Origin of the sequence: Sphingobium terrigena, from assembly GCF_003591655.1 — a bacterium.
GTDB lineage: Bacteria > Pseudomonadota > Alphaproteobacteria > Sphingomonadales > Sphingomonadaceae > Sphingobium > Sphingobium terrigena.
The window spans coordinates 171,930-228,460 of the sequence record NZ_QVRA01000002.1 but is presented as its reverse complement, the minus strand read 5'-3'; the positions used below and the strand labels follow the sequence as shown (position 1 = coordinate 228,460).

Genomic DNA, 56,531 nt, shown 5'->3' with positions numbered 1-56,531 from the left:
GGAACTGCGGTCAGTGTCGCGATACAGACCGCCACGATCATGAACTTGCTCTTCATCGCTCATCTCCTTGTTGATTGTCGATGCAATGCAGGGAGAACGGGAGGAGGCAGGCATTTCATCCCGCGCAGGCGAAAAAAAGCGTAACAGACTAAAAATCAGTCATTATTTCTACATGTGGCGCAGATGATTCCTTTGCCAAAGCCGCGTGCCTTGCCCTTTGGCGCTTCTGCTTCGGCCCGCAGCGCGGTCAGGCTGCCCCGCGCCAGCAACCGCCCGGCGACGAGCGGCGCGGCAAAGCTGGTGCCGCGCACCGCGCCCTTGCCCCCATCGCTGCGCGCCGCGTTCATATCCGCCCCCGGCGCGGCGAAATCGACATGGGCGGCGCGCCCGGCTTCGGGCAATAGTCGCCCGCGCCCGTCGATCCCTGTGACTGCGATCACCCCGGCATAGGAGGCGGGGTAGGCGGGGGGTGCGGCGGGGCCGTCATTGCCGACGGCGGCGACCACGGTGACGCCCTTGTCACGCGCCAGCCGGATCGCGCCTGCCAGCAGCGCGTTGTCCGGCCCGACCAGACTGACCGTGACGACCGGCACCCCGCGCGCCGCCATCCATCCCAGCGCCCGCACGATCGCAAAGGCGCCGCCGCCCGCCGGATCGTCGCCATAGACGTCCGCCACCAGCAGAGCCGCGCCCGGCGCTGCGCCACGGACGCTGCCAGCCCCGCTGATCAGCGAGGCGACCGCCGTGCCATGGGCGCTTGCTCTTGGCGCGCCGGGCGCAAAGCCGCGCTGTTCGACCGGCCCGGTCAGCGCCGGATGCCGCGCCACGCCGCCGTCGATCAGCCCGGCCGCGCCGCGTCCGACCGTGCCGCTGCTTGCCAGCCCCCCCGCTGTCGCGCCACTGGTTGACCCGCCGGGGAAGTAGAGATTGTCGGCGCTCGCCTGCGCCTGCGGGGCGATGCGGCGCACATCTTTCAGCGACCGCGCCAGACTGCGACCCTGCGGCACTTGCAGCCGTGCGATGCTGAGGTCCAGCCCCTCCACCGCCTCGCTCTCCACGCCAAATCCCGCGGCCCTCAGCGCATCCAGACTGGCGGCATCCGCTCCCGTCAGCAATATTACCCCGCGCCGGGCTGGCTCGCGCCGGTCGTCCAGTTCGACCGCATCCCCATGCCGCCGGAGCAGATCGCCGATCCGCGCGGCCCGCGCCGCGATCAACCTATCGGCCAGCCGTGCCGGAGACAGGCGTTCCAGCCCACTGCCTTCAATAACATTTTCGACCCGGTCCAGCACATCTGGCACGACCTGTCCCACCGGCCCGCGGCCCAGTAACTGCGCCTGCGCGCCCGGCGCGATCAGGATCAGCCCGGCGATCATCCATGGGCGGGTCAGTCTCATTGCGTCGTCACCGGTCCTTTCGGGTGCATAATGATCCATCGCACAATTATTTCCGTTTTTTCTTGGTCTGTGGGATGAAACGACCGGGCAGGCCCGTTTCATCCCCGGAACATGTGATTGGAGGCCCGATGTCGTTCGAGCATGATTTGCTGGCGATCCTGCCCAGGCTGCGGCGCTTTGCCGCCAGCCTGTCGCGCGATCGTGCCGATGGCGACGATCTGTGCCAGGCCGCGCTGGAGCGGGCGCTCAAGGCGCGCGACCAGTGGCAGCCCGGCACCCGCCTCGACAGCTGGATATATCGGATCATGCGCAACCTGTGGATCGACGAGGCCCGCGCGCGCCAGCGGGCCGCCAAAACCTTCGCCCCGGCAGAAGCGGGGGAGCATGTCGGCCATGCAGGCGACCGGGATATAGAGGTGCATGTCCATCTGTCCGATGTCGACCGGGCGATGCAGGCGCTGCCCGACGAACAGCGCGAGGCGATCGCGCTCGTGCTGGTGGAGGGGCTGTCCTACAAGGAAGCCGCTGCCGTGCTGGGGGTGCCGATGGGGACGCTGACATCGCGGCTGGTGCGCGGGCGCGGGGCGCTCATTGAACTGATGGGGGAAGCGGCATGACCGACATTGACGAAGCCATGCTGATCGCGCTGGTCGATGGCGAACTGGACGAAGTGACCCGTCGCCGCGTCGTTCGCGCCGTGGCGGACGATCCGGCGCTGGCGGAGCGACTGGCGATGCACCGCCGCTTGCGGGAGCGGCTGGCGGGCCATTATGCGCCGATCGCGCAGGAGCCGGTGCCGGGGGCGATGCGCGCGCTGGTGGAGGAGAGCGGCAGGGTGGTGCCGCTGGTGCGCCCGGCGCAGCGCTGGCGCGGTTGGGTGACGGGCGGGGCGATCGCCGCGAGCCTTGTTCTGGGGCTTAGCCTTGGCCGTTTGACCGGCGGGGAGGGCGGTCCGATTGGCCTGCATGATGGGGTCATGGTCGCGCAGGGCGCGTTGGCGCAGGCACTCGACACCCAGTTGGCGTCGGCGCAGGGCGATAGCGCGATCCGCATCGGCCTGACCTTCCAGCGCAAGGGCGGCGGTTGGTGCCGCAGTTTCGACGGCGCGGTCGCAGGCGTTGCCTGCCGCGAGGGCGATGGCTGGCAGGTGCAGCAGGCGTTGCCGGGGGCGGGCGAGGAGCGTGCCTATCGGCAGGCGTCCTCCAGCGACGCGCGGGTCATGGCGACGGTCGATGCGCTGATTGATGGGGAGCCTTTGGATGCGGCGAGTGAGGCGGCGGCGCGGGCGAAGGGCTGGCGTTGAGCCATAACCCGTTCGCCCTCAGCTTGCCGAAATCCACCTCGACTGAAGATTTGGTCCGTCGCGCCTAGACATGCGCCACCGCATGACCGGCACAACAGGCGGCACGGCTGGCCTCCACATAGTCCGCATCATGCCACCAGATATGCTGGTGTGCGTCGGCCAGCATGGGTAGCACCGGGGTCAGTTCCGCCTGCGGTTTTGCCCCCGCGAACGGGGCCATCAGCGCATCGGGCGTATGGACCACGCCGTTCGCCATGACCTGCCGCACATTGGCGACCGTGCTGACATCCTTGAGCGGGTCGCCCTCCACCAGGATCAGGTCGGCCAGCATCCCTCGCGCGATCCGGCCGATGGGTTCGTTCAGAAACTCGCCCGACCAGCGCGTCGTCATCATCAGCGCGTCGAGCGGGGATACGCCATATTTCACCATGCCGCGCAGGTTGAGGTGCAGGCTGATCGCGGTCAGGTCAATGGGGGCGTCGGTGCCGGACAGCGGGTGCCATCCAGCTGCCAGCATCTGCTTGATCTGCGCGACCTGCCGCTCCAGCGACGCCAGCATGATCGGGCCGCCTTCGCCCGACATGGCCTTCACTCGCCCGGTCAGCTTGGCATATTCCCACGAGGGATAGAGGGTCGTGATCCGGGGATCGCGGGTGAAGCTGTCATCCAGCCCCAGCAGCGCGGTGGCGGCGAACAGGGTCGGGGTGCGTCCGGCCTTTGCGGCGGAGAAGAGATCATTGACGTCATGATAGCCGCCGCCCAGCGCGGTAATCGTGCGCGAATAGCCGTAGCGGTTGGTCGCGCCGGTATGTTCCATGCAATCCATGCCGCTGTGGAGCGCGGGATAATGATAATGGGACGACAGGTGCATCCCCATGCGGTGGGAGGCGTCAACGACTTCCTTTTGCGTATCGTGGCGCAGGCGGACATAGGTTTTGACCATGTCATAATCGAGCAGCCGCGCCCGTTCCAGTTCCAGCGCCATCTGCCCCGGCTCGGTCACAGGACGCATGAAATTGTAGAAGATACGCCCGCCGTCGATCGCTTCGCCGGTGGCGTAATGGCGGGCGGCGATGCGCTTGCCGCTCTGGATCGCCTCGCGATCCTCGACCATATGATAGGCCGGGCAACCGGGGGATCTGGTCGCGGTGATGCCCATCGCCAGCCACAGCCGCCCCATCCGGTCGCCATAGCCATAGCCCGCCATCTGCCGATGGGTGTGCATGTCGATCAGGCCGGGCATCAGCGTCAGGTCCGGCGCGTCGATGAAGCGGGCATTGGCGTCGGACGGCGCGCCCCCGCTGTGCGGCGTGACCGCGGTGATGACGTTGCCGTCAATCACCACGTCCACGCCGCTCCTGTAGGTCGGGGACAGGGCGTCCCAGACCTTGCCAGCCCTTATGACGGTGCGACCCGACGGCTTGGCATTGGCCCATGTCAGGCGGCATGGCACGGTCTGCGGCTTGCCACCGGCAACCGGCACGAGGCGCAATTTGCCGCCGCTCAGATAGAGGAGCGACCGGGAATCGCCGCTCCAGCTTGGGGCATCGGCCAATTCCGTGCTGACTTGGCGTGGCGCGGCGGTGAAGCTGCCATCCGGCGCGACCGGGGCGACCCACAGCGTGCTGGCGAACACAAAGGCCATTGCCTTGCCATCGGGCGACCAGACCGGGCCGTCATGGCCGCGCGTGCCCAGCGACTTGCCATCGAACACCGGGCGATAGGTGCCTTTGCCGGTCGCCAGATCGACCGACAGGATCTGGCTCGATCCCTCGCGATAGCGGCCCGTCACCGGTTTGAAGGCGGCATAGGCGATGGTCTTGCCATCCGGGCCGAAGCTTGGCCGTCCCGGTTCCCATATCGCATCGAAGCGCTTGCGCACGGTGCCGGTCGCGACCTCTACCGTATGGAGCGCGCCTTCCTGATCCAGAAAGGCGATCAGCGTCCCGTCCTGCGACCAGCTGCCCCAGGCGACCGCCTTGTCGGGGATGTTGGTCAACTGCCGTTCCTTGCCGGTGCTGACGTCATGCAGCCACAGGTCGAGCGTCCCGCCCCGGTCGCAACTATAGGCGATGGTGCGGCCATCGGGCGACCAGGCCGGATCGCATTTGTGAAAGGCGTCGCCCACGAGGATACGGGGCGCGCCGCCGATGGGCATCAGATAAAGATCATTGAGCGCGGCAAAAACGATCTGCTTGCCATCGGGCGAGAGCATGGGCGCCGCGATGCCGACCACCGGTTTGGGCGTGATGGAGGTGAAGTCGCGGGCCTTCCTGGTATAATCGGGTGTCGTGACCGGCACCTGCGTCGTGAACGGCACAACGCTCGCCTTGCCATCCTGCCATTGGCGCAGCTTCCCGCCGGCCCCATAGAGGATCGCTCCGTCGGCGGTAAAAGCGGGGCGGAAGGGGTAGAGATCCTCCCCCGCGATCACATCCTTGCCATCCACAACCAGCGTCACCGACCCCGGCTGGACGCGGGTATAGGCGATGCGCCCGTCCGGGGCGAAGGACGGGGCCATGATCGCTGAAGGGTTGAAACGGTCGGGGGAGGGCAGCACCGAGGCAATTTCGGTCACCGCGCCGGTTGTAACATCTACCACGACCAGTTTCGTGCCGCCCGCGACATAGGCGACGCGCTGACCGTCCGGTGACCAGCAAGGCTCGCTGTCGTTGGTTGTGCCTTTGGACAGTGGCGTCACCTGTCCCGATGCCACGTCCAGCAGATAGATGGCGTAGCGCCCGTCCGCCCGGTCGCTGGAAAAGGCGATGCTTTTGCCATCGGGCGACCAGCGCGGTTCGCGATCGTCCAGCAGCCCTTCCGTATGCTGGCGCATGTCGCCGCCATCGGCCGCGACTGACCAGATGTGGAAATTGCCGCTGCGATAGGATTGGAACGCGATGCGCGTGCCGTCGGGCGACCAGTCGGGCTGGGCGAGATCGTCAAAATCGCCGGTCAGGCGTTTGAGTGGTCCGCCTGCGACCGGCATCGTCCATAATATGCCGAGCAGATCGAAGGCCATCCGGCTGCCATCGGGCGACAGGGTCAGCGCGACATTGGTGGCGTCCTCGACGGTCACCATCGTTTCCTTGCCCGTCGCCCGGGCGCGGGCATCGCCCACCGCCCCGGCGCTCCCCGCGGCCAGCAAGCCGATCCCGCCCGCCGCGATCGCCTCGCGACGGCTGACGCCCGATCTGATCGTCATGCTTAGAACTCCAGGTTCAGGCGGCCATAGTAGAAGCCCCCGCTAATGCCGTAGGGCGCGTATGTGTTATAAAGAAAGCCGACGAACTGGTTTACCGGCTTCAACTTGTTGGGATAGGTGTTGAGCAGGTTGTTTGCGCCGACCGACAACTTGACGCCCTTGGTCAATTTATAGCCGATTTCGAGATCAACGATGACCTTGGGCTTCAGTTTTTCGTCCACAAAGTCGCGGAAGCAGACAGGGCTCACGACATTGACGGCGCAAGCCGTAAAGTCGGCGGTGTGGAACGCCGTGGCGTTTGCGCGCTGGACGATCTTGCCGAAACGCGTAGCGCGCAGGTTCATGTTGAAATCGTCCTTTTCCCACAGGACGTTGGCGATGAACTTGTTGCGTGGCGTGCCCTCGGTCAGGTCTCCCTGCTTGGTGCGACCGATCAGGGCGAGACCCGATGCTGCAATCGGTCCGGGGACAGGGTCGATATGGGTGAAGATGGTCTTGTTGAAATTGGCCGAAAGACTGATCGTCGCAAGACCCATGTCGCCCAGCCCCGCACGATAGGTGCCGACGATGTCGAGGCCGCGTGTCCGGGTGTCTGCGGCGTTGGAGAATAACAGCCCGCCGGCGATCCCGTAAATACCGGCTGCCTCTAGAGCGTTGATGACCACCGGACCACTCAGCGTCTCGCTCAGAAGGATGCGGTCCTTGATCTTGATCTGATAGGCGTCGACTGTGATGTTCAGGTTCGGCGCGGGCGTCAGCACAATGCCCGCAGAGAAGTTGACGGACTTTTCAGGCTTGAGCGGCACGGCGCCCAGAGCCTTGGCCGCTGCACCCTCGACCGGCAACGCCTGAACCGGCAACAGGACGCTGACGCCGTTCTGCACCACCCCGATGGTGGACGACGACGCATAATGCTGCTGCTGCAAGGTCGGCGCGCGGAAACCGGTGCTCGCCGTGCCGCGGATGGCAAAGCCGCGCATCGGTTCGATGCGGAGCGACGCCTTGCCGGTGTCCGTGGTGCCGAAATCGGTATAATCCTCATGCCGCCCGGCAAGGCCGAATTCCAGCCCCTCGACGATCTTGCCTTCCAGATTGAGATAGGCGCTCCAGTTGCTGCGGCTCCAACTCCCTGCGCCTTCGGGGACGAAACCCGTCACGCCCTGCGCGCCGACACCGGTACGTTGCCGCCCCGCGAGCCAGGCACCCGGAGGCGATACATATTTGCCATCAATATAGGATTCAGGATCACCGGCCCCGATCATGAACTTGTTTTTCTTATATTCTGCACCCACCGCGACAGACAGCGGTCCGGCTAGGCCGATCTCGAATTCCTTACTAAGATCGAGATTGTTGGTCCATTCGTCGAACCGGATCTTGCCCAGGTAGAAGGTGGTCGGGCTAGCTGTACCCATGGAGGGATTGAGCGAAGTCGTCTGCTTATACTTGACCTCGTCCTGCGAATAGGTGGAACTCAGGTCGAAACGCACACCTTCGCCGATTTCGCCGCGCAGGCCGAGCGCATATTGGAAATCCTCGTCATAGACATGGATGCGCGGGATATAGCCTTCGGGATAGATTTCGATGATATTGTTGAGCGCGGCGGGCGTGCGATAGGTCAGCCAACCTGCAGCGTGGCGTTTCGAATATGTGCCGAAGCTATAGGCTTCCAGGCTGCCGCCCACCGGCATCATGGCGTCGTAGCTGACATTGCCGCCGATGACTTCCGGCTGACCGGCCTTGCCGCGATACCGGTCCAGATTGGGATCATCGTTCCGTGGATCGCCGGTGGGGTAATAAGCGCCAGCGATCGCCGAGCCTTTGACCAGTGTTCCGGCCTGCAGCACGCCGTCGGCGGCCAGATGGATATAGCCGCCGTCCGGGCCGATCGCAAAACCCTTGTCGACCTGCCATCGACCCTGTTCGCCGCCATTGTCTGCCGTGCTGCCCAGCGTCAGTGCCGCGCCCCCGGCCGTGTCGTTCTTCAGTATGATGTTGACCACCCCAGCAATCGCGTCGGAGCCATATTGCGCCGACGCGCCATCGCGCAGTACTTCGATCCGCTGGATCGCATTGCCGGGGATGAGGTCCAGGTCCGGCGGCGATTGGCCGTTCTGAACTGATCCGTTGATGAACAGCGTAGCCGAATTATGCCGCCGCTTGCCGTTCACCAGGACCAACAGCTGGTCGCCGCCAAGGCCGCGCAGCGACAGGGTGCGCACTGCCCAACTGGCACCCGCGCCGTTGTTCGACACGTTGATTGAGGGAACCAGCGTGCTCAACAGGTCGCGGACGGACTGCTTGCCGCTCGATTCCAGGTCCTTGGCCCCCAATACGTCGATCGGTGCAAGGCTTTCGGCAACAGTACGGTTGGTCGCACGCGTGCCGGTGACGATGATAGGCGTTGAATCCTCGATCGGTTCAGGGACCGGGGCCAGCGCGGCCGGGGCGACGCTGCCCGCGACGCTCGCCTGCGCGAACTGGAGCGAGAGCGGGCTGCGTCGCGCGACGCTGCGGTTGGTGGGGGCGGCCAGCGCGATCACACCGACACCGGCCTGTTCCATCTTCAGGTCCGTACCCGCCAGCAGCCGTGCCAGCGCGTCCTGGGTCGACAGCCAGCCCTGAATCCGGCGGCTGCGGATCGCCGCCACCTCGTCATAAGGAAACAGGATGCGCACGCCCGACTGGGTCGATAGCTGACGCAGCGCGCTGCTGAGCGGCTGGACGTGAATGTCGAACTTGTGGCGCTGGCTCAGCGCCAAATCCTGTTTTGCAGCTGCGAAGGCTTGGGAAGAAGGCACAAGGCAAGAAGCCAGGCAAAGCCCGGTTAACGCATGAATAGCACGCATGATCTGTTCCCCTGGATGGCAGCATTTGGGCCGCTCTGTCCCTTTGAAACGAAGCAAAGGTAGCAATCCGCTATGCTTTTCCCAGGGTCACAACCATGGAATGTTTCTCAACAGCTTATGACGGATGCAGAGGTTATTTGCTGATGCTGCAAAGCAAAAAATAAGGGCAGGCCAACTCAGCCGTTGGTCTGGAGAAACCAGCGATCGGTGCCTTGCAGGCCAATTGCGGTCAGCCGCCCCGAATAATAAGCGCCGGTGTCGATGCCGATCCGGTTGGACTGCAAATCGACATCATCCGTGATGCTATGGCCATGCACGATCATCCTAGGATGCGCGCCGCCATGATCCAGAAATTCGCGCCTGATCCAGCGCAGGTCCGCGCCGTTTTGGGTCTCGATCGATACCCCCGGCCGGACACCGGCATGGACGAACAGATAATCTTCCATTTCGACCCGGTCGGGCAGGGCGTCGAGAAAATCGACATGGTCGCGCGGCACATGGTTCAGCATCCATGTCGCAATCTCGCCATCGGCCATCACCGGGAACAGCACCGGGTCCAGCCCATAGCTGGCCAGCGTCACTGCGCCGTCCATCTTGCGAAAGACCGGCACCGCCCGCGCGTCGCCCCGTGCGGCCCGCACGAAAATTTCCTCATGATTGCCTTTGAGGCAACGCACATCGCCCTTGGACGCGACCATGGCTATCACCCGATCGACGACCTGCCGAGACGAGGGGCCGCGATCGACCAGATCGCCCAGCAGGATGATGTGCGGGGTCATCGGCCCCCGTTCGGCATCATCTTCCGCGATCAGCGCCAGCAAGGCATCGAGCAGGTCGGCCCGGCCATGCACGTCGCCAATCGCATAGACGCGCCGGTCGCCCACGCTCGGCGGACCGGGTGCCTCAATCGGCGTTCCGCGCCTCAACCATGTCCGCAACCACTGCATGGGCCGCAGTCTGGCACGTCGTTACAGGCGCGGCAACGTCACGCCCTGCTGCCCCATATATTTGCCCGCCCGGTCGGCATAGCTGACCTCGCACGGCTCATTCCCTTTCAGGAACAGGAACTGGCACGCCCCTTCATTGGCGTAGATTTTGGCGGGCAGCGGGGTCGTGTTGGAAAATTCCAGCGTCACATGCCCCTCCCAGCCCGGCTCCAGCGGGGTCACATTGACGATGATGCCGCAGCGGGCATAGGTCGATTTGCCGAGGCATATGACCAGCACGTCGCGCGGCACCCGGAAATATTCGACCGTCCGGGCCAGCGCGAAGCTGTTGGGGGGGATGATGCAGCAGTCGGTCTTGCGATCGACAAAGCTGTTGGTGTCGAAATCCTTGGGATCGACGATGGTGCTGTCGATATTGGTGAAAATCTTGAACTCGTCGGCCACCCGCGCGTCATAGCCGTAGGAGGACAGGCCGTAGCTGATACAGCCGTCGCGCCGCTGGCTCTCCACGAACGGCTCGATCATGGCGTTGGTCAGCGCCTGTTCGCGAATCCACTTATCCGACAATATGGACATTTGAGCGCTACTTCCTAACTAACATATCTGCTTGGCGGGAGGGTTTATGGCGACGGGTGTTAGCGTTGATGCGTTGGTCAACACAATTGAAAATTCGGAGGCACGAGGGGCTGCGATCCGGCTTCTCTTGGACCTTTATCGCTTGGGCCATGATCTCGTCGTAAGCGTATCCAATCCGAAGAAGGACGTTCATTTTTTGAATGACCAAGGGGTTCGACCCTACAGCTTTATTGCAAACAAAACGGACTTACTTTTCTATTTCCGCAAGCACGCCCGAAAGCCCGATGCCAGTTTCACGTTGCCGCTTGAGCGTTCGACGGAGGATGAGGCGACTTATCGGATCGCGAACGAACAGAACGCCCTAGAAATAGTTAAATTCATTTCCCAGAATAGGGAGTGATGCCCAGGTCCGCTGGACCAAAGGCATGGGGCAGCAACGCCGCGACCGTATGTTCGACAATCTGCCCGCCATCGGGCGTGGCGCAGTATATGGCGAGCGGGCGTCCGGCCATCTGTTCGGCTTCGTTCATGACCTGGCGGCACCGGCCGCAGGGGGTGACGATCGCCGCCCCAGCGCCGTCCATCGCCCCACCGACCACGGCGATGGCGGCGACATCGGCAAAGCGTCCCTGCGCATTGACGCTCGCCAGCGCGACCGTTTCGGCGCAGAGCGACAGGCCGTAACTCGCATTCTCGAAATTGCAGCCGGTGACGATGCTGCCATCGATCAGCCGCACCGCGGCGCCCACGGCAAAGCGGCTATAGGGCGCATGGGCATTGGCCATCGCCGCGCGCGCCGACGTCACCAGTTCCGAAATTTCCGCCTCGCGCGTCATGGCGCCACCACATCCCATCTGACCGGACCGTCGATCCCGTCGATATGCCGCATGTCGCTGGCTGTCCACATCACCCAGCGCCTTGTGGCATAATCGGGGGGGAAGAAATTGCCGTCCAGCCACAGCGTCCGGTTGATGCCGGAGCCAATGTCATAGCGTTTGTCGAAATCCTCGGTCACGTTGAGCAGCACCGTCTTGCCCGCATGGCTTTCGACCAGATTGACCAGCGTGTTCAGTTCCGACAGCAACAGGTCGCGCCCCGGTCGCGCGGTGCAGGCCGGGGCGAAGGCCAGCCGGATGACCGGGGGCAGGGCAGCGTTATCGCGCGGCACGGTGGTCATGAAGCGGGTCGCCTGATCGCTGGCGAGGCGGCACAGGCTGAATTCCAGCATCGCGCCGTAACGCATCCCGGCGGTGCGCACCCCGCGCCAGTTGGCGGCGAAAGCGGGGTCGCGCCAGTCGGCACCCTTGGCCGCGCGGATATAGGCGAAGTCGGCCCCCTGCGCGGCTAGCGTGCCCCAGTCGATCGGCCCATTGTCGGAGCTGACGCTCAGTCCCTGCACCGGATAGGCGCTCCGGTCCGGCGCCCAGTTGCGGGCATAGAGGAACAGCGCCAGCGCCAGCGCCGCGATCAGCGCCAGCGCCAGTCCGACGCGGACCAGCAATCCCCCCAAAGTCAGCCGCCCGATTGTCCCTACCCCTTGATGTGCAACACGCAGATCAGCGTGAACAGGCGGCGGGCGGTGTCGAAATCGACCGCGATCTTACCCTCCAGCCGCTCGCGCAGCATTTCCGCCGCGTCATTGTGGATGCCGCGCCGGGCCATATCGACCGTCTCGATCTGGGCGGGCGAGGCATTGCTGATCGCCTGATAGTAACTGTCGCAGATGGCGAAATATTCGCGGATCGGCCGGCGGAAGCGGCCCAGCCCCAGGATGATGGCTTCAAGCGCGCTGTCATCCTCGCGGTTAATCTCTATCACCAGCCGCCCGTCCTCGACCCGCAGCACGACCTTGTAGGGGCCGGCATAGCCGTCGGCATGGACGCGCTGCGGCGCGAACATATTATCCTCCAGCAGGTCGAAGATCGCGATGCGCCGTTCCTGTTCGACGTCGGCATTGCGCCACAGGATCGTCCGCTCGTCGAGCTTGATGTCTATGATGCGCGGGTCGGCCATATTGCGATCAGCCTCAGTGCGGCGGCAGGCCGCGAAATGCAAGCGGGAGTTATCCACAGCTACCCATCGTCGTTTCGACCTTGGGCCTTGCGCAGGAACGGCGGGCGGAGGAATAGAGAGCCATGGTCGAACTGGTGAAAATGAATGCTGCCGCCGAAACCGGCGCGCCTGAACTCCCTCGCAATGTGGAGGCGGAAGCGGCGCTGCTCGGCGCGCTGATGATCGACAACCGGCTGGCGGAGGATGTCCAGCTCAAGATCAAGGCGGAGCATTTTTTCGAGCCGATGCATGGTCGTATCTATGATGCGATCATGAAGCTGCTGGACCGCGACATGGTCGCCAACCCGGTGACGCTAAAGCCGATGCTGGATCAGGACCCGGCGCTCAAGGAACTGGGCGGGGCGGGCTATCTGGCGCAACTGACCGGCAATGGCGCCGCGCTGATCGGCGCGCGCGATTTCGCGTCGCAGATTTACGATCTCGCCTTGCTGAGACAACTTGTCAGCGTTGGTCGTGAACTGGTTGAAAATGCGATGGATACGAGCGAGGATGTCAATCCCCGCGAACAGATAGAGGCAGCCGAAGTCGCGCTCTACAAAGTGTCCGAAGGGGAGGGCGAAAGCGGGTCGGTCAAAAGCTTCCTCACCGCCTCCACCGCCGCCGTGCAGGTCGCTGAGCGCGCGCTCAACAGCGGCGGGCATGTGTCGGGGATTACCACCGGGATCAACAGCCTCAATGCCAAGATCGGTGGTCTGCACAATTCCGACTTGATGATCCTGGCGGGACGTCCCGGCATGGGCAAGACCTCGCTTGCCACCAACATCGCCTATAATGCCGCGTCGCGCTGGCTGCGCGACAATGCCGACGGTATTCCGCCGGAAAAGAATATGGGGGCCAAGACCGCCTTCTTCTCCCTCGAAATGTCCGCCGACCAGCTGGCAACCCGCGTGCTGGCTGAGCAATCGGGCATCAGCGGCGAAGCGCTGCGCATGGGCAAGATCAGCCGCGCCGATTTCCAGAACCTGTCCCGGGCCGCGCGCGAGTTGCAGGAACTGCCGCTTTTCATCGACGATACGCCGGGCCTGACCATCGCGGCGCTGCGTACCCGCGCGCGCCGCTTGAAGCGCCGCCATGATGTCGGCTTCATCGTCGTCGACTATCTCCAGCTGTTGCAGGGGACCGGACGCGGCAACGAGAATCGCGTCAACGAAATTTCGGAAATTTCCCGTGGTCTCAAGACCTTGGCGAAGGAACTTCATGTGCCGGTGCTGGCCCTGTCGCAGCTCAGCCGCGCGGTTGAACAGCGTGAGGACAAAAGGCCGCAGCTTTCCGATTTGCGCGAATCCGGCTCGATCGAACAGGACGCAGACATGGTCTGGTTCGTGTTCCGCGAGGATTATTATGAAGCGGCCAAGGAACCCAAGGTCGAGGATGAGGCCGCCTATGCCGTCTGGCGCGAAAATATGGACCGCATCTACGGTCTGGCCGAAGTCATCGTCGCCAAGCAGCGCCACGGTTCCACCGGTCGCATCCGCATGAAATTCGACGCCCGGATCACGCGCTTCTCCGACGTGGCGGACGATAGCTATCAGGATCTGGATTACGAGTAAGCCAATCCAAATGCACCGTTATTCCCGCGAAGGCGGGAATCTATCTCCCAACGACTGATATTGGCGCAAGGTCGGGAGATGGATCCCCGCCTTCGCGGGGATGACGAGTTTAAGAGTTAGGCGCTCACCATCTTCGCCCGCGCCGCGACCCTTGCCTCCAGCATCGACAGCGGCATTGCGCCTTCCTCAAGGATGGCGTGGAACTGCTTGATATCGAAGCGATCGCCCATTGCAACCTGCGCGGCGGCGCGCGCCTTGCTCCATACGCCATGGCCGACCTTGTAGCTGGTCGCCTGGCCCGGCTGGGTGCAATAGCGCTCCACTTCACGCTGGCAACGCGCCTGGGTGAAGCCTGTCTTTTCAACCATATAGGCCGTGGCTTTCTCACGGCTCCACTGCTTTGAATGAATGCCGGTGTCGACCACCAGCCGCGCCGCGCGGAACAGGAAGGATTGCAGATAGCCCGCCCGGTCTAGCGGGGTCGCATAGCCTTTCAGCTCGTCCGACAATTGCTCGGCATAGAGCGCCCAGCCTTCGCTATAGGCGCTCATGAAGGCGGTCTTCCGTAGCATCGGAATATCGCCCGCCGTCTGCGCCGTCGAAATCTGGAGGTGATGTCCCGGTACGCCTTCATGATAGTTCAATGCGGGCAGCGTATATTTGGGCCAGTCGCCTATCGCCTTCAGATTGATGAAGAAGATCGCCGGGCGCGACCCGTCGAGCGCGGCGCGATTATAATAGCCGTTCGACGCGCCATCCTGAATCTCGACCGGCACCGCGCGGATTTCGAGCGGCGTATCGGGGATGGTCGCAAAGGCCTGCGGCAATTTCGCCTGCATCAGCTTGGCTTCGGCATTGAGCGCGGCGATCAGGTCGGCGCGGCCCTGCGCCGTGTCGGGATAGACTTGCGACGGATCGGCGTTGAGCGCCGCCAGACGTTCGCCGATCGTCCCCTTGCTATAGCCTGCCCCTTGCAGGATCGTGTCGAGTTGCGCGCTGATATCGGCAACCTGCTCCACCCCCATCGCGTGGATGTCCGCCGCCGACAGGTCGGTCGTGGTCGCGCTCTTGAGCGCGGCGGCGTAAATCTCCTCGCCGCGCGGGGTGCGCCACACGCCATCGCCTGCCGCCGTCTTGCCGCGCAGCCCCTCGATCATCGCGATCTGCGCGTCGAGCGCTGGGTAGATGCTTTTCTCGACAATCGCTGCCGCCGGTCCCTGCCAGTCGCCCGCTATCCCCTTGGCCGTCGCGCGCTTGACCAGCGACTGGACCAGGCTGCTGCTCGCGGCGGGCTGATCGCGCAACTTCTTCATCTGCCCCAGCGTCAGGTCGAGCGACCAGCCCGGTGCCAGATAGCCCCGCGCCGCCTCGTCCCGCTGCATTGCGCTATCGGTGCGCAGGTTGCGCGCGAACGCCTCCAGCCGCGCCAGATAGGCGTCGCCATCGGCGGCTGCATTGATGGTGTGGGCGGTGTTCAGGAAATCGGGCGTCGAAAAATAGCTGCCGCCCTGCTGGAAGATGCGATAGGGGCGCACTGCACTGTTGAGGCCGAAAGTCGCCGGGGCGACCGTCTGCTGCCCAAGCGAATAGAGGATGACGTCAAGGTTCAGTCGCTGCGGGTCGGACAGGCTGGCGGACGTGAATCCCTCCAGTTCCTTGATCGCCGCCTGCGTTGCGGCCAGCCGTTTCATCATCGCCGACTTGCTATTGTCGTCCAGCTGGCTCTTGGCCCCGGCCCGCGCGCCCTTGTCCAGACCCAGGCTGGTGACGAAGCTGGGCGACAGGTCCAGTTGCCTCTCGAAAATGGCGGTGAAGGCCGCCGACAGCCGCGCATCGTCGCTGCCCTGCGCGAAGGCGCGGGGGGCAGCGACGGCGATGGCAACGGCGCCGGAGGACAGCAGAAAATCACGACGGTCCATGGCTGGGACTCCCTTATCTTTGAATAAGGGAGACTCTTAAGCCGCTGATGCGATCCGTCCAGAGGCTTGTAATATTGTTGCGTGCGGTTCGGCCTGTTTGGGCAGGACCATGGCGGCGGGTGTCAGCAGATGGGCCTCCAGCAGGTCCAATATATGGCTATCCTCCTGCGCGTCGAACTTGCGCGCGAACAGGTCGGGGCTGAGCGTCAGCCGCAGTGCGTCGCGGGTCACGAATGTCCGGGGGCGCAGCTTGATGTCGCCATCGGGAATCCAGTCGATCGTGCGCAGATCGTCATTGACCTGTTTGTCAGGGGCAAAGGCGTTCATCATCACCGTCTGGAAAAAGCCTTCATCGGCAATCAGCGTACGGCGGTAGAAATTCTTGAATTTCAGCGCGGCGGGATCGCGGCAGACAAAGGCGCAGAAATCGCGCGTGACCGCCTTCCACTGGGTGCCGATATAGGGGGTGATCCCGGCCATGCGACGGCGTGGGATGCCGGTACGCACGATGCGGTTGAACGCTTCGATGAAATAATGGCTCAGCCGGTTCATCGTGTCGGGGCGGACGGCCTGCTGCGGCACGGCGCGGATGAACTCGGTGCCGTCATGCGCGGCCAGATAGTCCGCGATATAGGCTTGTGACTTCAGCGGAAAATCCTGCCCGCTCAAATTGATGAAATAGCGCCAGTTCGCGCCCATCTCCAGCAATTTGGCCATGCCGCGCAGTTCGGCATCCACCAGACTATATCCGCCCCACAACATCTTGCGCGACGGCAGCATCGCGACATTGGCATAGGGTTTGAGGAAGGCGGCAACATCCGCCTGCATCGTGGCACCCGATCGATGATCGACATGGATCAGATAATGATTGCCCGGCACATAGATGGCGCGGAACATCCGCTTGAACTGTTCGGGAAAGCGGTGGACGAGGATGAGATAGGCGATCATGCGGGGCACACTCCATCAGGCGCGCAGCAGTCGGGTGACCGATGCGGTGCAGGTGTTTCCAGCCTTTTGGAAAATTATCGAAGCGAGAGGTTCGACCGGCATAGGGGGTTCAGGTCGAAGCGAGGCCGCCCCGGCCATATGCCGAGAACGGCATATAGGGATGATGCGCCGCGATTCTTAGGGGTGCCTATGAATGAGCAGGGACAATGCGGCATTGGGCATATGAATGTAATATTATTACCAATTCCTGGTCGATTAAATCGTCCCATATGCCGCCGGAGCGAATTGACAGGCGCTGTCGATCGACCCATATCGACGCCGCCGGGCCGAGTCTCGCGCAACCCTTTCAAGGACAAACCCCATGGACCCCGACAGTAGAAGTCGATCTAGCCGTCCGATAGCGTCAGTGGGTCGCTAAGGGGTTTTCCCTGTCCTCCCTCCTGAAGCTGTCGGCTCACCGATATTCAGGAGACAATCTATGTTCACCGCTTTTGCGCGTGAGGCTGACCGCCTCATCGCCCTCGATCTCACGCATATGGATCGCGATGTCGCGCATCCGCCCATCCTCTGGGCTGATATGGTCCGGCCGGAGGCGGCCGATGCAGCACAGGTTTCCACGCTTCTGGGCATCGACATTCCGACATTGCAGGAAATGGAAGAAATCGAACCGTCTGCCCGCCTTTATGAGGAGGATGGCGCGCGCTTCATGACCGTTCCCGTCGTGTCGGGGCCGGATGGCGAAGCCCCGGTCCTTGCGCCCATCACCTTCATCCTGGGCGCTGCGAGCCTGATCACGGTTCGGCATGTCGAATCCCGGCCTTTTGATCTGGTCATCGCCCGCCGTCTGCGCAGCAATGGCGCGACGACGGCAGAAACGCTGATGCTCGACCTGATGGACGCGATTGTCGATCGCCTTGCCGACATGTTGGAGCGCAATGCCGGTCAGTGCGACGCTGTCTCGCGCGAGGTGTTCGCGCACAAGGCTGCGGGTGGTGCCGGCGGCGGCGCGGAATCGCGCGATCTGGAAGCGATGCTGGGGCGCATTGGCCGGGAGGGTGACCTGCTGACCAAATTGCGCGAATCGCTGGTCGGGCTGGCACGGCTGCTATCCTATTGGAGCACACGCAGCCCCCGGGCCGACCGCGACCTGCGCGACCGGATCAAGACGCTGCAACGCGACGTGCAGGCGCTGACCGATCATGCGTCCTTCCTGTCGAGCAAGGTCAATTTCCTGCTCGATGCGACGCTGGGGCTGATCAATCTGGAGCAGAACCAGATCATCAAGATTTTCACGGTCGCGGCCGTCGCCTTCCTGCCGCCGACGCTGATCGCGTCGATCTATGGCATGAATTTCGACTATATGCCCGAACTGCGCTGGCATTTGGGCTATCCGTTCGCGATTGTGCTGATGATCATCTCGTCGGTGCTGCCCTTCGTCTATTTCCGCAAGCGCGGCTGGCTCTGAGCCAGGCACGAGGGGGCATGTCATGCGGACAATCCTCAAGCGACGCGCAGTCGCGCGCACCACATTTGTCGCCTGCCTGATCCTGCTGCCCGCGCGGCTGATGGCTGGCGGCGGCGCTCATGCGGTCGATGATGCCGGTGTCGAAACGCCCGGCGATTGCCATCTGGAAAGCTGGACCAGCGATCTGGGACGCGGGCAAAGCCTGCTCAACTTCGGTCCCGCCTGCACGCCGGCTACTGTGCCGACGCTGGAACTGGGCGCTACGATCCAGCGGCTGGGTCAGTCTGGCAAGGGGCAGTGGCTGGTCGGACCTGCACTGAAATGGGCGCTGCGCAGCGGCGGCGGCGCGCCGGGGGAGCGTGTGGGGATCGCGCTGGCCGGTTCCGCCCTGGTGGATGCGCGATCCGGGCAATTGGACAGTGCTGCCGTGCTGGTGCCGCTCACGCTGACGCCGATCGATCGGGTGACCTTCAACGCCAATGTCGGCATGGGGCTGGTGCGCGATGAGCGTGCGCATCTGCTCTACGGCGCGCAGATCCTATATAGTGCGACCGACCGGATCACTGTGATGGCGGAAACCTATGGCCGGCACGACCGGGCCATTGGTGTCCAGGGCGGCGCTCGCTGGACCTTCGATCGTGGCCGGATGGACATCGACCTGCTGGCCGCGCGCCCGCCGGGGCGCGGCCAGCCGGCTGCCTTCACTCTGGGCTTCACCGTCCGACGATAAATCTGTCAGAATACCGGCATGTTCGCAGGATCTTCGGGGTCCACCACCGGGATCGGCGTGACGGGCGAGTGGATGCCGCATTCCACCTTGTCCCAGCCACGCCAGCGGCCCGCGCGTGGGTCCTCGCCCGGCTGCACCTTGGACGTGCAGGGTTCGCAGCCGATCGACAGATAGCCCTGGGCCTCCAGAGGGTGGCGGGGCAGGGCGTGATCGGCGAAATAGGCCTCCAGATCATCCTTGGTCCAGTCGCCCAGCGGATTGATCTTGAGCCGCCCATCCTCGACCTCGAAGCGTGGCAGATTCTGCCGCGTCACCGACTGGAACGCCTTGCGCCCCGAAATCCAGGCGTCGAGGCCATCCTTGGCGCGCTTCAACGGTTCGACCTTGCGGATTTCGCAGCAGCCGTCGGGATCATAGGACCAGCGCAGGCCGGTTTCGTCCTTCTTGGCGATCACTTCAGCGATCGGCGTCACGGTGCGGCTGTCGGTAAAGCCGAAAGCGTTGATCAGCGTGTCGCGATAGGCCAGAGTTTCGGCGAACATCTTGAGCGTATCGACGAAGATCACCGGCACGGTCGGGTCCGCCTGCGCCACCAGATGCAGCAGCACCGCGCTTTCGGTGCCGAAGGAGGATACGACCGCGACATTCCCCGCCAACCCTTCGGCGAACACGGATTTGAGCATGTCCAGCGTGCCCACACCGTCAAAGCGCGCGTTGAGCGCGTCCGCGTGCGCCTGCGTAAAGGCGGGGCGGGCGTCGATGATGTCGAGCGTGCGGGCGGCTTCAGCCATTGTGTGTCTCCGGGTGCCGCTTGGCCCAAATAGGCGCGCGGCCATCGATCGCCTTTTGATAGACGTCGTCATAACGGTTGAGGGCGCGCTCGACGGCGGCATCGTCCAGCGCTTTGGCAGGATGGAAGCTGTCAAAGCCGCAGCGGCGCATGGCGACGATCTGGTCTACCAGCACATCGCCCACCGCGCGCAATTCGCCGGTATAGCCGGCCTCCCGCACGATGCGCGCCGCCGAATAACCGCGCCCGTCGCCATAGACGGGGAAATTCACCTCGATCAGCGATATGCGATCGAGATGGGGCAGCAATTCGCGCGCATCCTCGCCCGGTTCGATGCGGACGGCGGTGGCGTTGGACTGGCCGGTGAAGGATTCGACCGTCACAGCGGGTTCCTGCGTGGATTCGCCATCGCGGAAGGAGAGAAATTCAACCATCTTACAATTTCCGTTCGGGCTGAGCGAAGTCGAAGCCTTTGCCAGAGCGAAGCGAAGGCGCTTCACTACGTTCAGCGGAACCCTTCGACAGGCTCAGGGCGAACGGCTGTTGTGTATAATCAACCATAGATCGCCTCCTTGAAGGGCTTCATGCCGATACGGCGATAGGTGTCGAGGAAGCGTTCGCCGCTCTCCCGCTCCGCCAGATAGATGTCGGTGACCTTCTCGATTGCATCGACCACGCCATCTTCGGAAAAGCCCGGCCCGGTGATCTGGCCCAGCGAGGCATCTTCCGCGCCCGATCCGCCCAGCAGCAACTGGAAATTCTCGACACCCCTGCGGTCCACGCCCAAAATGCCGATATGCCCGGCATGATGATGGCCGCAGGCGTTGATGCAGCCCGAAATTTTGAGCTTCAATTCGCCAATCTCTGCCTGCCGCTCCGCCGCGGCAAAGCGCGCCGCGATCTTCTGCGCCAGCGGGATCGAGCGCGCATTGGCGAGCGCGCAATAGTCGAGGCCAGGGCAGGCGATGATGTCGGTGATCAGGTCCAGATTGGCTTCCGCCAGACCCGCCGCGACCAGCTTCTGCCAGACGGCGAACAGGTCCGCCTTCTTCACATGGGGCAGCACCAGATTTTGCGCATGGGTGACGCGCAGTTCATCGAAGGAATAGGCTTCGGCCAGGTCCGCGACCAGGCCAATCTGTTCCGCAGACGCATCGCCGGGGATGCCGTCGATCGGTTTCAGGCTGATATTGACGATCGCATAGCCGGGTGCCTTGTGCGCCGCGACCTGCCGGTCCACCCACAGCGCAAAAGCCCGGTTGCTGCGGTCGATCTCGTCGCTCAGGCCGCTCTCATAAGCGGGCGCGGCGAAGAAGGCGCGGATGCGGGCCAGTTCCTCGACCGGGGGATTGAGGCCCAGCTCGCGCATATGCGCAAACTCGTCCTCGACCTGCCGCTTATACTCCTCGACGCCGATTTCATGGACCAGGATCTTGATCCGCGCCTTATATTTATTGTCGCGGCGGCCATAGCGATTATAGACGCGCAGGCAGGCTTCCAGATAAGAAATAATCTCATCTTCGGCCACAAAGTCCCTGATAAGCGGCGCAACCATCGGCGTGCGCCCCATCCCGCCACCGGCATAGACTTCCGCCCCGACCACGCCGTCGCGCTCGACCAGTTTCAGGCCGATGTCATGCAGCCGCATCGCTGCGCGATCATCGTCAGACGCGATCACGCAAATCTTGAACTTGCGCGGCAGATAGGTGAATTCCGGGTGGAAGCTCGACCACTGGCGCAGCAATTCGGCCCAGGGGCGGGGGTCCGCCACTTCGTCGGCACTGACACCGGCATATTGGTCGGAGCTGATGTTGCGGATGCAATTGCCTGACGTCTGGATGGCGTGCATCTCGACAGTCGCCAGTTCGGCGAGAATGTCGGGCGCATCCGCCAGCTTGATCCAGTTATATTGCAGGTTCTGGCGCGTGGTGAAGTGGCCATAGCCCTTGTCATATTTGCCCGCAATCTCGCCTAGCTTGCGCATCTGCTTGCCCGACAGCGTCCCATAAGGAATCGCGACGCGCAGCATATAGGCGTGCAACTGGAGATAGAGGCCGTTCATCAGCCGCAGCGGCTTGAACTGGTCCTCGGTCAGCGCGCCGGTCAGGCGGCGCTGGGTCTGGTCGCGAAATTCCTCGACGCGGGCGTCGACGATGGCCTGGTCATAGCTGTCATAACGATACATGGTTCAGATCACCCACTTGCCGATGTCGGCTTCGGTTGGTTGTTCGATCAGGTCGGGGCGCACGGTCGGGCCGAAGGCGCGGATTCGGTCCTTGATATGGGCCGGGCGCACGCCATCCTCGCCAAGGGTCGCGTCGATCACATAGGCACCCACGACCCGCAGCGCGGCTTCTTCGGCGCGGGCCAGATCATCGCCATGCGTGCCGACATCGACCGCATCGCTCACCTGCCGCGACCAGCCATCGCCCGCCCACCAGATGACGTCGCCCGATGCCAGATCATTACCCGTCAAAATCTTCACGAACGCATCTCCGCCCCATATTCCTGTCTTTGCACCCATCCCGCCAGCACATCCTGCGCCAGCGCATAGCGCGCCACTTCTCCCACGACGATCAGCGCCGGGCTGACCACCGCCTCACGCGCCACCATGTCGCCAAGGTCGGCGAGCAGGGTGCGCAGCGTGCGCATATCCGCCCGCGTGCCATTTTCCAGCACCGCGACCGGTAAGCCAGGCGACACGCCATCGGCAATCAGCTTGTCTGCAATCTGCGCCGCCGTCGCCACGCCCATATAGATGACGAGCGTGCGGCCCTTGCCAGCCAGCCCCGACCAATCCTGATCGCGCAGTCCCTTGCACTGGCCCGCCACGAAGGTCACCGCGCTCGATGCGTCGCGATGGGTCAGCGGCAGTTGCGCCTGCGCCGCCGCGCCGATGGCGGCGCTGACGCCTGGTACGATCTCCACCGGCACGCCCGCCGCGCGGCACGCTTCCATTTCCTCGCCGCCACGCCCGAAAATGAACGGATCGCCGCCCTTCAGCCGCACGACAGACTCGCCCGCCAGCGCAAAGCGCACCAGCAGCGCGTTGATCGCCTCCTGCGGCATCGAATGGCGGCTGCGCTGCTTGGCGACGCTGATCAGCTCGGCATCGGGCGAGGCCAGCGCGAGAATCTCGTCCGACACCAGCCCGTCATGCACGATCAGTCGCGCGTCACGGATCAGCCGCACCGCCTTGATCGTCAGCAATTCCGGGTCGCCCGGACCCGCGCCGACCAGATGGACGGTGGCGGGTACAACAGGATCAGATACAGGGTCAGCCATGATTGGCATGTGGACAAGGTGCAGGCGAAGTTCAATTCAGAATGGGTATGGGGGGGATTAGGAAATCTTGTCAGGGCAGCGCGTCAATCGCCCATCGCGCTGATATCAATGTCCTTCAGCCCCACGCCGATCGACGCGCGCGGCTGCTCGATTTCCGCTGACACGACCGGATAGGCGCAATAATCGGCGGCATAATAGGCGCTTGGCCGGTGATTGCCCGAAATCCCGACGCCCCCGAACGGCGCAGAAGAGGACGCGCCATTGGTCGGCCGGTTCCAGTTGATGACGCCCGCGCGGACATTGGCCCAATACTGGTTATATTGGTCCGGCGTCCCGCCAATCAGCGAGGCTGACAGGCCGTAGCGCGTATTGTTCGCCTCCGCGATCGCATCGCCAAATTCAGCCACGCGGATCACCTGGAGCAACGGCCCGAACAGCTCGACATCGGGCCGCTCGGTCATGGCGGTCACGTCGATGATCGCGGGGCTGACGAAGGGCAGACCCTTTTTGGGCCGCACCATATGCTTGATCGGCTTGCCGCCATTGCTCATCAGCCACAGGAAACTCTCGGTCAGTCCGTCGGCAGTCTCATTGTCGATCACCGGACCCATATAGGGGGTCGGGTCGGCATGGGGATGATCGACGATCAGCCGGTCGGCTAGCTTCTTGACCTCCGCGATGAAGGCGTCCGCGAAGCTCTCCTTGACGATCAGGCGGCTGGCCGCGGTGCAACGCTGCCCGCTCGACAGGAAGGCCGACTGCACCACCAGCACGGCGGCGGCGTTGATTTCCGGCGTATCCCACACGACGATGGGGTTGTTGCCGCCCATCTCCAGCGCCAATATCTTGGATGGCTGCGCGGCAAATTGCCGGTTGATCGCGATGCCGGTCTGCGCCGATCCGGTGAACAATATGCCGCCGACATCGGGATGCGCCGCCAGCGCCTTGCCCGCGTCCGGCCCGCCCAGCAGCAGCCGCATCGCCTCGATCGGCACGCCCGCCTCATGATAGAGCTTCACCAGCATCTCGCCCACCGCAGGCGTTTTCTCCGACGGCTTGAACACCACGGCGTTGCCCGCCAGCAGGGCCGGAACGATATGGCCATTGGGCAGATGCGCGGGGAAATTATACGGCCCCAGCACCGCCATCACGCCATGGGGCTTGTGTCGCACCGATTGCCGCGCGCCGAGCGCCGCCTCCAGCCGCTTCTGGCCGGTGCGTTCGGAATAGGCCGCGACCGAAATATCCACCTTGGCCATCACGCCGGCCACTTCGGCATGGGCGTCCCACAGCGGCTTGCCCGTTTCGCGCGCGATCAGGTCCGCCAGCGCATCCTCGTTCCGCCGCACGACATTGACGAAGCGCCGCAGCGTCTCGATCCGGTAAGCGATGGGCTGCGCCGCCCAGCGCGGCCACGCCGCCCGCGCCCGCGCAACCTCCGCCTCCACATCCCCCGCCTCGCCCTGCCAAAGCAGGACGCCGGTGGCGGGTTCATGGGATGTCAGGGTTGCGGCCATGGCGCTGATATGACGGAAAAAGGTTAAGGAAGGAAGGGGGCGGGGCTGGGGGCGATGCGGGGATTTGCTCTACCGGTCTTTCCCGCGAAAGTGGGAACCCATGTCTCGTCACACAATTGGACCGCGGGATGCACGATGGGTCCCCCCCCTTCGCGGGGATGACGGAGGTGGGGGGTTAGGGGACGGTCCGGTTTTCATGCCCCTCCCGTAAACGGGAGGGGCAGCGAGACTTAATGACCCCGGCCTTGAGCCGGGGGAATTTAGTCGCAGCGGGGTGGGCCAACGCAACCTTGCGCCAGCCCACCCCCTAGCCCCCTCCCGCCTGCGGGAGGGGGAACAGTCCGTTCATCGTCAACCCAACCTCACGTTGCCCCATACGCCGCCCCCATACGCCTTACCGCCGCGACCTTCGCGTGCAGCGGCGCCCAGTCATCCCCCTCCGCAATCGCGGCCCAGATCGCCTCGACCTCCTCGATATGCATCGAGCAGGGCGCTTCGTCGGCCCAATAGTCATGATCCCGCGCGCCCGGCACAGCCTCAAGCCCCGCCACAGCCTCGCGGAACGCCCCCCATGCCGCGTCGCCATAATCTGCGCCTTCGCGCTGAATCCCGCCCCGCCAGTCATGGAAGAAGCGGTCGATCCCGGTTCCGGTCGTCACGATGCCCCGCACCGCCGCCTCCACCATCGCGTTGACGCCGTCCCCCGGCACCACGCCCAGCCGCCAGCAAAAGCGCCGCGCCATAGCCTCGCCATAGAGGGCCGGAAACCGCTCCAACTGCGCGATCAGCGGCTCGGCCTCGACCAGCGCCCGCAGCGACACGGCCAGTTGCGCGACGTCCCAATGGATCGCTTCGGCCTGCCGCCCGAACGCATAGAGGCCCTGATGATCGAAATAGGCGGCGGTAAAGCCTGCGTCCCATAGGGGCGTAAAGCGCCACGGGCCATAGTCGAAACTCTCGCCGGTCACGTTGATATTGTCGCTGTTCAGAACGCCATGGACGAACCCCGCGATCATATAGCTGGCCGCCAGATCGGCTGTCCGTTCGACCACCCGGCCCAACAGTTGCGCGGGCGGATTGTCGCCCGGCTCCTCGTCATAAAGCCGTGTTAGCGCATAGTCAGTCAGTCGTTCCAGCAGCGCCTTGTCCTCATGAAAGGCGGCCCGTTGGAAGCTGCCGATGCGGATATGCGAATGGGACAGGCGCACCATCGCCGCTCCGCGCGTGGGTGATGGTTCGTCATTACGCTCCAGCGCCTCGCCCGTCTCGATGATCGAGAAGGTGCGCGATGTCGGCACGCCCAGCGCCTCCAGCATCTCGGTCGCCAATATCTCGCGCACCCCGCCTTTCAGCGTCAGCCGCCCGTCGCCAAAGCGGCTATAGGGTGTCTGGCCCGATCCTTTGGTGCCAAGGTCCATCAAGCGGCCCGCATCATCGCGCAGTTGCGCGAACAGGAATCCGCGCCCGTCGCCAATGTCGGGATTATAGTGGCGGAACTGGTGGCCATGATATTTCAGCGCCAGCGGCCGGGGCAGCGATCCCTCCAGCGGCGCGAACCGCCCGAAATGCGCGATCCATTGGTCATCGCTCAGCCCGTCCAGCCCCACCGTAGCCGCCGCCCGGTCGTTGCGGAAGCGCAGGATCGTTTGCGGAAAGTCGGCTGCGCTCACCGGATCGGCGATGTCGGGCATCAGCGCATCGATTTCGCTGGCGGGGCTGTATTTGGCGGCTTGCGGGATATGGTTCATAAGGCGATATGGGGGAGCGACACCTGAAGGATCAAGCTTGGTCGACTATAGCGACGCATATTGGTGGTCACCCGATGGCCTGCGGCTGCATTATCGGGATTATGCCGGGGGGCATGATGGCCGCCCGCCGCTGCTGTGCCTGCCGGGCCTGACCCGCAATGCGCGCGATTTCGAGCCGCTGGCCGAACGGCTGGCAGGGGACTGGCGGCTGATCTGCCCGGATATGCGGGGGCGTGCGGAAAGCGCTCAGGCCAAAGATCCGATGACCTATGTGCCGCTGACCTATTTGCAGGATATCAGTCGGTTGCTAGCCGATCTTGCCATCACCCGCTTCGTTGCGGTCGGCACTTCGCTGGGCGGCGTCATCACCATGCTGGTCGCTGCCACCCATCGCGAATGGCTGGCGGGCGCGCTGCTCAACGATGTCGGCCCGGTGCTGGACGAAGCGGGCCTGGCGCGCATCCGCTCCTATGTCGGCGTCAACCAGTCGCATCCCAGCTGGGTTCATGCCGCCCGCGCGCTGGAAGAGGGTAATCGCGACGTCTATCCCGCCTATGGCCTGGAACAATGGCTGGCCATGGCCAAGCGCCTCTATCGCCTGAACAGTGCGGGGCGGATCGTGCTGGACTATGACATGCGCATCGCCGAGCCTATCCGCGCGATGGGGAGCGAGGCCGGTGTCGATATGTGGCCGGTCATGGCGGCTTTCCGGGATATTCCAACGCTGCTGCTGCGCGGCGAACGATCCGACCTGCTGAGCGCACAGACTGCGCAGCGTATGGTGGCCGACATCGGCGCAAAGGCGGAACTGGTGACCGTGCCGGGCGTCGGCCATGCCCCCGCGCTGGACGAGCCGGAAAGCATCGCCGCGATCGACCGGTTGCTGGCCCGCGTTCTGCATGGCTGACAATCAGCCGCACATATTGCACGTCCATGGCAGCTTCACCCTGGGCGGCAAGGAAGCGCGCGCCATCCGCCTGATGAACATCTGGGGCGACAAGGCGCGCCACAGCATCGTCAGCGCCGATCGGCAAGCGCTGGGCGCCCGTGCGGCGATCGATCCGGCACTTCAGGTGGATTTCCCCATGTCACCCCCGTTCGCCGGTCGTCCGGGGGTGCGGCGCTTTCGCGATATAGCTAAATTCTTGAAAAAATATGATTTAATTCTGACCTATAATTGGGGGGCGATGGACGCTGCGATGGCGCACAGAGTGTCCAGCTCAGTGTCGGCCATGCCGCCGCTCATCCATCATGAAGATGGTTTCAATGCCGATGAAGCCGCTGGTCTGAAACCCCAGCGGAACCTCTATCGCCGCGTCGCCCTCGGTCGCGCCGCTGCGCTGGTCGTCCCGTCCGTCCGGCTGGAGGGTATCGCCCGGCAGGTCTGGAAACAGCCTGCCGCCAAAGTCCATCTGATCCGCAACGGCATCGACACCGCCCGCTATGCCGACCCGCCAGCGCCCGACGCCATTCCGGGCCTGTGCCGTTCGCCCGGCAAGCTGCTGGTCGGAACATTGGCGGGATTGCGCCCGGTCAAGAATATCCCCCGCCTGGTCCGCGCGGTCTCCGCTCACAAGGATCGGCTGCAACTGGTGGTCGTAGGGGAGGGGCCGGAGCGCGACGCCATATTGGCGCAAGCCGCGGCCCATGGTCTCGACGATCTCCACATGACGGGCTTCATGGACCGGCCCTGGCGCTTTGTCGGCCTGTTTGACATTTTTGCGCTTTCTTCCGACAGCGAACAATTCCCGATCTCGCTGGTGGAGGCGATGGCGGCGGGCCTTCCGGTTGCCTCGATGGATGTGGGCGACGTCATCAATATGGTCGCGCCGGAGAATCGGGCCTTCGTCGTGCCGGACGAGGTAGGGCTGGCCGCAGCGCTCGGCACACTCGCGGACGACCCTGACCTGCGCGCCCGGTTGGGGGCTGCCAATCGCGATCGCGCCGTCCGCGACTATGCCGAACAGGCGATGGTCGATGCTTATGCCAAGCTGTACGGGGAGGCACTGGCCAGCCCCGACATTTTGCGCTAAGGCGCGCGGAAATTCGTCAATCACTGCAAAGGCTGCTATAGGAGTGGCCTTTGCCCGGTCGGGTCCGGTGTCGCTTTTTTGCGGGAGATGTCGTTGTTCAAGGGGTTGAAGCCTATCGTCTATGGCGGCCGTGAAGTCTGGCCGCTGGTCGAGGGCGGCAAGGGCGTTGCGGTGTCCAACCATGCCAGTTCCGGCGCCTGGGCGGCGGCTGGCGGCATTGGCACAGTGTCGGCGGTCAATGCCGACAGCTATGACAGTTTCGGCAATGTCATCCCCCAAATCTATCATGGCCGCACCCGCCGCGACCGCCATGAGGAACTGGTCGCCTACGCCATTGACGGCGCGGTCGAACAGGTGAAGCGCGCCTATGAAATTGCCGGGGGCAAGGGCGCGATCAACATCAACGTTCTTTGGGAAATGGGCGGGGCGCAGCGCGTCCTGCACGGTGTCCTCGAAAAGACCAAGGGCATGGTTGCGGGTGTCACCTGCGGCGCGGGTATGCCCTACAAGCTGTCCGAGATCGCGGCGTCCTACAATGTCAGCTATCTGCCGATCGTGTCGTCCGGCCGCGCGTTTCGCGCGCTGTGGAAGCGCGCTTATTCCAAGGCGGCGGAATGGCTGGCGGCAGTGGTCTATGAAGATCCCTGGCTGGCCGGGGGGCATAACGGCCTGTCCAACGCCGAAGACCCCAAAATGCCGCAGGATCCCTATCCCCGCGTGCGCGATCTGCGCGCGACCATGCGCGAAGGCGGCATTTCGGACGATGTGCCGATCGTGATGGCGGGCGGCGTCTGGGCGCTCAAGGACTGGAACGACTGGATCGACAATCCCGAACTGGGCGCGATCGCCTTCCAGTTCGGCACCCGCCCGCTGCTGACGCAGGAAAGCCCGATTCCGCAGGCGTGGAAGGAGCTGCTGACCCAGCTCAACCCCGGCGACATCCTGCTCCACCGTTTCTCGCCCACCGGCTTCTACAGCTCGGCGGTGCGCAATCCCTTCCTGCGCAGCCTGGAAGCGCGTTCAGAACGGCAGATCGCGTTCAGCACCGAACAGGCGGGCGATCATACCCACCAGCTCGATGTGGGCGTAAAGGGCAAGCATTTCTGGGTCACGCTGGGTGATCTTAACCGCGCGCGCGAATGGTTCGGGCAGGGCTTTACCTCCGCGCTCAAGACGCCGGACAATACGCTGGTGTTCGTAGGCGACGAAGAGCGGGCGGTGATCCGCAAGGACCAGACCGACTGCATGGGGTGCCTCAGCCAATGCGCCTTCTCCAGCTGGATGGACAGCGAGACCAACTCGACCGGTCGCCTGGCCGATCCGCGCAGCTTCTGCATCCAGAAAGCGTTGCAGGAAGCCGTTCATGGCGGCGACCTGGACAAAAATCTGGTGTTTGCCGGCCATGGCGCCTACAAATTCAAGCAGGACCCCTTCTACTCCAACGGCTTCGTTCCGACCGTCAAGCAACTGGTCGACCGTATCCTGACGGGCGACTGATGGCGGATATTCAGGGGCTGGCGGTGCTGCATTATGACACGCCGCATTTTGATGTCGTGCGGCCGGGGCAGTTCGTTCTGTGTGCCGTGTCCGGCGCGCGCATCGATCTGGACGATCTGAAATATTGGAGCGCGGAATTTCAGGAAGCCTATCGCGGACCGCAGGAGGCAACCGATTCTTTCCTGCGGCATCGCGGCCCTGTTTTCCGCTGATACCGTTGGACGCGTGACCAGAGATGGCGTTCAAGGGTCACCAAATGCGACCTATCGCAGGCGTGAGCGGTTTCGTCGCAATTTTGATGTTTCCGTTCGGTAAAAACTGATGTAATCTTTCCAGAGAGGCGACGAAGATCGCCCATGGTGGAAGGATGTTTTCTGATGTCTCGTATCGACGTCTTTGGTGATCGTATCTGCATCGTGTCGAGCCTGCTGATCGTCGGCTGGTTCCTTTACAGCACGATCTTCTGATACCTACGCGCTTTGGCGAAGCGGACCGGGCTGGCGTGACTGGCCCTTTTCGTTCGTCCGGCGCATGGCAATATTTGGCGCATCTTTGATCCCCACCAAAAAGGCGGTTTCATGTTCAGTCACGTCATGGTTGGTGCCGACGATATCGATCGCGCCAGGCTTTTTTACGACGCGCTGTTTCAGGCGATGGGCGGCAAGGCTGCTTTCACCGATGACCGGGGACGCCTGATCTACATGCATAATGGCGCGCTGTTCATGGTAACCAGGCCGATTGATGGCCAGTCGGCCAGTTGCGCCAATGGCGGGACGATCGGCTTCACTATGGCTTCGTCTGAACAGGCGGACGCCTGGCACGCTGCCGGTGTTGCGGCAGGTGGTACGACCTGCGAAGACCCGCCTGGTATTCGCGAAGGCGGTTTTGGCAAGCTCTATCTCGCCTATCTGCGCGATCCGTCCGGCAACAAGCTTTGCGGCATTCATCGCGTCGCCTGATCGCGACGGGCAGCAAAAGCCAGCGTCATATCACCCCCAAGCAAAGCTATTTCGACATTCCCAACTTAATCGCTAGATAAAGTCGCAAGCATCTTGCTTCGCGGCTTTTGAAGGATCAGCTTGCTCCGCGTCACCAACGGCTAAAGCGCACGGTGCCAAAGCGTCCACGCCCGGTTTCGTGTTCCCTTGATGAAAGGAGAAAACGATGACCCATAAAGCCACCCGTTCCCGCCAGTCGCGTGCCGCCGAAACCGCGCCGCGAGTCACCATTCCTCATAGTAGCTGGTCGCGGGTCGATCGATCGCGCGGCGGCAGCGCCCTGATCGCGCCCGATGATTTCTGGGCGCGGCTGGGGCTGTGATCCCGGCTCAGCCCAGCCCGTTGACTGGAACCGCCTGCACCCCGTCCGCCTCGAAACTGGCGATCGGATAGGCGCAATAATCGGCGGCATAATAAGCGCTGGGCCGGTGATTGCCGGACGCGCCAAGGCCGCCAAAGGGCATGTTGCCCGCTGCGCCCGTGGTCGGCCGGTTACGGTTGACCACGCCAGCGCGGCTTTCCTCCACCATTCTGTCCCACAAAGCTGCGTCCTGCGAGATCAGCCCGGCGGACAGGCCAAAGGCGGTGGCGTTGGCGACCTGCATCGCTGCATCGAAATCCGGCACCCGGATCACCGACAACAGGGGCGCGAAAATCTCTGCATCGGGACCATCCACACCGGTCATGTCGATGAGGCCGGGGGTGACGAAAGCGGCGCTGCGCCCCTCGACCCCGGCGAAGGGCCGGATCACTTGCGCGCCGCGCGCGATCAGGTCGCTGACGGCGCGATGGGCGGTGGCGGCGGCCTGATCTGACACCAGCGGTCCCATGAAGGCATCGCCCGGTTCATTCCATGCCGCAATCGGCAGTCGTGCTGCCAGCGCATCGACGGCCGCCACGATCTGGTCGCCCATCGCGCCCGTTGGCACGATTAGACGCCTGGCGCAGGAGCAGCGCTGGCCGGTGGTGATAAAGGCGGAATTGATGATGATCGAGGCCGCTTCGTCCGGGTTGTCCCACGCGATCAGCGGATTATTACCGCCCAGTTCCAGCGCCATGATGACATGCGGTCGGTCCACCAGCGCCCGCCGCAGGGCCGCGCCAGCTCCCGCCGATCCGGTAAAGAGCAGCCCGTCAATATCGCCTGCCACCAGCGCTTCGCCGGTGGCCCGGCCACCCTGCACGACGCTCAGCAGTCCGTCGGGCAATCCTGCCGCTGCCCATGCGTCCGCCATCGCTGCGCCAGTGGCGGGCGCGATCTCCGATGGCTTGAACACCACCGCATTGCCCGCGATCAGGGCTGGGACGATATGGCCGTTGGGTAAATGACCGGGGAAATTATAGGGTCCCAGCACCGCCATTACGCCATGGCCGCGATGGCGCAGCACCGCCCGGCCAAAGGGCATGTCGCTTGTGCGCTCACCGGTACGTTCGGCATGGGCAACGACCGATACCTCGACCTTGGCGATCATCGACCCGATTTCGGCGTCGCTTTCCCAAAGCAATTTGCCCGTTTCGCGCGAAATAAGCTCGGCCAGCGCCGCCCGCCGTTCGCTCAGCACCTTGGCATAGCGCCGCGCGATGGCGATCCGGTCCTCCACCGCCATCGCGCGCCAGCCGGGCAGCGCCGCGCGCGCCGTTGCGGTCGCCCGGTTGCAGGCCGCCGCATCGGCGACCGGTCCTTCCCACACCAGTTCGCGCGAGGCGGGATCGAAGGATTGCAACACCATGTTCATGCCCCCGCGCTGGTCATGGCGAAAATGCCGGTCGCATTGCCAGTGTCGAACGCCAGGTCCAGCCTGCCGGTCGCTGGATCAATGTCCCGGCTGATAAATTCGTAGAAGGAGCCTGGCACGTCGCGCAACCCGCCATCGCCGAACAGCCGCTCGACGCTGTCGGCGCGGAAAGCGGTCTGGTGCACCCGGCCTGTCGCTGAAATCTCCAGCTTTTCCTTGATCGGCTGGCCGTCCGCTTTCAGCCGGTCCGCCAGCGCGGCGACATCGGCCACCCGGTCGGTCGCATGGTTGAAGGCATTACCCTCCGTCGCGATCCACGCCGCTTCGTTGGAGCGGGATAGGAGCATCTGATAATCGGCAAAGCTTGGCATGTCATGCTGCCGGTCGAACGCCGCGACGATCCCCGGCAGCGCGGCTGTCGCTTCGTCCAGCGTCACCGCTTCACCGGCACCAAAACGCGCCAGCACCCTTTGCTCAGCCTCACCCAGCGGGTCGCGCGATGTGCCGAATACCCGTGCTGCAACAGCGCCAAATTCTGCGTCGAAGCGGTCGACATGCAGTTCGGACAGGAAGAATTGCGGGATCGCCTCTGGTCTGTCGGCATGGACATAGGCGCGCCCGGTCATGCGCAGCCGATCGAGCGGATAGATAGCCGCCATTCTGTAGCCCAGCGGCATCAATATGCGGGTGAAAGCATCCTCACCGCCGGGCAACGCGCCGGTAGGGCCATGGGGCAGGCGTATCGTCCGCAAGGCGCCATGGTCGAACGTCACGCGGCCGCCGCGCTCGACCGTGTCGGCAACATAGGCCGCGCCACTTTGCACCCGTTTCAGCAGGTCATCGAACAGCGCGATATTCAGCGCCATCGCAAAGGCCGCGCGCGATACGGCGGGGCCACGCTCCGCCAGCAAGCTAGGCTCGATCGCCAGCGCGTCCAGCGCCTGGCGTCCCGCCGCTTCGCCCAGCGTCGCCAGCGTCAGCGCAACGATATGGCTATCATTCTCATTCGACATAGGTGGCTCCCGGTGACAGGCGCATTATCTCAGCCTATGCAGGATTTTCCAAATGGTGACCCATCATCTGTTGATGCGAGATGCGAATGAACGACCATCGCAAATGGCTACCCTCCATGACCGCGCTGACCAGTTTCGAGGCTGCGGTGCGCCATGGCGGCTTTTCCCGCGCGGGCGAAGAGATCGGCCTGACCCAGAGTGCGGTCAGCCGCCAGATCGCGCAGCTGGAGGAGTGGCTGCAAACCCCGTTGTTCGACCGGGTGGGACGGCGGGTGCGGCTGAACGAAGCGGGCCGCGCCTATGCCGATGAACTGCTGCCCGCGCTTGACCGCATCCGCCGCGCCACGTCGCGTATGGCGACGCGGCGCTCGCCAAGCGCGCTAAGGATCGCGACCCTGCCGAGTTTCGGGATGCGCTGGCTCGCGCCCCGTCTGCCGCACCTGAGCGCCCTGCACCCGCAACTGGTGGTGGATTTCGCCGCTCGGTCGCAGCCGTTCGATTTCGGGCAGGAGGAATTTGACGCGGCCATCCATTTCGGCACGCCAGAGGAATGGCCGGGCGCGACGATGGATTTCCTGTTTCGCGAGGAAGCGGTGCCGGTCTGCGCCCCGGGCTGGTTGGCCGCACACCCATTGCGGCAGCCCGCCGATCTGCTGAGCGCCCCATTGCTCAGCCAGAGTTCGCGGCGCGATGCCTGGTCACGCTGGTTCGCGGCGGCAGGGGTGGAGGCGGGGACGCTGCCGCCCGGTCCCGCCTTTGAGCATTTCCTGATGCTGGCGCAGGCGGCTGCGGCGGGGGCAGGGGTGGCGCTGATCCCGAGCTTCCTGATCCGGCCGGAGCTGGAGGCGGGAACCCTTGTCATCCCTTTCGCCCGGCCCCTGTCGAGCGACCAGGCCTATTTCCTCGCCCGCCCGCGGGACGCACCGGCCCATCTAGCGCTCAGCCAGTTTCGCGACTGGATAGTGGATCAGGCCGCGCTGGCCTGATCCTTCACATCTTCTTGGGGATGCAGTCCGCGCCCGCCGCCTTGATCCGGCTGCACAGACGGCTGGCATCGTCGCTGCTGGCGACCGGTCCGGCCTGCAAGCGCGTAACAGCACCCGCCTTGACCAGATAGGGTTGATAGGCGGACAGGCCGCTGACCTTGCCCGTCAACTGACCCCACAGGCCGCGCGCGCGGCCTTCCTCGCCGAACGCGCCCAGTTGCACGCGCCATCCGCCTGATGCGGCGGGGGCAGGCACGCTGCTGGCGGGACGTGGGGCTGGCGGCGTTGGTTTGGGCTTGGCCACCGCGACTTGCGGCGCGGGCTTGACCGGGACCGGCTTGGGCGCAGGCGATGCTGGCACAGGTTGGCCGATGGTCGATGGCGGCAACTCCGTCGTCCGCACGCTGGATGGCGCGGAGCGAACAGGCGCGGGACTGGCCGATGCCAGCGCACCGCCCTTTTCCGACTGTTCCAGCGTCGCAGCCAACGCCAGACCCTGCTTGCGCTGATCTTCGGGGATATATTTGTCCATCTGCTCCAGGCTGGTTGTCGCCTGCGCCAGACCCGAAGTTGACGCGCGGGTCATCAGTGCATAGGCGCGGACCCAATCCTTGCCGATCAGATCGCCGTTGAACAGCGCGGTGCCGACAATATATTGCGCGCGCGGTTCACCGCGCATGGATGCGCGCTGGAGATAGGGCATCGCATTGGCGCGATCGCCCTGCTGGAACATCAACAGCCCCAGATTATCCTCTGCTCGCAAATGCCCTTGCGCCGCGGCCTTGCGATACCAGTCCATCGCGGCGTTCAGGTCGGGCTGCACACCCCGGCCCAGCTTATAGGCCTGGCCCAGATTGAACTGCGCGTCGGGATCGCCATTTTGCGCCAGCGGCCGCCATTCGCCGATCGCCTTGGCATAATCACCCTGCTGCCAGGCATCGACCCCGGACTTGACGTCGGCCAATACTGGTGCCGCGATGCCCATCATGGCGCCGACAGCCACAGCTCCCCAGATACGCTTCATATGCACATGCTCCTGCGCCAATAGATTTGCATCGGCTATGATGAAACAAGGTTAATGTCTGATTAGCATAAGCACATCATGCTTGAAACGGACTTAACCCTGTTGACCTTTCGTCAATCAAACTTCCTTCCGCATTAACCGAATTTTAGGCGCGGCTGTGGCAATCCCAAGCGGAACTGGATTTTCTGGGGGGATTTGCGTGCGGATTTTGGCTTTGGCATCGCAGAAGGGCGGATCGGGCAAGACGACCTTGTCGGGCCATCTGGCCGTGCAGGCGCAGATTGCCGGGGCCGGTCCTGTCGTGCTGATCGACATTGATCCGCAAGGGTCGCTGGCCGACTGGTGGAATGAGCGGGAGGCGGAATTGCCCGCCTTTGCCCAAACAACCGTTGCGCGGCTCGCCGCCGATCTGGAAATATTGCGGCAGCAGGGCTTCAAGCTCGCCGTCATCGACACGCCGCCTGCCATTACGATGGCGATCCAGAGCGTCATTTCCGTTGCCGAACTGATCGTCGTGCCAACCCGTCCCAGCCCGCATGACCTGCGCGCCGTGGGCGCGACCGTCGATCTGTGCGAGCGCGCGGGCAAGCCGCTGATCTTCGTCGTCAATGGCGCGACGCCCAAGGCACGGATCACGTCGGAAGCCGCCGTCGCCCTGTCGCAACATGGCACGGTCGCGCCGATCACGCTGCACCACCGTACCGATTTTGCCGCCTCGATGATCGACGGGCGCACGGTGATGGAGGTCGATCCCAAGGGACGATCGGCGGCGGAGGTGGTGGCGCTATGGTCCTATATCTCCGACCGGCTCGAAAAGAATTTCCGCCGCACGGTCTTTTCCGTGCCCCAGGGCAGCGTCGGCACCGTCGCAACCCGTCCGGTCGGCGGGGGCTTCGGCCGCCGCGTGATCGGCCAGTAAGGGGAACGCATCATGGCCGAACCCAAACCCCTCGCATCGCTCACCTCCGGCCTGCTCGCCCGCAAGGGCGCGGCGCAACCCGCCATGCGCCGCCCCATGCTCGGCTTTGGCCGCGCTGCGGGCGCTGCCGTGCAGCAGGATGATCTGGGCTGGAACGACATGGGCTTCGATGTGGAGCCTGCGCCATTGCCGGTCGAGGAACTGCCCGTCGCGATCGGCCTGACGCCGATGCCGGCGAATCTGCCTGTCCCGGCACCGGTGCCGCCGGTCGTTATCGAGCGTGAGGAACTGGCCGAACGGATCGCGGGCAAGCCTGCGCCGCGCAAGGTGAAGGCCACGGCCAGCCGCAAGGCTGCCTTCACGCTGCGGATCGACGCGGATCGTCATCTCAAACTGCGGCTCGCCTGCGCCATTACCGGCCGTTCGGCGCAGCAGATCGTCACCGAATCTCTCGACAATTTTCTCAACGGCCTGCCGGAAATTGACCGGCTGACACAGCAGTTGCCGCACATGCGCGGCAACCAGTGAATGAAGGGTGGGTAGGACTATGAAGCGCAACACATTTGCAAAGGCGGCGATTTCATCGCTGCTCGTCGCCACCACCATGGTTGGCTGCACCGGGGCGGCCTTCCGTCCTTCCGCATCGGTCGTCCAGCAAAAGGGCAACCCGACCAAGCTCGCCATCGCCGCTGAAAAGGCGCTGGTCGATCGTGATGGCGGCAAGGCGATTGCGGCGGCTGAGGCAGCGGTGCAACTTGCGCCGCAGAACGCGGCCTATCGCCAGATGCTGGGCCGCGCCTATGTGCTGGCCGGACGTTTCGCATCGGCTGAAGCCGCGCTGACCGACGCCATGACGCTGGGCAACAACGACGCGCGCACGATTGTCAGCCTGGCGCTGGTGCAGGTCGCGCAGGGCCGCGCCGATAGCGCGCGCAGCCTGCTGCTGGCCCATGCCGATACGGTCCCTGCCGGAGACTATGGTCTGGCCATGGCGATGGCCGGTGACGCGCCCGAAGGCGTGCGCATCCTGTCCGAAGCGATCCATGATCCGTCCGCCACCGCCCGCACCCGCCAGAATCTGGCCTATGCCTATGCACTGGCCGGTCGCTGGAAGGATGCGCGCATGATCGTGGGCATGGATCTCGATCCGCTCGCTGCCAACAAGCGCATTTCCGACTGGGCGCAGATCGCCGAACCCTCAGCCGCGCCGCAGCGCGTCGCTGCGCTGATGAGCGTGACGATTGATGCCGCCGATGCTGGCCAACCGGTCGCTCTGGCGCTTGCGCCAGCTACGTCCGTGCCGGTCGAAATGGCTGCTGCGCCGTCCGATCTCGCACCGCTGCCGGAAGCGCCGGTGCAGACCGCCTCGGTCGAACCAGTCGCTGCACCGCTTGCCGAATCCGCGCCGGTGGCCCAGCCCGCACCGGTCCGCGTTGCGGCTCGCGACTTCATCATTGAAGATCATAAGGCCAAGCCCGTCGCGGCCAAGGCTCGCGCCAAGGCGCAGACCGCCGCAGCTTCCACGCCTGCACCGGTCGCCCGGATGCAGCAGGCTGCCTTCATCAAGCCGGTCAGCACTGGTGCCAGCAACTGGGTTGTCCAGTTGGGTGCCTATGACACGGCGGCGATTGCCAAGGAAAAATGGATGAGCATGGCAGGCCGCAACAGCACGCTGGCGGCTTTCCCGGTTCTCACCAGCCAGGCGACGGTCAAGGGCAAGCCCTTCCACCGCCTTGCCATCAGCGGCTTTGCCAGCCGCGCCGACGCGATGACCGCGTGCCGCACCATCCAGTCGCAGCGCGGCCAGTGCTTCGTGCGCGAAGGCGCGCCGGGCGCGACGCCGCAGCGCTGGGCGATCGCGACTAAGGGCCGCCAGTTCGCTTCGCGCTGAATTTCCTCTCCCATAGCGCGACCTTGAAGCGCGCGAGGCCACGGGCTTCGCGCGCTTTTTCTTGGGACGTCCGCGCCAAGCTGTGCCTTTCGCCAGTGTCACGGGCTAACCGGGCCGGGCATAGCGGATGCAAAGCGCAGCCCCGGGAGAGAAACGCCGTGATCAACCGCCAGATAGTCCTTGCCTCGCGTCCCCACGGTGTCCCTGTCCCAGAGAATTTCGCGCTGGTCGATAATCCGGTGCGGGCGCTGGAGGATGGTGAAATCCTGATCCAGAATGAGGTATTCGCCATCGATCCTGCCGTGCGCGGGATGCTGGATGCCAATGATGACAGTTATCTGCCTGCGGTTGCGATTGGTGGCCTGATCCCGACCATGGTGCTGGGCCGCGTTGTCCAGTCGCGCAACCCAGCCTTCAAGGAAGGCGACTATGGCCGCGGCTTTGTCGGCTGGGAGGAGTATTCGATCCTGAACCCTGCCAATTTCGCGATCGAGAATGTCCATGTCGATCCCACCGTGCCGCTGACCGCCTATATGGGGGCGCTCGGCTGGTCGGGCATCACCGCCTATGTCGGCCTCAAGCGCATCGGCGAGATGAAGGCGGGCGACACGGTGGTGATGAGCGCGGCGGCGGGCGCGGTTGGTAGCGTCGGGTGCCAGATCGCGAAATTGTCAGGCTGCCGGTCGGTCGGCATCGTTGGATCGCCGGACAAGGCGGCGTTGATTACCGGCACCTTCGGTATCGACGCCGCGATCGACTATCGCGCGGAGCCGGATCTGGACGCGGCGATCAAGGCGGCCTGTCCCGATGGGGTAGGAGTTTATTTCGACAATGTCGGCGGGCATATACTCGACGCGATGCTGCCCAATATGGCGGCGTTCGGGCGGATTGTGACCTGCGGCATGATGGCCAACTACAACAACCACAATGATCCCTACCCGATCCGCAACCTGTGGCAGGTGCTGGTGAATCGCATTACGATGCGGGGTTTCCTGGCCTATGAGCATCTCGACATGCTGGCCGAGGCGGAGGCGCAACTGGGCGGCTGGATCAGATCGGGCGCGTTGATCGCGCAGGAAAATGTCACTACCGGCATCGAAAACACGCCGAGCGCTTTTATCAACCTGATGTCGGGCAAGACCACGGGCAAGACGGTGGTGCGGCTTAATGAGGGCGTGACGACGTTGTAATATCAAGACGCCATGCTTGCGTCTCATCGCTTTTCCCTGACGGTGAGGATTTACGCGGGCGGTAGCACGCCCGCACCCGAAGTTCCCAACAAGGACAGGGCTATCGCTAATTTACCCTCGTCATGCTGAACTTGTTTCAGCATCCATCGTGCCCCACAAATCTCCGCACGTGACGAGAAATGGATGCTGAAATGAATTCAGCATGACGTAGAGAGGGTATTCAAGCGCATCGGCATTTCTTCCACCCTCAATGGGGGTGGCCTGACAGGTCACTATGTAGACGCCTGCCTCACAATAACGGCGGTGCCTCATTGGGGTCGGCCCGCTGGAGATAGTCCACATATTTGTGGAAATATTGGTTGCCGCGCTCGTTGCGGCCGAAGATCACCGACGGGATCGCGCCGGATTCCAACCCCTTCTGCACCTGCAATCCAACGCCATAATCCTCGTCATTCACGACGTCGCGCAGCCAGTCCATCATCCCTTCGATGCTGGCCGCATCCGCTTCGTCCTTCGGCGGCTGGCGGCGGATGAACATCAGGTTGGTGGTGTTGCTACCGGGCGTGTCGTCAGGGATGAGCTGCGCGACCTGGGTGATTTCGGGCGCGAAGAAGATGCTGATATTGGGGAAGATGGTGCGGACGAAGTCATAACCTTCATTCTCATGCTCGCCCCATTCGGCACGCGGGATCGCGCCCAGCGCTTCCTTGATCCGCACCTGCGGATAGCCCACGCGCATATGCGGGCCGAAGGCCGTGAAATTCATGATGTTGCTGAAACTGCGCGGGTGGATGGTGGTCGGGTGCGCGGCGGCGAAATGATAGCCCTCCAGATAGCCGTCATAGGCGATCTTCCAGTTCGGCCCGTAAATCCGTCGCGAGCCGCAATAATGCCAACTGCCCAGATCATAGGCTTCAAGATCATCGAGCATCCCGCCCAGATGCGCGGTGATGTCGAATTCCAGCCCCGGCGTCAGGCACACCCAGATGATCCCGCCCGCTTCGGCCACCGGCAATTGCGTCAGGCCACGCTCTTCCTTGCATACCGGGCCGAATTTCTGCGGTTCGGCCACGCCGATCAGCTTGCCGTCATTGGCGTAGGTCCAGGCATGATAGGGACAGGAAAAGCGCCTGGCATTGCCATGGCCTTCGGGCTTCAGGATCATGCCACGATGGGAGCAGACGTTCAGCATCGCTGCGACCGTGCCGTCGCTCTTGCGGGTGATGAGGACGGGCTTACCCATCAGGTCCATCGCCTTGTAATCGCCCGGATTGGGCATTTCGGCGGTCAGTGCGGCCAGTAGCGGCATCTTCATGAAGATTTCCGCTTTCTCCCGCGCGCAATAGGCGGGATCAGTATAGGCGGATGCTGGCACTTCCATCGTGTCAGGGGCGCTGTCGGTCGTGCCGGTCTCGACATATTCCAGCATCTTTTCGGCTTCCTGGCCGATGACGTCATGATAGCCCATGCAATACCCTCTCAATGCCCGCCGCTATGGCTTTGGTCGCATCATAGCGCGCGCGTGACCATGCCGGAACTCGATAAGGTCATAGGTAGCGCGCGTTTGCACAACGGGGACTCTGACTAGCGCTAGTTGCACCGCGCCGCGCAGGCGTCACTCTGCTGCACAAACTATCGGATGAGGATGTCTGGCGGATGATGATCGACCTTAGGGGTAAGGTGGCGGTAGTGACGGGGGCTGCTTCGGCGAACGTGCTGGGTTTTGCCGCCGCGCTCAAAATGGCGGGGCAGGGGGCCAGTCTGTTCCTCACCGATCTGGACGGCGCTGCCGTCGCCGCCCGTGCCGAAGAATTGCGCGCACAGGGCGTTCCCGCCAAATCGATGGCGCAGGACGTCACCGACGAAGTGGGCTGGACGGTGCTGATCGATGCGGTAATCGCCGCGTTCGGCAAGATCGACATTCTCGTCAACAATGCCGGTATCGCGGTGCTGCGCGCGATGAGCGAAATGACGTCGGCCGACTGGCACAAGCAGATTTCGGTCAATCTTGACAGCGTCTATCTGGGCACCAAGGTGGCGGTTGATCAGATGCGGGCGCAGGGTCATGGCGGGTCGATCGTCAACCTGTCATCGGTCGCGGGGCTTGTCGGGGTGCAGGGCACGGCTGCCTATGCCGCCAGCAAGGGCGGGGTGCGGCTCTTTTCCAAATCGGTGGCACTGGAAACCGCGCGCGACAATATCCGCGTCAACACCGTCCATCCCGGCATGATCTGGACCGACATGCAGAAGGTCGCGATCGCCGATAACAAGGAGGTGTTCGACCAGATCGTCGCCGCCATCCCGATGGGCCGGATGGGTGAACCGTCCGACATCGGGTCGATGATCGCATTTCTGGCGTCCGACGATGCGCGCTACATCACCGGCTGCGAATTTGTCGTCGACGGGGGGATGGTCGCGCAATGACCGTGACGTTATATTTGAACGAACGACCAAGATTTGAACGTGCGGTTACGTCCGTGCGGCAGAGCAGGCGGAATGGCAGGAGAGAGAGTAATGGCTGAAAGCGACCCCCGGATCAAAGGCGCGCCCTTGCCGCGCTGCCCCGGCACCAGCGTCCGCGATCTGATGCTGGCGGATACCAACCCTGTGCCGGAATTTCTCTACACCGATGAATATGAAAATCTGGGGTCGGAGCCGATCCCGGCCAGCCGCTATACCAGCCCTGAATTTTTCGAGGCGGAAAATCGCAAAATGTGGCCGCGCACCTGGCAATTTGCCGCGCGCGAGGAGGAGTTGCCGGAAGCGGGCGACCATGTCGTCTATGAAAATGTCGGCAAATCCTTCCTGCTGATCCGGCAGGAGGATGGCTCTGTTCGCGCCTTTGCCAATGTCTGCCTGCATCGCGGGCGCAAGCTCAAGACGGCGGACGGCTGGTCAACCGAACTGCAATGCCCCTTCCATGGCTTTACCTGGAATAATGACGGGTCGATCAAGAAAATCCCCTGCCGCTGGGACTTTGCCCATCTCAAGGAAGAGGAGATGGCGCTGCCCGAAATCAGCGTGGGACGCTGGGGCGGCTATATCTTCATCCGCGAAGCCGCCGACGGCCCGACGCTGGAGGAATTTCTGGCGCCCATGCCGGAGCATTTCCAGCGCTGGCGGCATGAGGAGTGCGCGACCGCCATGTGGGTCGGCAAGGTGGTTCCGGCCAACTGGAAGGTGGTGATGGAGGCTTTCATGGAAAGCTGGCACACCGTCGTCACCCATCCGCAATTGCTGCCTTTCACCGGCGACGCCAATTCGATGTACAATATCTATGGCGACTATGTGAACCTGACGGTCACGCCTTTCGGCACCATGTCCCCCCATGTCGATCCGGCGGGCAAGGCAGAACAGTGGATCGTCGACGAATTCGTCAAATATAATGGCCGATCGTCCGATAATTATGAGGACAAGGAAGCGGCGGCAGGCGGCTACAATGTCAAGGTGCCCGAAGGCGTGACCGCCCGTGCGGCGCTGGGTGCATCGCTGCGCGATACCACTACCGCCATGTTCGGTCATGACGTCAGCTTCGCGTCCGACGCGGAAATGATGGATGCGCTGCTCTACAATGTATTCCCCAATTTCAGCCCATGGGCCGGGTTCCAGCCGAACATCGTCTATCGCTGGCGTCCCTGGCACGATGTCGATCATTGCCTGATGGAAGTGCGCGTCCTTACCCGCGTTCCGCCGGGGCAGGCGCACCCCAAGGCGCCACCGATGAAGTTTCTGTCGGTCGATCAGAAATGGACCGAAGCGCCGGAACTGGGGATATTGGGAGACGTGTTCGAGCAGGATATGGACAATCTGCCCTATGTCCAGACCGGCCTCAAAGCCTCGCTCAACGGCAAGGTGCAACTGGCCAATTATCAGGAAATCCAGATCCGCCAGTTCCAGAACACGATCATGAAATATCTGAACGACGAACTCTGATCCGGGGTTGCGTAAAAGGGAGGGCGTCGGAGCGATGGCTCCGGCGCAGTTTTTCTGGCGGTGATCAAGTCCGGCGGCTGCACGCAAAAAGAGGCCGGGGATCATCTCCCCGGCCTCTTTCTTTGCACTTTGGCGTCTCGTTTAGAACTTCACCCCCAGCGTCGCGCCATAGGTACGGGGTTCGCGCGCGGTGCCGAAGGACCAGAGGCCACCGACGGTGAAGCCATGGGTCGGCCCGCGATCATTGGCGAGGTTCCGGCCAAAGACCGTCAGCCGTGCTTCCGTCCCGCCAATATCAAACTTGGTGGTCAGGCTGGCGTCGACCAGGCCCTGCTTGTCAGTCCGCACGCGCGGGTCATTGCCGGTCACGGTGATCGGCCCGGTGCTGAGATTGCCAGACAGGCCGCCGATCGAGATTTGCTGGTCATAGCGACCGATATAGCGATAGCTCAGGTTCGCGATCACCTCGCCAAAGCTGGTCGGGACGCTATAGTCGGCCCCCAGCGACGCGGTCATGTTCGGGTTGTAGATCAGATCGTTGCCAGAGAAATCATAGGGTACGACCGCGCCCGTCACTGGCGAGATGCCGCCGACGATGAAGCCCTTGAACTTGGAATCGAGCAGGCCGAGCGAGCCGGTGATCGTGAGTTGCGACGTTGGCCGCGCCGTGAAGTCGAACTCCAGCCCCTTGATCTTGGCCGAACCGACGTTCGACGTGATCGTCTCGTTGCCGGTGGCGCAGGACGGGCAGTTGAGCGTGTTGTTCTGGTGCAGATCCTTGTAGCTGGAATAGAAGGCCGCGACGTTGAACTGCACCTTGCGGTCGAACAGGTCGAACTTGCCGCCGACTTCAAAGCTGTCGACCACTTCGGGCTGATAGGCGACACCGGCGCTGGCGGCGGTGCCTGCGCGCGGCGAGAAGCCGCCCGACCGGTAGCCCTGCGACCAGCTGCCATAGAACATGACGTCGTCGTTCGGGCGGAAATCGACGCCGATCTTGGGCGTGAACTTCTTGAACGTGTCGGAACCCCGGCCGATTTCCGTCCCGCCAAAGCTGTTGTCGAGTGCTTTCTTGTCGCGGGTGAAGCGACCGCCGAAGGACAGGCGCCACTGATCGGCAAAGGCCCAGTTGAAGTCGCCAAACACGGCGATCGACTTGGTCTTGCCGTTCACAACCTGCGGGTTGGTGTCGAAGATCAGCGGATCGACCGTCGGCGCGAAGCCGAACACGCGGCTATATTGTGTTAGCTGATATTTGGAGCTGAAATAATAGAGGCCAACGACATAGTCGAAACTGTCGCTGAACTTGCCGGCGGCGCGCACTTCCTGGCTCCATTGTTCGTAGCGCTGGAGGCGGCGGACATAATAGAGGTCGGTCGATGACCCGTCGAAATCCTGCGTCTGATTCTCGCGCGATTTGCGCCAGCCGGTGACGGATGTCAGCTTCACCCCGCCCAGATCATAATTCATCTCCAGCGTCGCGGCGGGCGCGGAATAGTTGGAAACATTGGGCTGGCCGAACACGGTATAGAGATCGGTCGTATTGTTGCGGTTGCACTCGATGGCCGGGATGAAGCCGCAAAACAGCTCGCTGCTGTTGGTCAGGTTGGACACGACCGGATCGAATTTCTGGATCTGCTTTTCCAGGGTGAACAGCGCATCGAAATCGCTGCCTTGTGGGGCGATCAGGACCGATCCGCCGAAATTCTCGTTATTGGCGAAGCCGCGCCGGTCGCCGGTCTGCGACTGGCGATACCAGCCGTCGGTTTCATTGTGGAAATGGAAGAATTTGGCGCCCACGCTGCCGTCATCCGACAATGGCACGTTGACGACCGCGCGGGTCGCGAGCGTGTTGAACTTGCCGTAGGAGACTTCGACCTTGCCACCAAATTCGCCGGTCGGGCGGGTGCGGCGGATATTGATGACGCCACCGATCGTGTTGCGCCCGAACAAGGTGCCCTGCGGCCCGCGCAGCACTTCGATTTGTTCAATGTCGAAAAAGTCGAAAAACTGCCCGGTGCTGGTGCCGATGAACACGCCATCGACGACGACGCCCACAGTGGGTTCCTGGGACTTTTCGACGTCGGCATAGGTCAGCCCGCGAATGGCCAAGTTAGCGGCTGCCGCGCCGCTATTCTGGTTGGTGATCAGCAGGTTGGGAACGCCACCGGTCAGGTCGCCGATATTCACCGCGGCCTTGTTTTCCAGCATCGCCGCATTGACCGCCGTGATCGCGACCGGGGTATCCTGGAGGCTTTCCTCCCGACGGCGCGCGGTGACGATGATCGCGTTGGGATCGACGGCATCGGCCTCCGCCTGCGGTGCCTGTTCCTGCGCCATGGCGGGCGCGGCCCACAGCATTGCTCCACCCAAAGCGAGCATCACCGGCCGCATGATTAGATTCTGTCGCATAATCTCTCCCTGCTATTCGGACGCTTATGGTGCGTTGGCTGAAAGCAACGCCGGATGCGCCTTCGTTCCGAGCGTGAGAAATGCGTCAATATGGAGGGCTTGCTAACTGCGATTTTCGAGAGGTCGGCGCGCACCTGAAACAAAGCACAGGGGACAAAGCCCTCCGCGCGACGCATGGCAGGATGTAATCTGACGCGGGAGAGGGATGGGGCCGTGGGCGTTGACCGGCAGGATAAATTTGGTGGCACCGGCGCGGTGCGCGCGGGGCATGGCTTCGACAGCGCGGCGCTCGATCGCTGGATGCAGGCCCATGTGGCGGGCTATGCCGGGCCGCTTGCCGTCGAACAGTTTAACGGCGGCCAGTCCAACCCGACCTATCGACTGGTCACGCCAAGCCATGCCTATGTACTGCGGCGCAAGCCACCGGGGCATTTGCTGCCCGGCGCGCACGCCGTCGAGCGCGAATATCGGGTGTTGGCGGCGCTTGGACGGGCGGACTTTCCCGTCGCGCCGGTCCATGGTCTGTGCGAGGATGCTGCCGTCATCGGCACGCCCTTCTATGTCATGGACATGATCGAAGGGCGCATCTTTTGGGACTCTACGTTGCCTTCGCTGACGGCTTCCGAACGCCCGGCCTATTTCGACGCGATGAACAGCGCCATCGCGCAACTGCATGGCGTCGACTATCAGGCGATCGGCCTTGGCGACTATGGCAAGCCGGGCAATTATTTCGCGCGGCAGATTGCCCGCTGGTCACGCCAATATCAGGAGGATGAGGCAGCGGGACGGCTGGCCGATATGGACTGGCTGGCCGACTGGCTGCCAGCGCAGATACCGGCGGGCGATGAAACCACTATCGTCCATGGTGATTTCCGCGCCGACAATATGATCTGGCACCCGGTCGAACCGCGCATATTGGCGGTGCTGGACTGGGAATTGTCGACGCTGGGACACCCGCTCGCCGACTTTACCTATCATCTGATGATGTATCATCTGCCGCCGCACATCATTGGTGGTTTCAAGGGCGCGGATCTTGGCGTGCTCAATATCCCGTCACAGGCTGATTATGTCGCGGCCTATTGCGCCCGCACGGGGCGCGACGGCATCGCCAACCTGTCCTTCTACCTCGCCTTCAACATGTTCCGCTTTGCGGCGATCATCCATGGCATCAAGGGACGGCTGGCGCGCGGCACGGCATCATCGCCCGAAGCGCAATCGCTGGTCGAAACCTTGCCCGAACTGGCGGCCATCGCCCGCGCGACGGCGCAATCCGATAATTGAGAGGAATTTCCATGTTCAGCACCGATCGCGCGCAGGCCATTGCCGACAGGGTTGAGAGCTTCGTTCGCACCGTCGTCGTCCCCTATGAGGGCGACCCGCGCTGCGGCTTTCATGGTCCGAGCGACGATCTGGTGATGGAATTGCGGGAAAAGGCGCGTGGGGCTGGCGTGCTGACCCCCCATGTCCTGCCCGACGGATCGCACCTGACCCAGCGCGAGACGGCGACCGTCCTTATCAAGTCCGGCCTTTCGCCACTCGGCCCGCTCGCCTGCAACACCATGGCCCCTGACGAGGGCAATATGTATCTGCTGGGCAAGGTCGGCACGGCGCAGCAGAAGGCGCATTTCCTTAAGCCCCTTCTGGAAGGCTGCGGCCGTTCCGCTTTCTTCATGACCGAACCGGCGGCCGATGGCGGCGCGGGGTCGGACCCGTCGATGATGCAGACGAGCTGCGTGCAGGACGGTAATCATTGGGTCATCAACGGGCGCAAGGCGTTCATCACCGGGGCGCAGGGGGCGATGGTCGGCATCGTCATGGCCAAATCGACCGACGGCGCCTGCATGTTCCTGATCGATTTGCCTGATCCGGCCATCCGTATCGATCGCGTGCTGGACACGATCGACAGTTCCATGCCGGGGGGTCATGCCGTCGTCACCATCGACAATCTGCGCGTGCCTGCCGACCAGATGCTGGGGCAGAGCGGCGAGGGTTTCAAATATGCCCAGGTCCGCCTGTCACCCGCGCGCCTGTCCCATTGTATGCGCTGGCTGGGCGCCTGTATCCGTGCGCAGGAGATTGCGTCCGCCTATGCCTGCCGCCGCATGGCCTTTGGCAAGCCGCTGGTCGACCATGAAGGCGTGGGCTTCATGCTGGCGGAAAATCTGATCGACCTCCAGCAATGCGAAGTGATGATCGACTGGTGCGCCGGGGTGCTGGATACCGGCGCGCTTGGGACGATTGAAAGCTCGATGGCCAAGGTTGCGGTGTCCGAAGCGCTGATGCGGGTGGCGGACAAATGCGTGCAGGTGATGGGCGGCACCGGCGTGACCGGCGACACGATCGTCGAGCAGGTGTTCCGCGAAATCCGTGCCTTCCGCATCTATGACGGCCCGACCGAAGTCCATAAATGGAGCCTGGCCAAGAAGATCAAGCGCGACCACAAGTCGCACTGATTTTCCAGCGCCTGTCGCATCTGCCAGTAGGCAGGGGCGGCCCCCGGCCTGATCCTCCCCTCATAAAAGTCATGGGGAGAGAGTATGGCGGACCTGCCGGAAAGTTTCGACTATATCATCGTCGGCGCAGGATCGACCGGTTGCGTGCTGGCCGAACGCCTGTCCGCCGACCCGCGCAACCGGGTGCTGCTGGTGGAGGCGGGCGGGCCGGATCGCTCGCCATTGATCGCCATGCCCAAGGGGATTGCCAAGCTCGTTTCCAACCCTGCCCATATCTGGGCCTATCAGATCGCGCAGCCGCGCCGCCCGGATGAAGCCGCGCATGAAGTGTGGATCCGGGGCAAGGGGCTGGGCGGATCATCATCCATCAACGGCATGATCTGGAGCCGGGGCGAACCGCAGGATTATGACGATTGGGAAGCGGCTGGCGCGACCGGCTGGAACGCAGGGTCGATGATCGCCGCCTATCGCGCCATCGAGGATCATGGTCTGGGCGGCAGCACGTTGCGGGGGCAGGGCGGCCCGGTCCATGTCACGCCGCGCACCTATCGCTATCCGCTGGCAGAACGGCTGATCGCGGCGGGTGAGCAGATGGGCCTGCCGCGCACCGACGATCTCAACAGCGTGGTCGGCGACCGGGTCGGCTATTATTGCCACAATATCCGCAAGGGTCGCCGCGAGAGCGGGGCCAAAGTGTTTTTGCGCCCCGCGATGAAGCGCAGCAACTTTCATGTGCTGACCGATACGCTGGTGCGCCATGTCCGCCTGTCCAACGGGCGTGCGGTCGGCGTGGCGCTGGTCAATGATGCGCGCGGGCGTTTCAGCGTTGATTGCGACGGCGAGGTGATCGTCTGCGCCGGGACGGTCGAAAGCCCGCAAATCCTTCAGCGGTCGGGCATCGGTGATGGCGATGCGCTCTCTGCCATCGGCGTGGCGGTGCGTCATCACAACCCCCATGTCGGGCGGCACATGCTGGAGCATCTGTCCTACACCATGCCCTTTCGCCTGAAGCGCAACAGCGGCATCGGCCACCGCTTCTACGGCCTTGGTCTCGTTCAGTCAGTCGCGCGCTATTATTTGCGCCACGACGGGCCGATGGCGACCGGCCCGTTCGAGGTTGGCGCTTTCCTGTCCACCGGCGTCACCGGGCCGCGCACCGACCTGCAATTGTATCTGAGCGGTTATATGTTCGCGCTGGGCGACGATAATGACCCGGTGCCGCTCGGCAACATCGACAAGCGACCGGGCCTCACCGTGTCCGGCACTCTGCTGCGCCAGACCAGTGAGGGGACGATTCAGGTGCGGGGCCAAGAACCGGCCGACGGCGCGGCGATCATGCCCAACTGGCTGGACAGCGCGGGGGATCGCCGCTCCGCCATCGCCTCCATCCGCCTGATGCGCGACTATGTGGCGCAGGCGGTTCTGGCCGACGATGTCGGGCAGGAACTCATCCCCGGCGCGCAGGTGCAGGATGACGACGCTTTGCTGGACACATTCCGGTCGCTCTCGACCAGCGGCCTGCATGGTGTGGGTACTTGCCGCATCGGCGCAGAGGGTGACGCGGTGGTCGATCCGTCGCTGCGCGTCCATGGGGTCGAGGGGCTGCGCGTGGCCGATTGTTCGGTGATGCCGCGCCTCATCACCGGCAACACCAATGCGCCCGCTATGGCGCTGGGCTGGCGCGCGGCAGAGATCATCCGTGCTGCACCCTAGCGTTTGAAATAGTCCCCGCAAAGGGCGCTCCGGCATAGCATCGCGCCCGATAAGAGAATGGGAGAGAGACGATGCGCGAGAGAGATCGCCTGATGATGGACCGTCGTGCGATGCTGGCGGGCACCGGGCTAGCCGCCGCTGCTGCCATGGTCCCACTGGCCGGGGCGGAGGCCGCGACGGCGGGCTGGGATCATGAGGTCGATATTCTCTGTGTCGGCAGCGGCGCGGCGGCAGGGACTGCTGCGGTGACGGCGGCCAGTGCGGGCGCAAAGGTCATGATGGTGGAAAAAATGCCGATCACCGGCGGCACCACCGGCAAGTCGGGCGGCGTCGCGTGGATATGCAACCATTTCATCTTCCGCGAGCAGGGGATTGACGACAAGCGTGCCGACGCGATCGCCTATATGGCCCAATATAGCTATCCGCAACTGTTCGATCCCGCCAGCCCGACGCTGGGTCTCGACCCGCTCGACTATCAACTGATCGCGGCCTTTTATGACAATGGTTACAAGGCCGTCGATCATCTGCGTGCCATCGATGCGGTGCAGTTCAAGCAGTTCCGCCTGTTTCAGGTCGATGAACCAGCGCCCGACTATGCCGACCATCTGCCGACCAACAAGGTGCCGACCGGCCGCGCGTTGGAACCGGCGGTTGGCTCCGGCTCCTCGGCGGGCGGGGGCAGTCTGGCGGCGCAACTGGCGGCCTGGCTGGAAAAGAAGAAGCTGCCGATCCTGACCGACACCCGCGTCACCCGGCTGATCGTAGATAAGGATCGCGTCATCGGCGCAGAGGCGGAAAGCGAGGGCAAGATCATCCGCATCCTTGCGACCAAGGGCGTGATCTTCGGCACTGGCGGCTATGCTCATAACACGGAACTGGTGGGCCTGCATCAGACGGCGCTCTATGGGGCGTGCGCCATGCCCGGATCGACGGGCGACTTCATCGCCATTGCAGGTGCGGTCGGCGCGAAGATGGGGGCGCTCGACACCGCATGGCGGACGCAGGTGGTGCTGGAGGAGGCGCTCGCCAATCGTGCGATCGGCATGGGGGCGTTCGTCCTGCCGGGGGATTCGATGATCCTGGTCAACAAATATGGCCAGCGCGTCGTCAATGAAAAGCGCAGCTATAATGACCGCACCCGCGCCCATTTCACTTATGACCCTTCGAAGGAAGAATATCCCAACCAGTTGATGTTCATGCTGTTCGACACCCGTTCGCTCGACCGGTTCGGCGGCGCTTTCCCCTATCCGCTGGACGTGGCCGAAAGCCCCTATCTGATCAGCGGCGACAGCTGGGACGCGCTGGTCGCCAATATCGACAAGCGGTTGGCTACGCTTGCGCCAAAGACTGGCGGCGTGCGCCTCGATGCCGGGTTCGGGGCGGCGACGAAGGCCAGTATCGCCCGGTTCAACGACTATGCCAAAGCCGGTGTCGATCCCGAATTTGGGCGCGGCGCGCGCCTGTATGACACGCAATGGCACAAGTTGTTTTCCGCCGTGCGCGAAGGCACGAAGGTCCCGGCCAATCCCTATCCTGCGCTCACCATGCATCCCTTCGCGGACAAAGGCTCCTATTACGCCTTCATCCTTGCGGCGGGCGCGCTTGATACCAATGGCGGGCCGCGCATCAACGAACATGGTCAGGTGCTGGCGACCAGCGGTGCGCCGATCCCCGGCCTCTATGGCGCGGGCAACTGCATCGCATCGCCATCGCGCGGCGCTTATTATGGCGCAGGTGGCACGATCGGCCTGGCCCTGACCTATGGTTATATCGCCGCCCGCCACGCCACGGGGACCAGCGCATGAAAGGGCTGATCCTCGCTCTCGCTGCGCTGCTGGCGACACCGGCGGCAGCCAAGCCCGTCAGCTTCGCGACCGACATCGCGCCGATGCTCAAGACGCGCTGCGCCGTTTGCCATCTGACCGGGCAGGAGGCAGGCAATCTCGCACTCCATCCCAAGGCGGCCTATGCCAGCCTGTTCAAGCGCAAATCGGGCGAAAGCCCCTGGCTGCTGGTCGATCCCAAAAAGCCCGACACCAGCTATCTGGTCATGAAGCTGGAAGGCACGCATTTGAAGAAAGGCGGGAAGGGCGCGCGTATGCCCTTTGCCGCGCCGCCGCTGGACGCAGCAACCGTGGCCCTGCTCCGCCGCTGGATCAGCGAAGGTGCAACAAACAACTGAAGGCTGAGGCCAAACAAGCCCGCCATTCCGCCGCCAGTATAGCGCGCTGGCGTGGCGCGGGCGACGCCTGCCGGAAAGCGCAGTTGTGGCGCAGCATCGCCGCCACGACAACGGCGCCGACAGGCAAAAAGCGAGCAGGATGGACATGCGGCAATGGCTTTTGGCGGATCGCCCGGTTGGACGCGCGCTGGCGGACGGCGATTTTGCGCTGGTCGATGCGCCAATGCCGGTGCCGGGGGAGGGGCAGATTCTGCTTGCCGTCCGCTGGCTGGGCTTTGAACCGGCGCAAAAGGGCTGGATGGAGAATTTCGGCGGCTATGTCGCGCCGATCGAATTGGGCGACGTCATGCGCGGCATGGGCGTAGCGGAAGTGGTCGAGAGTCGGGGCGGGCGCTGGCCGGTCGGCACGATGGTCGCCGGAATGACCGGTTGGACCGAATATCTGGTGAGCGATGGCGAAGGCTTCGACATCTGCCACCCTGACCTGCCACCCCATGCGATGCTGGGGGTGCTGGGCATCCCTGGCCTGACGGCATGGCACGGCTTTTATCGGATCGGCCGCCCGGTTGCGGGCGATGTCGTGGTGGTATCCGGCGCGGCAGGCGCGACCGGATCGGTAGCCGGGCAACTCGCCAAGGTCGCGGGCTGCCATGTCATCGGCATAGCGGGCGGGCCGGACAAATGCGCCTGGCTGGTGCAGGAGGCTGGGTTCGACGCGGCCATCGACTATCGCGAGGGCAAGGTCGCAGAGCAGTTGAAGGCGCTGGCTCCCAAGGGCTGCGACATCGTCTATGACAATGTCGGCGGCGCTGTGCTGGACGCGATGCTCGCCCGGCTCGCCATCGGCGCGCGGGTGGTGCTGTGCGGCGGGATCAGTCGCTACGAGCAGGGCGGACAGATTGCCGGGCCGGGCAATTATTTCAACATCATCCTGCGCCGCGCCCGGATGGAAGGGTTCATCATCCTTGACCATCAGGCCCATTGGGCCGCGATGCGCGACCGGCTCGCCGCGCTGGTGCTGGCCGACAGGTTGCGCTGGCAGGTGGATGAGCAGCAGGGGTTTGAGGCAGCGCCCGCTGCGCTGGCCCGCCTGTTCACCGGTGCCAATCGCGGCAAGCAGATCGTCAAACTCTGAACGCGAAGGGGGCCGCTCCCACGGCCCCCGCACCCTTACCCCACCAGCAGCGCCGGTTCCTCGATCAGGCCTTTAAGCGTCTGCATGAAGGCTGCGCCCACCGCGCCATCGATCGCGCGATGGTCGCAGGAGAGCGAGAGCTGAACGATGGTCGCAAAGGCCAGCGCATTGCCGATCTCGATTGGCTGGCGCGTACCCGCGCCCACCGCCAGGATCGCGCCCTGCGGCGGGTTGATGATCGCGTCGAACTGATCGATGCCGAACATGCCGAGGTTGCTGACCGAGAAACTGCCGCCCTGAAACTCGTCCGGCTGCAACCGCCCGGTCCGCGCCTTTTCCGCGAGAGCCTTCACTTCGCGCGAGATTGCAGCAACCGACAGCGTGTCGGCACCCTTCACGATGGGGGTGATCAGCCCCTTGTCGGTCGCGACCGCCACCGCAATGTCGGCGTTGCCGAAGTGATGGATCTCGTCGCCATGGACCTGCACATTGACGTCAGGATGCCGCGCCAGCGCCAGTGCGCAGGCGCGCACGATATAATCGTTGATGCTGGGCGCTTCGCCGGTCGCCGCCTTGGCCTGCGCCCGCAATCCCAGGATCGCGTCGATCCTGACAGCAGAGCGCAGATAGAAATGCGGGATGGTCGATTTGCTGTGGCTCAGCGCCTTGGCGATCGCCTTGCGCATCGGCGACATTTTGACGATCTCCGCCGTGCCGGGGGCAGGGCGGGCGAAGGCGATCGGTGCGGAGGGTGCGGCCTTCTCCACCGCTACCGGCTTGACCAGCGCCAGCACGTCCGCCTTGCCGATCCGCCCCTTTGGCCCCGTGCCGGTCACGCCGGTCAGGTCCACGCCATGCTGTACCGCCAGCCGTTTCGCCAGCGGACTGGCAAACACATCGCCCAGCGCCTCGCCCACCGGGGTCAGGTCCACCGATGTGCCACCACCGATCGCGACCGGCGGCAGGCTGGCCTGCTGCACATCCTGAAAGGTGATACGTCCGTCCGGCCCGGACCCGGTGATCGCGCTGATATCCACGCCCTCGGCTTCGGCAAAGGCGCGCGCCGCCGGGCTGATCCGCGCATCGGCCGCGATGGCAACGTTGACCGGCGCAGGTGCTGCCGGGGCGGGCGCAGGGGACGGCGGCGCACCGCCGGCCTTGGACGCGACCTTGCTGTCGGCAGGCCTGAACCCGGCGACGAAAGCATCGACATCGGCAGCGCTGACCGCCTCGTCCGGCCCGGCCAGCACGGCGATCAGTTCGCCGACGGCATAGGTGCCGCCGGTCTGGGCGATCAGGCGCGGGAACATGCCGTCTGCCTCCGCCTCGACCTCATTGGTGATCTTGTCGGTTTCGATGAGCGCGAGCAGGTCGCCCTTCTTGAACGGAACGCCCTCGGCGACCATCCATTCGGCAACGACGCCCTCGGTCATTTCTATGCCCCATTTGGGCATCGCAAATGCGCGCAGATTGGCCATGTTATGCTTATCCCCGCCGGTAAGACATGAGCTTCACCGCACTTGCCACGATCTTGTCGGGCGAAGGCAGATAGGCGGATTCAAGTTCGCGTGCGAACGGCACCGGGCTGTGTGGCGCGGTGACCATGTCGATCGGTGCCTTCAGCGATGCGAACGCCTTTTGCGCGACCAGCGCCGACAGGTCGGTGGCGAAGGAACAGCGCGGCGGCGCTTCATCGACGATCAGCAGCCGTCCCGTCCGCTCGACGCTGTCGAGGATCGCTTCCTCGTCCAGCGGGCTGGTGGTGCGCAGGTCGAGTATGTCGCATCCGATGCCGTCCTGCGCCAGTTGTGCGGCGGCTTTTTCGGCAAAGCCCACCATCATGCCGGTCGCCAATATGGTGATGTCGTCACCCTGCGTCACCTGCCGGGCATGGCCGAAGGGGATGACATAGTCCCCGTCCGGCACTTCGCCCTTCACGCCATAGAGCGCCTTATGCTCCAGAAAGATTACCGGATCATCGTCGCGGATTGCCTGGGTCAGCAGTCCCTTGGCGTCGGCGGGAGTGGAGGGCATGACGACCTTCAGCCCCGGCATGGCGGTGACGAACTGGTGGATCACCTGGCTGTGCTGGGGCGCGGCGTTGAAGCCCGCGCCATAGGGCATACGGATGACCAACGGGCAGGTCGTCTTGCCGCCGAACATGTAGCGGAACTTGGCGACCTGGTTCCAGATCTGGTCCATGCACACGCCGATAAAGTCGGCGAACATGATCTCCGCGATCGCCCGTTTGCCCGTCAGCGCCGCACCCGCCGCCGCGCCGATGATGGCGCTTTCGGAAATCGGCGTGTCGATCACCCGGTCCGCGCCATATTTGGCCCATAGCCCGCCCGACGTGCCCCAGATGCCGCCGATCGCTTCCGGCCCGCCCGGCGCGCCATTACCGCCGACAATATCCTCGCCCAGCATGATCAGGCTGTCGTCGCGCGCCATTTCCGCGTCGATCGTGTCGCGAATGACGTCGCGGATCATCTTGATTGCCATATGTCGATCCTCCTGGCGTCAGTAGCTGATATAGACGTCTTGCAGGACATCCTGCGGCGTCGGTCGGTCGGCCTGCTTGGCTTCCGCCACGGCCCGGTCGATCAGGTCGGTGACTTCCGCGTCCACCCTGTCCAGTTCGGCCCCTTCCAGCAGCTTTGCCTCCGTCACCTTGGTGCGGAATGTCTTGAGGCAGTCGCGCTCTTCGCGTATGCGGTCCAGTTCGCCCGGCCCGCGATAGCGCTGCGGATCGCCCTCGAAATGGCCATAGAAACGCTCGCAATCCAGCTCGATCGAGGCGGGGCCATTGCCCGCCTTGCAATAGTCGATCAGCTCGCGCATCGCTTCATAGACGCTGAAGAAATCGATGCCATTGGCCTTGATCGCCTTCATCCCGAACGCGGCCGACCGCGCGGTCATGCTCTCTGCCCCTACGGCATAGGCTTCGCCGGTATGTTCGGAATAATGGTTATTCTCGAACACGAAGATGACCGGCAGTTTCAGCACCACCGCCATGTTCATCGCCTCGAACGTCGTACCCTGGTTGCAGGCGCCGTCGCCGGAAAAGGCGATCGAGACGGTGCCGTTGCTCTTGGCCGTGATGCCCGCGCCGACCGC

At 63.7% G+C, this 56,531-nt stretch carries 51 protein-coding genes (2 of these 51 cut by a window edge); 25 read left to right on the top strand and 26 right to left on the bottom strand.

Annotated elements, in window-relative coordinates; all coding sequences use genetic code 11:
- On the bottom strand, positions 1 to 56 hold the 5' end (the start) of the coding sequence (locus D0Z70_RS03110; RefSeq protein ID WP_119743928.1) for a hypothetical protein. Its footprint begins 562 nt before the window's first position; only the first 56 of its 618 coding nucleotides appear in the window; the start codon lies at positions 54 to 56; its stop codon lies beyond the left edge, outside the window.
- 99 nt (positions 57 to 155) lie between these two features.
- Positions 156 to 1,436, bottom strand: a complete 1,281-nt coding sequence (locus tag D0Z70_RS03105) for a S8 family serine peptidase (RefSeq protein ID WP_119743927.1) — start codon at positions 1,434 to 1,436, stop codon at positions 156 to 158.
- An 89-nt stretch (positions 1,437 to 1,525) separates the two neighbouring features.
- On the opposite strand from D0Z70_RS03105, the gene D0Z70_RS03100 reads away from it, so the two are divergent.
- Both D0Z70_RS03100 and D0Z70_RS03095 read left to right on the top strand, forming a co-directional pair.
- Complete coding sequence (locus D0Z70_RS03100; protein WP_119743926.1) at positions 1,526 to 2,014, top strand: sigma-70 family RNA polymerase sigma factor; 489 nt, start codon at positions 1,526 to 1,528, stop codon at positions 2,012 to 2,014.
- Positions 2,011 to 2,700, top strand: a complete 690-nt coding sequence (locus D0Z70_RS03095; RefSeq protein ID WP_119743925.1) for an anti-sigma factor family protein — start codon at positions 2,011 to 2,013, stop codon at positions 2,698 to 2,700. The genes D0Z70_RS03100 and D0Z70_RS03095 overlap by 4 nt, the downstream gene beginning before the upstream one ends.
- A 64-nt stretch (positions 2,701 to 2,764) precedes the next feature.
- Here D0Z70_RS03095 and D0Z70_RS03090 read toward each other — a convergent pair whose 3' ends face one another.
- The 4 genes from D0Z70_RS03090 to dcd form a co-directional block, all read right to left on the bottom strand.
- Positions 2,765 to 5,905, bottom strand: a complete 3,141-nt coding sequence (locus D0Z70_RS03090) for an amidohydrolase family protein (protein ID WP_119743924.1) — start codon at positions 5,903 to 5,905, stop codon at positions 2,765 to 2,767.
- 2 nt (positions 5,906 to 5,907) lie between these two features.
- On the bottom strand, positions 5,908 to 8,664 hold the full coding sequence (locus tag D0Z70_RS03085) for a TonB-dependent receptor plug domain-containing protein (RefSeq protein ID WP_119743923.1): 2,757 nt from the start codon (positions 8,662 to 8,664) through the stop codon (positions 5,908 to 5,910).
- Positions 8,665 to 8,927: 263 nt separating this feature from the next.
- Positions 8,928 to 9,698: a metallophosphoesterase gene (locus D0Z70_RS03080; RefSeq protein ID WP_119743922.1), complete on the bottom strand. Its 771-nt coding sequence runs from the start codon at positions 9,696 to 9,698 to the stop codon at positions 8,928 to 8,930.
- 21 nt (positions 9,699 to 9,719) lie between these two features.
- Positions 9,720 to 10,274, bottom strand: coding sequence for a dCTP deaminase (dcd, locus tag D0Z70_RS03075; protein WP_119743921.1), 555 nt, complete (start codon positions 10,272 to 10,274; stop codon positions 9,720 to 9,722).
- Between the two features lie 46 nt (positions 10,275 to 10,320).
- Between dcd and D0Z70_RS03070 the strand changes: the two genes are divergently transcribed.
- Positions 10,321 to 10,674, top strand: a complete 354-nt coding sequence (locus D0Z70_RS03070) for a hypothetical protein (protein ID WP_119743920.1) — start codon at positions 10,321 to 10,323, stop codon at positions 10,672 to 10,674.
- On the opposite strand, the gene D0Z70_RS03065 is transcribed toward D0Z70_RS03070, so the two are convergent.
- From D0Z70_RS03065 to D0Z70_RS03055, 3 genes are read right to left on the bottom strand one after another with little or no spacing between them, the layout of a single operon-like run.
- Positions 10,652 to 11,110, bottom strand: a complete 459-nt coding sequence (locus D0Z70_RS03065) for a cytidine deaminase (protein WP_182913821.1) — start codon at positions 11,108 to 11,110, stop codon at positions 10,652 to 10,654. The genes D0Z70_RS03070 and D0Z70_RS03065 overlap by 23 nt on opposite strands.
- The gene (locus tag D0Z70_RS03060; protein ID WP_119743918.1) at positions 11,107 to 11,775 is read right to left on the bottom strand and encodes a GH25 family lysozyme; all 669 of its coding nucleotides are present in this window, start codon (positions 11,773 to 11,775) and stop codon (positions 11,107 to 11,109) included. The genes D0Z70_RS03065 and D0Z70_RS03060 overlap by 4 nt, the downstream gene beginning before the upstream one ends.
- 29 nt (positions 11,776 to 11,804) lie before the next feature.
- Positions 11,805 to 12,287 carry a UPF0262 family protein gene (locus D0Z70_RS03055; RefSeq protein ID WP_037488349.1) on the bottom strand — a complete coding sequence of 161 codons (483 nt, stop codon included), beginning with the start codon at positions 12,285 to 12,287 and terminating at the stop codon, positions 11,805 to 11,807.
- Positions 12,288 to 12,409: 122 nt separating this feature from the next.
- Here D0Z70_RS03055 and D0Z70_RS03050 point away from each other — a divergent pair, with 122 nt between their 5' ends.
- Positions 12,410 to 13,897 (top strand): replicative DNA helicase, encoded by a 1,488-nt coding sequence (locus tag D0Z70_RS03050; RefSeq protein ID WP_119743917.1) that lies wholly within the window; start codon positions 12,410 to 12,412, stop codon positions 13,895 to 13,897.
- A 116-nt stretch (positions 13,898 to 14,013) separates the two neighbouring features.
- On the opposite strand, the gene D0Z70_RS03045 is transcribed toward D0Z70_RS03050, so the two are convergent.
- On the bottom strand, positions 14,014 to 15,816 hold the full coding sequence (locus D0Z70_RS03045) for a DUF885 domain-containing protein (RefSeq protein ID WP_119743916.1): 1,803 nt from the start codon (positions 15,814 to 15,816) through the stop codon (positions 14,014 to 14,016).
- A gap of 36 nt (positions 15,817 to 15,852) precedes the next feature.
- The gene (locus D0Z70_RS03040) at positions 15,853 to 16,764 is read right to left on the bottom strand and encodes a beta-1,6-N-acetylglucosaminyltransferase (protein WP_119743915.1); all 912 of its coding nucleotides are present in this window, start codon (positions 16,762 to 16,764) and stop codon (positions 15,853 to 15,855) included.
- A gap of 478 nt (positions 16,765 to 17,242) precedes the next feature.
- Between D0Z70_RS03040 and D0Z70_RS03035 the strand changes: the two genes are divergently transcribed.
- The gene (locus D0Z70_RS03035) at positions 17,243 to 18,229 is read left to right on the top strand and encodes a magnesium transporter CorA family protein (RefSeq protein ID WP_119743914.1); all 987 of its coding nucleotides are present in this window, start codon (positions 17,243 to 17,245) and stop codon (positions 18,227 to 18,229) included.
- Positions 18,230 to 18,251: 22 nt separating this feature from the next.
- Positions 18,252 to 18,959 (top strand): hypothetical protein, encoded by a 708-nt coding sequence (locus tag D0Z70_RS03030; protein ID WP_119743913.1) that lies wholly within the window; start codon positions 18,252 to 18,254, stop codon positions 18,957 to 18,959.
- Positions 18,960 to 18,964: 5 nt separating this feature from the next.
- On the opposite strand, the gene D0Z70_RS03025 is transcribed toward D0Z70_RS03030, so the two are convergent.
- From D0Z70_RS03025 to D0Z70_RS02995, 7 genes are all read right to left on the bottom strand, one after another.
- A complete protein-coding gene (locus D0Z70_RS03025; RefSeq protein WP_119743912.1) occupies positions 18,965 to 19,750 on the bottom strand; it encodes a phosphoadenylyl-sulfate reductase in 786 nt (261 codons plus the stop codon).
- On the bottom strand, positions 19,743 to 20,183 hold the full coding sequence (locus D0Z70_RS03020; protein WP_119743911.1) for a DUF934 domain-containing protein: 441 nt from the start codon (positions 20,181 to 20,183) through the stop codon (positions 19,743 to 19,745). The genes D0Z70_RS03025 and D0Z70_RS03020 overlap by 8 nt, the downstream gene beginning before the upstream one ends.
- Before the next feature lie 119 nt (positions 20,184 to 20,302).
- A complete protein-coding gene (locus tag D0Z70_RS03015; protein WP_119743910.1) occupies positions 20,303 to 21,934 on the bottom strand; it encodes a nitrite/sulfite reductase in 1,632 nt (543 codons plus the stop codon).
- Positions 21,935 to 21,937: 3 nt separating this feature from the next.
- Positions 21,938 to 22,234 (bottom strand): DUF2849 domain-containing protein, encoded by a 297-nt coding sequence (locus D0Z70_RS03010; RefSeq protein ID WP_119743909.1) that lies wholly within the window; start codon positions 22,232 to 22,234, stop codon positions 21,938 to 21,940.
- A complete protein-coding gene (gene cobA, locus D0Z70_RS03005) occupies positions 22,231 to 23,043 on the bottom strand; it encodes a uroporphyrinogen-III C-methyltransferase (protein ID WP_420820356.1) in 813 nt (270 codons plus the stop codon). The genes D0Z70_RS03010 and cobA overlap by 4 nt, the downstream gene beginning before the upstream one ends.
- Positions 23,044 to 23,117: 74 nt before the next feature.
- Positions 23,118 to 24,551: a succinylglutamate-semialdehyde dehydrogenase gene (gene astD, locus D0Z70_RS03000; RefSeq protein WP_119743908.1), complete on the bottom strand. Its 1,434-nt coding sequence runs from the start codon at positions 24,549 to 24,551 to the stop codon at positions 23,118 to 23,120.
- Positions 24,552 to 24,913: 362 nt separating this feature from the next.
- Positions 24,914 to 26,299: a protein adenylyltransferase SelO family protein gene (locus D0Z70_RS02995; protein ID WP_119743907.1), complete on the bottom strand. Its 1,386-nt coding sequence runs from the start codon at positions 26,297 to 26,299 to the stop codon at positions 24,914 to 24,916.
- A 37-nt stretch (positions 26,300 to 26,336) separates the two neighbouring features.
- Here D0Z70_RS02995 and D0Z70_RS02990 point away from each other — a divergent pair, with 37 nt between their 5' ends.
- The 6 genes from D0Z70_RS02990 (at position 26,337) to D0Z70_RS24790 (ending at position 31,149) form a co-directional block, all read left to right on the top strand.
- Positions 26,337 to 27,206 (top strand): alpha/beta fold hydrolase, encoded by an 870-nt coding sequence (locus tag D0Z70_RS02990; protein WP_119743906.1) that lies wholly within the window; start codon positions 26,337 to 26,339, stop codon positions 27,204 to 27,206.
- A complete protein-coding gene (locus D0Z70_RS02985; RefSeq protein ID WP_119743905.1) occupies positions 27,199 to 28,332 on the top strand; it encodes a glycosyltransferase family 4 protein in 1,134 nt (377 codons plus the stop codon). The genes D0Z70_RS02990 and D0Z70_RS02985 overlap by 8 nt, the downstream gene beginning before the upstream one ends.
- A 93-nt stretch (positions 28,333 to 28,425) precedes the next feature.
- Positions 28,426 to 29,829, top strand: a complete 1,404-nt coding sequence (locus D0Z70_RS02980; RefSeq protein ID WP_119744093.1) for an NAD(P)H-dependent flavin oxidoreductase — start codon at positions 28,426 to 28,428, stop codon at positions 29,827 to 29,829.
- Positions 29,829 to 30,041, top strand: coding sequence for a DUF2093 domain-containing protein (locus D0Z70_RS02975; protein ID WP_119743904.1), 213 nt, complete (start codon positions 29,829 to 29,831; stop codon positions 30,039 to 30,041). The genes D0Z70_RS02980 and D0Z70_RS02975 overlap by 1 nt, the downstream gene beginning before the upstream one ends.
- 366 nt (positions 30,042 to 30,407) lie before the next feature.
- The gene (locus D0Z70_RS02970) at positions 30,408 to 30,788 is read left to right on the top strand and encodes a VOC family protein (RefSeq protein WP_119743903.1); all 381 of its coding nucleotides are present in this window, start codon (positions 30,408 to 30,410) and stop codon (positions 30,786 to 30,788) included.
- Positions 30,789 to 30,993: 205 nt separating this feature from the next.
- The gene (locus tag D0Z70_RS24790) at positions 30,994 to 31,149 is read left to right on the top strand and encodes a hypothetical protein (RefSeq protein ID WP_182913820.1); all 156 of its coding nucleotides are present in this window, start codon (positions 30,994 to 30,996) and stop codon (positions 31,147 to 31,149) included.
- 7 nt (positions 31,150 to 31,156) lie between these two features.
- Here D0Z70_RS24790 and astD (D0Z70_RS02965) read toward each other — a convergent pair whose 3' ends face one another.
- Together astD (D0Z70_RS02965) and D0Z70_RS02960 are read right to left on the bottom strand one after the other, a co-directional pair.
- Positions 31,157 to 32,557, bottom strand: coding sequence for a succinylglutamate-semialdehyde dehydrogenase (gene astD, locus D0Z70_RS02965; RefSeq protein WP_119744092.1), 1,401 nt, complete (start codon positions 32,555 to 32,557; stop codon positions 31,157 to 31,159).
- Between the two features lie 2 nt (positions 32,558 to 32,559).
- On the bottom strand, positions 32,560 to 33,576 hold the full coding sequence (locus tag D0Z70_RS02960) for a 2-oxoadipate dioxygenase/decarboxylase family protein (RefSeq protein ID WP_119743902.1): 1,017 nt from the start codon (positions 33,574 to 33,576) through the stop codon (positions 32,560 to 32,562).
- An 86-nt stretch (positions 33,577 to 33,662) separates the two neighbouring features.
- Here D0Z70_RS02960 and D0Z70_RS02955 point away from each other — a divergent pair, with 86 nt between their 5' ends.
- Positions 33,663 to 34,562: a LysR substrate-binding domain-containing protein gene (locus tag D0Z70_RS02955; protein WP_119743901.1), complete on the top strand. Its 900-nt coding sequence runs from the start codon at positions 33,663 to 33,665 to the stop codon at positions 34,560 to 34,562.
- A gap of 4 nt (positions 34,563 to 34,566) precedes the next feature.
- Here the strand turns inward: D0Z70_RS02955 and D0Z70_RS02950 are convergent, their stop codons facing one another.
- Entirely contained in the window at positions 34,567 to 35,586 is a 1,020-nt protein-coding gene (locus tag D0Z70_RS02950; RefSeq protein ID WP_182913819.1) for an SPOR domain-containing protein, read from the bottom strand.
- A gap of 199 nt (positions 35,587 to 35,785) precedes the next feature.
- On the opposite strand from D0Z70_RS02950, the gene D0Z70_RS02945 reads away from it, so the two are divergent.
- The 4 genes from D0Z70_RS02945 (at position 35,786) to D0Z70_RS02930 (ending at position 39,586) form a co-directional block, all read left to right on the top strand.
- Entirely contained in the window at positions 35,786 to 36,505 is a 720-nt protein-coding gene (locus tag D0Z70_RS02945; protein ID WP_006949984.1) for a ParA family protein, read from the top strand.
- A gap of 12 nt (positions 36,506 to 36,517) precedes the next feature.
- Positions 36,518 to 37,033 (top strand): hypothetical protein, encoded by a 516-nt coding sequence (locus D0Z70_RS02940; protein WP_119743900.1) that lies wholly within the window; start codon positions 36,518 to 36,520, stop codon positions 37,031 to 37,033.
- Between the two features lie 19 nt (positions 37,034 to 37,052).
- On the top strand, positions 37,053 to 38,396 hold the full coding sequence (locus D0Z70_RS02935) for an SPOR domain-containing protein (RefSeq protein WP_119743899.1): 1,344 nt from the start codon (positions 37,053 to 37,055) through the stop codon (positions 38,394 to 38,396).
- 158 nt (positions 38,397 to 38,554) lie between these two features.
- Positions 38,555 to 39,586, top strand: a complete 1,032-nt coding sequence (locus D0Z70_RS02930) for an NADP-dependent oxidoreductase (protein WP_119743898.1) — start codon at positions 38,555 to 38,557, stop codon at positions 39,584 to 39,586.
- Positions 39,587 to 39,875: 289 nt separating this feature from the next.
- Here D0Z70_RS02930 and D0Z70_RS02925 read toward each other — a convergent pair whose 3' ends face one another.
- Positions 39,876 to 41,054: an aromatic ring-hydroxylating oxygenase subunit alpha gene (locus D0Z70_RS02925; protein ID WP_119743897.1), complete on the bottom strand. Its 1,179-nt coding sequence runs from the start codon at positions 41,052 to 41,054 to the stop codon at positions 39,876 to 39,878.
- A 188-nt stretch (positions 41,055 to 41,242) separates the two neighbouring features.
- Here D0Z70_RS02925 and D0Z70_RS02920 point away from each other — a divergent pair, with 188 nt between their 5' ends.
- Both D0Z70_RS02920 and D0Z70_RS02915 read left to right on the top strand, forming a co-directional pair.
- The gene (locus D0Z70_RS02920) at positions 41,243 to 42,010 is read left to right on the top strand and encodes an SDR family NAD(P)-dependent oxidoreductase (protein ID WP_182913818.1); all 768 of its coding nucleotides are present in this window, start codon (positions 41,243 to 41,245) and stop codon (positions 42,008 to 42,010) included.
- 90 nt (positions 42,011 to 42,100) lie between these two features.
- The gene (locus D0Z70_RS02915; protein ID WP_119743896.1) at positions 42,101 to 43,519 is read left to right on the top strand and encodes an aromatic ring-hydroxylating oxygenase subunit alpha; all 1,419 of its coding nucleotides are present in this window, start codon (positions 42,101 to 42,103) and stop codon (positions 43,517 to 43,519) included.
- A 141-nt stretch (positions 43,520 to 43,660) separates the two neighbouring features.
- Here D0Z70_RS02915 and D0Z70_RS02910 read toward each other — a convergent pair whose 3' ends face one another.
- Positions 43,661 to 45,931: a TonB-dependent receptor gene (locus D0Z70_RS02910; protein ID WP_119743895.1), complete on the bottom strand. Its 2,271-nt coding sequence runs from the start codon at positions 45,929 to 45,931 to the stop codon at positions 43,661 to 43,663.
- 174 nt (positions 45,932 to 46,105) lie between these two features.
- Here D0Z70_RS02910 and D0Z70_RS02905 point away from each other — a divergent pair, with 174 nt between their 5' ends.
- The 6 genes from D0Z70_RS02905 (at position 46,106) to D0Z70_RS02880 (ending at position 53,414) form a co-directional block, all read left to right on the top strand.
- Positions 46,106 to 47,212, top strand: coding sequence for a phosphotransferase (locus D0Z70_RS02905; RefSeq protein ID WP_119743894.1), 1,107 nt, complete (start codon positions 46,106 to 46,108; stop codon positions 47,210 to 47,212).
- Between the two features lie 11 nt (positions 47,213 to 47,223).
- Positions 47,224 to 48,384 (top strand): acyl-CoA dehydrogenase family protein, encoded by a 1,161-nt coding sequence (locus D0Z70_RS02900; RefSeq protein ID WP_119743893.1) that lies wholly within the window; start codon positions 47,224 to 47,226, stop codon positions 48,382 to 48,384.
- A gap of 84 nt (positions 48,385 to 48,468) precedes the next feature.
- Positions 48,469 to 50,097 carry a GMC family oxidoreductase gene (locus tag D0Z70_RS02895; protein WP_119743892.1) on the top strand — a complete coding sequence of 543 codons (1,629 nt, stop codon included), beginning with the start codon at positions 48,469 to 48,471 and terminating at the stop codon, positions 50,095 to 50,097.
- A gap of 71 nt (positions 50,098 to 50,168) precedes the next feature.
- Entirely contained in the window at positions 50,169 to 51,902 is a 1,734-nt protein-coding gene (locus D0Z70_RS02890) for an FAD-dependent oxidoreductase (protein WP_119743891.1), read from the top strand.
- On the top strand, positions 51,899 to 52,279 hold the full coding sequence (locus D0Z70_RS02885; protein ID WP_119743890.1) for a hypothetical protein: 381 nt from the start codon (positions 51,899 to 51,901) through the stop codon (positions 52,277 to 52,279). The genes D0Z70_RS02890 and D0Z70_RS02885 overlap by 4 nt, the downstream gene beginning before the upstream one ends.
- 145 nt (positions 52,280 to 52,424) lie before the next feature.
- A complete protein-coding gene (locus D0Z70_RS02880; RefSeq protein WP_119743889.1) occupies positions 52,425 to 53,414 on the top strand; it encodes an NADP-dependent oxidoreductase in 990 nt (329 codons plus the stop codon).
- A gap of 35 nt (positions 53,415 to 53,449) precedes the next feature.
- On the opposite strand, the gene D0Z70_RS02875 is transcribed toward D0Z70_RS02880, so the two are convergent.
- The 3 genes in view from D0Z70_RS02875 to D0Z70_RS02865 are tightly spaced (at most 18 nt apart) and all read right to left on the bottom strand, a layout consistent with a single transcriptional unit that may run on beyond the window.
- Positions 53,450 to 54,892 carry a dihydrolipoamide acetyltransferase family protein gene (locus tag D0Z70_RS02875; protein WP_119743888.1) on the bottom strand — a complete coding sequence of 481 codons (1,443 nt, stop codon included), beginning with the start codon at positions 54,890 to 54,892 and terminating at the stop codon, positions 53,450 to 53,452.
- A 7-nt stretch (positions 54,893 to 54,899) separates the two neighbouring features.
- A complete protein-coding gene (locus D0Z70_RS02870) occupies positions 54,900 to 55,916 on the bottom strand; it encodes an alpha-ketoacid dehydrogenase subunit beta (protein ID WP_119743887.1) in 1,017 nt (338 codons plus the stop codon).
- An 18-nt stretch (positions 55,917 to 55,934) separates the two neighbouring features.
- A protein-coding gene (locus D0Z70_RS02865; RefSeq protein WP_119743886.1) for a thiamine pyrophosphate-dependent dehydrogenase E1 component subunit alpha crosses the window boundary here: on the bottom strand, positions 55,935 to 56,531 show its 3' portion. 366 nt of this gene lie beyond the right edge of the window; 597 of the gene's 963 nt are visible here — the last part of the coding sequence; the start codon falls outside the window, past its right edge — the gene reads right to left on this strand; it ends in the stop codon at positions 55,935 to 55,937.

What these genes read in the sequence shown, in the direction of transcription:
- D0Z70_RS02880 (WP_119743889.1), top strand. Translation starts at nt 52,425, where the DNA reads ATGCGGCAATGGCTTTTGGCGGATCGCCCGGTTGGACGCGCGCTGGCG.
- D0Z70_RS02895 (WP_119743892.1), top strand. Translation starts at nt 48,469, where the DNA reads ATGGCGGACCTGCCGGAAAGTTTCGACTATATCATCGTCGGCGCAGGA.
- D0Z70_RS03050 (WP_119743917.1), top strand. Translation starts at nt 12,410, where the DNA reads ATGGTCGAACTGGTGAAAATGAATGCTGCCGCCGAAACCGGCGCGCCT.
- D0Z70_RS03015 (WP_119743910.1), bottom strand. Translation starts at nt 21,934, where the DNA reads ATGTATCGTTATGACAGCTATGACCAGGCCATCGTCGACGCCCGCGTC.
- D0Z70_RS03070 (WP_119743920.1), top strand. Translation starts at nt 10,321, where the DNA reads ATGGCGACGGGTGTTAGCGTTGATGCGTTGGTCAACACAATTGAAAAT.
- D0Z70_RS03045 (WP_119743916.1), bottom strand. Translation starts at nt 15,816, where the DNA reads ATGGACCGTCGTGATTTTCTGCTGTCCTCCGGCGCCGTTGCCATCGCC.
- D0Z70_RS02955 (WP_119743901.1), top strand. Translation starts at nt 33,663, where the DNA reads ATGAACGACCATCGCAAATGGCTACCCTCCATGACCGCGCTGACCAGT.
- D0Z70_RS24790 (WP_182913820.1), top strand. Translation starts at nt 30,994, where the DNA reads ATGACCCATAAAGCCACCCGTTCCCGCCAGTCGCGTGCCGCCGAAACC.
- D0Z70_RS03080 (WP_119743922.1), bottom strand. Translation starts at nt 9,698, where the DNA reads ATGCAGTGGTTGCGGACATGGTTGAGGCGCGGAACGCCGATTGAGGCA.
- D0Z70_RS02985 (WP_119743905.1), top strand. Translation starts at nt 27,199, where the DNA reads ATGGCTGACAATCAGCCGCACATATTGCACGTCCATGGCAGCTTCACC.
- D0Z70_RS03105 (WP_119743927.1), bottom strand. Translation starts at nt 1,436, where the DNA reads ATGGATCATTATGCACCCGAAAGGACCGGTGACGACGCAATGAGACTG.
- D0Z70_RS02885 (WP_119743890.1), top strand. Translation starts at nt 51,899, where the DNA reads ATGAAAGGGCTGATCCTCGCTCTCGCTGCGCTGCTGGCGACACCGGCG.
- D0Z70_RS03065 (WP_182913821.1), bottom strand. Translation starts at nt 11,110, where the DNA reads ATGACGCGCGAGGCGGAAATTTCGGAACTGGTGACGTCGGCGCGCGCG.
- dcd (WP_119743921.1), bottom strand. Translation starts at nt 10,274, where the DNA reads ATGTCCATATTGTCGGATAAGTGGATTCGCGAACAGGCGCTGACCAAC.
- D0Z70_RS02910 (WP_119743895.1), bottom strand. Translation starts at nt 45,931, where the DNA reads ATGCGACAGAATCTAATCATGCGGCCGGTGATGCTCGCTTTGGGTGGA.
- D0Z70_RS02950 (WP_182913819.1), bottom strand. Translation starts at nt 35,586, where the DNA reads ATGAAGCGTATCTGGGGAGCTGTGGCTGTCGGCGCCATGATGGGCATC.
- D0Z70_RS03100 (WP_119743926.1), top strand. Translation starts at nt 1,526, where the DNA reads ATGTCGTTCGAGCATGATTTGCTGGCGATCCTGCCCAGGCTGCGGCGC.
- D0Z70_RS03055 (WP_037488349.1), bottom strand. Translation starts at nt 12,287, where the DNA reads ATGGCCGACCCGCGCATCATAGACATCAAGCTCGACGAGCGGACGATC.
- D0Z70_RS03035 (WP_119743914.1), top strand. Translation starts at nt 17,243, where the DNA reads ATGTTCACCGCTTTTGCGCGTGAGGCTGACCGCCTCATCGCCCTCGAT.
- D0Z70_RS02960 (WP_119743902.1), bottom strand. Translation starts at nt 33,576, where the DNA reads ATGTCGAATGAGAATGATAGCCATATCGTTGCGCTGACGCTGGCGACG.
- astD (WP_119743908.1), bottom strand. Translation starts at nt 24,551, where the DNA reads ATGGCCGCAACCCTGACATCCCATGAACCCGCCACCGGCGTCCTGCTT.
- D0Z70_RS03020 (WP_119743911.1), bottom strand. Translation starts at nt 20,183, where the DNA reads ATGGTTGAATTTCTCTCCTTCCGCGATGGCGAATCCACGCAGGAACCC.
- D0Z70_RS03030 (WP_119743913.1), top strand. Translation starts at nt 18,252, where the DNA reads ATGCGGACAATCCTCAAGCGACGCGCAGTCGCGCGCACCACATTTGTC.
- astD (WP_119744092.1), bottom strand. Translation starts at nt 32,557, where the DNA reads ATGGTGTTGCAATCCTTCGATCCCGCCTCGCGCGAACTGGTGTGGGAA.
- D0Z70_RS03095 (WP_119743925.1), top strand. Translation starts at nt 2,011, where the DNA reads ATGACCGACATTGACGAAGCCATGCTGATCGCGCTGGTCGATGGCGAA.
- D0Z70_RS02975 (WP_119743904.1), top strand. Translation starts at nt 29,829, where the DNA reads ATGGCGGATATTCAGGGGCTGGCGGTGCTGCATTATGACACGCCGCAT.
- D0Z70_RS02875 (WP_119743888.1), bottom strand. Translation starts at nt 54,892, where the DNA reads ATGGCCAATCTGCGCGCATTTGCGATGCCCAAATGGGGCATAGAAATG.
- D0Z70_RS02935 (WP_119743899.1), top strand. Translation starts at nt 37,053, where the DNA reads ATGAAGCGCAACACATTTGCAAAGGCGGCGATTTCATCGCTGCTCGTC.
- D0Z70_RS02940 (WP_119743900.1), top strand. Translation starts at nt 36,518, where the DNA reads ATGGCCGAACCCAAACCCCTCGCATCGCTCACCTCCGGCCTGCTCGCC.
- D0Z70_RS02900 (WP_119743893.1), top strand. Translation starts at nt 47,224, where the DNA reads ATGTTCAGCACCGATCGCGCGCAGGCCATTGCCGACAGGGTTGAGAGC.
- D0Z70_RS02970 (WP_119743903.1), top strand. Translation starts at nt 30,408, where the DNA reads ATGTTCAGTCACGTCATGGTTGGTGCCGACGATATCGATCGCGCCAGG.
- D0Z70_RS03090 (WP_119743924.1), bottom strand. Translation starts at nt 5,905, where the DNA reads ATGACGATCAGATCGGGCGTCAGCCGTCGCGAGGCGATCGCGGCGGGC.
- D0Z70_RS02890 (WP_119743891.1), top strand. Translation starts at nt 50,169, where the DNA reads ATGCGCGAGAGAGATCGCCTGATGATGGACCGTCGTGCGATGCTGGCG.
- cobA (WP_420820356.1), bottom strand. Translation starts at nt 23,043, where the DNA reads ATGCCAATCATGGCTGACCCTGTATCTGATCCTGTTGTACCCGCCACC.
- D0Z70_RS02920 (WP_182913818.1), top strand. Translation starts at nt 41,243, where the DNA reads ATGATGATCGACCTTAGGGGTAAGGTGGCGGTAGTGACGGGGGCTGCT.
- D0Z70_RS02870 (WP_119743887.1), bottom strand. Translation starts at nt 55,916, where the DNA reads ATGGCAATCAAGATGATCCGCGACGTCATTCGCGACACGATCGACGCG.
- D0Z70_RS02925 (WP_119743897.1), bottom strand. Translation starts at nt 41,054, where the DNA reads ATGGGCTATCATGACGTCATCGGCCAGGAAGCCGAAAAGATGCTGGAA.
- D0Z70_RS03025 (WP_119743912.1), bottom strand. Translation starts at nt 19,750, where the DNA reads ATGGCTGAAGCCGCCCGCACGCTCGACATCATCGACGCCCGCCCCGCC.
- D0Z70_RS03040 (WP_119743915.1), bottom strand. Translation starts at nt 16,764, where the DNA reads ATGATCGCCTATCTCATCCTCGTCCACCGCTTTCCCGAACAGTTCAAG.
- D0Z70_RS02995 (WP_119743907.1), bottom strand. Translation starts at nt 26,299, where the DNA reads ATGAACCATATCCCGCAAGCCGCCAAATACAGCCCCGCCAGCGAAATC.
- D0Z70_RS02915 (WP_119743896.1), top strand. Translation starts at nt 42,101, where the DNA reads ATGGCTGAAAGCGACCCCCGGATCAAAGGCGCGCCCTTGCCGCGCTGC.
- D0Z70_RS02905 (WP_119743894.1), top strand. Translation starts at nt 46,106, where the DNA reads ATGGCAGGATGTAATCTGACGCGGGAGAGGGATGGGGCCGTGGGCGTT.